General features: G+C 61.7%; 52 protein-coding genes and 2 pseudogenes (2 of these 54 cut by a window edge). 31 read left to right on the top strand and 23 right to left on the bottom strand.

Features of this window, described 5'->3' with window-relative positions; translation table 11 throughout:
- On the top strand, window positions 1-47 hold the final stretch of the coding sequence (locus tag ACPDZI_RS00550; protein ID WP_016349071.1) for a hypothetical protein. The gene continues 169 nt to the left of window position 1, outside the view; the window shows 47 of its 216 coding nt (coding positions 170-216); the start codon falls outside the window, past its left edge; it ends in the stop codon at window positions 45-47.
- The gene (gene rmuC / locus ACPDZI_RS00555; protein WP_438833839.1) at window positions 44-1,384 is read left to right on the top strand and encodes a DNA recombination protein RmuC; all 1,341 of its coding nucleotides are present in this window, start codon (window positions 44-46) and stop codon (window positions 1,382-1,384) included. The genes ACPDZI_RS00550 and rmuC overlap by 4 nt, the downstream gene beginning before the upstream one ends.
- A gap of 221 nt (window positions 1,385-1,605) precedes the next feature.
- Here rmuC and ACPDZI_RS00560 read toward each other — a convergent pair whose 3' ends face one another.
- From ACPDZI_RS00560 to def, 5 genes are all read right to left on the bottom strand, one after another.
- Window positions 1,606-3,048 (bottom strand): TrkH family potassium uptake protein, encoded by a 1,443-nt coding sequence (locus ACPDZI_RS00560; protein ID WP_024944658.1) that lies wholly within the window; start codon window positions 3,046-3,048, stop codon window positions 1,606-1,608.
- A gap of 96 nt (window positions 3,049-3,144) precedes the next feature.
- Window positions 3,145-4,521, bottom strand: a complete 1,377-nt coding sequence (trkA, locus tag ACPDZI_RS00565) for a Trk system potassium transporter TrkA (protein ID WP_011704263.1) — start codon at window positions 4,519-4,521, stop codon at window positions 3,145-3,147.
- Between the two features lie 147 nt (window positions 4,522-4,668).
- A complete protein-coding gene (rsmB, locus tag ACPDZI_RS00570) occupies window positions 4,669-5,961 on the bottom strand; it encodes a 16S rRNA (cytosine(967)-C(5))-methyltransferase RsmB (RefSeq protein ID WP_135320818.1) in 1,293 nt (430 codons plus the stop codon).
- Between the two features lie 56 nt (window positions 5,962-6,017).
- The gene (gene fmt / locus ACPDZI_RS00575) at window positions 6,018-6,962 is read right to left on the bottom strand and encodes a methionyl-tRNA formyltransferase (RefSeq protein WP_438833840.1); all 945 of its coding nucleotides are present in this window, start codon (window positions 6,960-6,962) and stop codon (window positions 6,018-6,020) included.
- A gap of 12 nt (window positions 6,963-6,974) precedes the next feature.
- Window positions 6,975-7,487: a peptide deformylase gene (gene def, locus ACPDZI_RS00580; RefSeq protein WP_438833841.1), complete on the bottom strand. Its 513-nt coding sequence runs from the start codon at window positions 7,485-7,487 to the stop codon at window positions 6,975-6,977.
- A 108-nt stretch (window positions 7,488-7,595) separates the two neighbouring features.
- Between def and ACPDZI_RS00585 the strand changes: the two genes are divergently transcribed.
- The 9 genes from ACPDZI_RS00585 (at window position 7,596) to ACPDZI_RS00625 (ending at window position 14,337) form a co-directional block, all read left to right on the top strand.
- Entirely contained in the window at window positions 7,596-8,684 is a 1,089-nt protein-coding gene (locus ACPDZI_RS00585) for a LysM peptidoglycan-binding domain-containing protein (protein ID WP_438833842.1), read from the top strand.
- A gap of 1 nt (window position 8,685) precedes the next feature.
- Complete coding sequence (dprA, locus tag ACPDZI_RS00590; RefSeq protein ID WP_438833843.1) at window positions 8,686-9,801, top strand: DNA-processing protein DprA; 1,116 nt, start codon at window positions 8,686-8,688, stop codon at window positions 9,799-9,801.
- Complete coding sequence (locus ACPDZI_RS00595; protein ID WP_202012438.1) at window positions 9,794-10,267, top strand: DUF494 family protein; 474 nt, start codon at window positions 9,794-9,796, stop codon at window positions 10,265-10,267. Before dprA ends, ACPDZI_RS00595 begins: the two co-directional genes overlap by 8 nt.
- A 55-nt stretch (window positions 10,268-10,322) precedes the next feature.
- Window positions 10,323-10,880 (top strand): DNA topoisomerase family protein, encoded by a 558-nt coding sequence (locus ACPDZI_RS00600; RefSeq protein ID WP_438377906.1) that lies wholly within the window; start codon window positions 10,323-10,325, stop codon window positions 10,878-10,880.
- Between the two features lie 74 nt (window positions 10,881-10,954).
- Window positions 10,955-11,458, top strand: a complete 504-nt coding sequence (gene purE / locus ACPDZI_RS00605) for a 5-(carboxyamino)imidazole ribonucleotide mutase (RefSeq protein WP_011704271.1) — start codon at window positions 10,955-10,957, stop codon at window positions 11,456-11,458.
- Window positions 11,459-11,591: 133 nt separating this feature from the next.
- Window positions 11,592-12,152 (top strand): Sua5/YciO/YrdC/YwlC family protein, encoded by a 561-nt coding sequence (locus ACPDZI_RS00610; RefSeq protein ID WP_323934564.1) that lies wholly within the window; start codon window positions 11,592-11,594, stop codon window positions 12,150-12,152.
- Between the two features lie 94 nt (window positions 12,153-12,246).
- Window positions 12,247-13,155 carry an oxygen-dependent coproporphyrinogen oxidase gene (gene hemF, locus ACPDZI_RS00615; protein WP_438833844.1) on the top strand — a complete coding sequence of 303 codons (909 nt, stop codon included), beginning with the start codon at window positions 12,247-12,249 and terminating at the stop codon, window positions 13,153-13,155.
- A 103-nt stretch (window positions 13,156-13,258) separates the two neighbouring features.
- On the top strand, window positions 13,259-14,080 hold the full coding sequence (gene aroE / locus ACPDZI_RS00620) for a shikimate dehydrogenase (protein ID WP_039214790.1): 822 nt from the start codon (window positions 13,259-13,261) through the stop codon (window positions 14,078-14,080).
- Window positions 14,077-14,337 (top strand): DUF1488 domain-containing protein, encoded by a 261-nt coding sequence (locus ACPDZI_RS00625; RefSeq protein ID WP_438833845.1) that lies wholly within the window; start codon window positions 14,077-14,079, stop codon window positions 14,335-14,337. The genes aroE and ACPDZI_RS00625 overlap by 4 nt, the downstream gene beginning before the upstream one ends.
- Before the next feature lie 790 nt (window positions 14,338-15,127).
- Here ACPDZI_RS00625 and yihA read toward each other — a convergent pair.
- A complete protein-coding gene (gene yihA / locus ACPDZI_RS00630; protein WP_029302461.1) occupies window positions 15,128-15,778 on the bottom strand; it encodes a ribosome biogenesis GTP-binding protein YihA/YsxC in 651 nt (216 codons plus the stop codon).
- A 142-nt stretch (window positions 15,779-15,920) separates the two neighbouring features.
- Here yihA and ACPDZI_RS00635 point away from each other — a divergent pair, with 142 nt between their 5' ends.
- From ACPDZI_RS00635 to hemN, 4 genes are all read left to right on the top strand, one after another.
- Complete coding sequence (locus tag ACPDZI_RS00635) at window positions 15,921-16,538, top strand: c-type cytochrome (RefSeq protein ID WP_016349084.1); 618 nt, start codon at window positions 15,921-15,923, stop codon at window positions 16,536-16,538.
- Window positions 16,539-17,366: 828 nt separating this feature from the next.
- Window positions 17,367-17,945, top strand: a complete 579-nt coding sequence (gene yihI / locus ACPDZI_RS00640) for a Der GTPase-activating protein YihI (protein WP_175610373.1) — start codon at window positions 17,367-17,369, stop codon at window positions 17,943-17,945.
- A gap of 11 nt (window positions 17,946-17,956) precedes the next feature.
- Window positions 17,957-18,397: a DUF2489 domain-containing protein gene (locus ACPDZI_RS00645; protein ID WP_016349087.1), complete on the top strand. Its 441-nt coding sequence runs from the start codon at window positions 17,957-17,959 to the stop codon at window positions 18,395-18,397.
- A 27-nt stretch (window positions 18,398-18,424) separates the two neighbouring features.
- Window positions 18,425-19,798: an oxygen-independent coproporphyrinogen III oxidase gene (gene hemN / locus ACPDZI_RS00650; protein WP_438833846.1), complete on the top strand. Its 1,374-nt coding sequence runs from the start codon at window positions 18,425-18,427 to the stop codon at window positions 19,796-19,798.
- Window positions 19,799-19,867: 69 nt separating this feature from the next.
- Here the strand turns inward: hemN and add are convergent, their stop codons facing one another.
- The 5 genes from add to glnA all read right to left on the bottom strand — a co-directional run bounded on the left by add (window position 19,868) and on the right by glnA (window position 25,657).
- Window positions 19,868-20,869, bottom strand: coding sequence for an adenosine deaminase (gene add, locus ACPDZI_RS00655; protein WP_202012443.1), 1,002 nt, complete (start codon window positions 20,867-20,869; stop codon window positions 19,868-19,870).
- Between the two features lie 141 nt (window positions 20,870-21,010).
- The gene (glnG, locus tag ACPDZI_RS00660; RefSeq protein ID WP_207138376.1) at window positions 21,011-22,429 is read right to left on the bottom strand and encodes a nitrogen regulation protein NR(I); all 1,419 of its coding nucleotides are present in this window, start codon (window positions 22,427-22,429) and stop codon (window positions 21,011-21,013) included.
- Between the two features lie 9 nt (window positions 22,430-22,438).
- A complete protein-coding gene (gene glnL / locus ACPDZI_RS00665) occupies window positions 22,439-23,494 on the bottom strand; it encodes a nitrogen regulation protein NR(II) (protein ID WP_011704282.1) in 1,056 nt (351 codons plus the stop codon).
- Between the two features lie 80 nt (window positions 23,495-23,574).
- Window positions 23,575-24,156 (bottom strand): DUF4124 domain-containing protein, encoded by a 582-nt coding sequence (locus ACPDZI_RS00670; protein ID WP_168968534.1) that lies wholly within the window; start codon window positions 24,154-24,156, stop codon window positions 23,575-23,577.
- A 91-nt stretch (window positions 24,157-24,247) separates the two neighbouring features.
- On the bottom strand, window positions 24,248-25,657 hold the full coding sequence (gene glnA / locus ACPDZI_RS00675) for a glutamate--ammonia ligase (RefSeq protein ID WP_011704284.1): 1,410 nt from the start codon (window positions 25,655-25,657) through the stop codon (window positions 24,248-24,250).
- 351 nt (window positions 25,658-26,008) lie between these two features.
- Between glnA and typA the strand changes: the two genes are divergently transcribed.
- From typA to dtd, 4 genes and pseudogenes are all read left to right on the top strand, one after another.
- Window positions 26,009-27,820 carry a translational GTPase TypA gene (typA, locus tag ACPDZI_RS00680; RefSeq protein WP_438833847.1) on the top strand — a complete coding sequence of 604 codons (1,812 nt, stop codon included), beginning with the start codon at window positions 26,009-26,011 and terminating at the stop codon, window positions 27,818-27,820.
- A gap of 162 nt (window positions 27,821-27,982) precedes the next feature.
- On the top strand, window positions 27,983-28,855 hold the full coding sequence (locus ACPDZI_RS00685; protein WP_017410593.1) for a virulence factor BrkB family protein: 873 nt from the start codon (window positions 27,983-27,985) through the stop codon (window positions 28,853-28,855).
- Window positions 28,856-28,864: 9 nt separating this feature from the next.
- A pseudogene (locus ACPDZI_RS00690) lies at window positions 28,865-28,996 on the top strand (virulence factor BrkB family protein); the annotation flags it as partial.
- A gap of 80 nt (window positions 28,997-29,076) precedes the next feature.
- Complete coding sequence (gene dtd, locus ACPDZI_RS00695; RefSeq protein WP_168968536.1) at window positions 29,077-29,514, top strand: D-aminoacyl-tRNA deacylase; 438 nt, start codon at window positions 29,077-29,079, stop codon at window positions 29,512-29,514.
- Here the strand turns inward: dtd and ACPDZI_RS00700 are convergent.
- Complete coding sequence (locus ACPDZI_RS00700; RefSeq protein WP_268031825.1) at window positions 29,503-30,180, bottom strand: spermidine synthase; 678 nt, start codon at window positions 30,178-30,180, stop codon at window positions 29,503-29,505. The two genes, dtd and ACPDZI_RS00700, sit on opposite strands and share 12 nt — an antisense overlap.
- A gap of 295 nt (window positions 30,181-30,475) precedes the next feature.
- Here ACPDZI_RS00700 and ACPDZI_RS00705 point away from each other — a divergent pair, with 295 nt between their 5' ends.
- Entirely contained in the window at window positions 30,476-31,384 is a 909-nt protein-coding gene (locus tag ACPDZI_RS00705) for a YiiD C-terminal domain-containing protein (protein WP_438833848.1), read from the top strand.
- Between the two features lie 62 nt (window positions 31,385-31,446).
- Here the strand turns inward: ACPDZI_RS00705 and ACPDZI_RS00710 are convergent.
- The 4 genes and pseudogenes from ACPDZI_RS00710 to gntU all read right to left on the bottom strand — a co-directional run bounded on the left by ACPDZI_RS00710 (window position 31,447) and on the right by gntU (window position 38,630).
- Window positions 31,447-33,514, bottom strand: a pseudogene (locus tag ACPDZI_RS00710) (AsmA-like C-terminal region-containing protein).
- Window positions 33,515-33,544: 30 nt separating this feature from the next.
- Window positions 33,545-35,614, bottom strand: a complete 2,070-nt coding sequence (gene recG / locus ACPDZI_RS00715) for an ATP-dependent DNA helicase RecG (protein ID WP_438833849.1) — start codon at window positions 35,612-35,614, stop codon at window positions 33,545-33,547.
- 179 nt (window positions 35,615-35,793) lie between these two features.
- Entirely contained in the window at window positions 35,794-37,143 is a 1,350-nt protein-coding gene (gene pssA, locus ACPDZI_RS00720) for a CDP-diacylglycerol--serine O-phosphatidyltransferase (RefSeq protein WP_016349097.1), read from the bottom strand.
- Between the two features lie 146 nt (window positions 37,144-37,289).
- The gene (gene gntU, locus ACPDZI_RS00725; RefSeq protein ID WP_076362583.1) at window positions 37,290-38,630 is read right to left on the bottom strand and encodes a gluconate transporter; all 1,341 of its coding nucleotides are present in this window, start codon (window positions 38,628-38,630) and stop codon (window positions 37,290-37,292) included.
- Window positions 38,631-38,875: 245 nt separating this feature from the next.
- On the opposite strand from gntU, the gene ACPDZI_RS00730 reads away from it, so the two are divergent.
- From ACPDZI_RS00730 to ACPDZI_RS00740, 3 genes are read left to right on the top strand one after another with little or no spacing between them, the layout of a single operon-like run.
- Window positions 38,876-39,385 (top strand): gluconokinase, encoded by a 510-nt coding sequence (locus ACPDZI_RS00730; RefSeq protein ID WP_005307862.1) that lies wholly within the window; start codon window positions 38,876-38,878, stop codon window positions 39,383-39,385.
- Window positions 39,382-41,178 (top strand): phosphogluconate dehydratase, encoded by a 1,797-nt coding sequence (gene edd, locus ACPDZI_RS00735; RefSeq protein WP_438833850.1) that lies wholly within the window; start codon window positions 39,382-39,384, stop codon window positions 41,176-41,178. The genes ACPDZI_RS00730 and edd overlap by 4 nt, the downstream gene beginning before the upstream one ends.
- A gap of 20 nt (window positions 41,179-41,198) precedes the next feature.
- A complete protein-coding gene (locus tag ACPDZI_RS00740; RefSeq protein ID WP_438833851.1) occupies window positions 41,199-41,840 on the top strand; it encodes a bifunctional 4-hydroxy-2-oxoglutarate aldolase/2-dehydro-3-deoxy-phosphogluconate aldolase in 642 nt (213 codons plus the stop codon).
- A 97-nt stretch (window positions 41,841-41,937) separates the two neighbouring features.
- Here the strand turns inward: ACPDZI_RS00740 and ACPDZI_RS00745 are convergent, their stop codons facing one another.
- Complete coding sequence (locus tag ACPDZI_RS00745; RefSeq protein WP_076362580.1) at window positions 41,938-42,945, bottom strand: substrate-binding domain-containing protein; 1,008 nt, start codon at window positions 42,943-42,945, stop codon at window positions 41,938-41,940.
- 90 nt (window positions 42,946-43,035) lie between these two features.
- Between ACPDZI_RS00745 and ACPDZI_RS00750 the strand changes: the two genes are divergently transcribed.
- Window positions 43,036-43,686, top strand: a complete 651-nt coding sequence (locus ACPDZI_RS00750; protein ID WP_076362579.1) for a Qnr family pentapeptide repeat protein — start codon at window positions 43,036-43,038, stop codon at window positions 43,684-43,686.
- Window positions 43,687-43,775: 89 nt separating this feature from the next.
- On the opposite strand, the gene envC is transcribed toward ACPDZI_RS00750, so the two are convergent.
- Both envC and gpmM read right to left on the bottom strand, forming a co-directional pair.
- Window positions 43,776-45,125 carry a murein hydrolase activator EnvC gene (gene envC, locus ACPDZI_RS00755; protein WP_438833852.1) on the bottom strand — a complete coding sequence of 450 codons (1,350 nt, stop codon included), beginning with the start codon at window positions 45,123-45,125 and terminating at the stop codon, window positions 43,776-43,778.
- 9 nt (window positions 45,126-45,134) lie between these two features.
- Window positions 45,135-46,664: a 2,3-bisphosphoglycerate-independent phosphoglycerate mutase gene (gene gpmM, locus ACPDZI_RS00760; protein ID WP_438833853.1), complete on the bottom strand. Its 1,530-nt coding sequence runs from the start codon at window positions 46,662-46,664 to the stop codon at window positions 45,135-45,137.
- A gap of 325 nt (window positions 46,665-46,989) precedes the next feature.
- Here gpmM and ACPDZI_RS00765 point away from each other — a divergent pair, with 325 nt between their 5' ends.
- From ACPDZI_RS00765 to gpsA, 3 genes are read left to right on the top strand one after another with little or no spacing between them, the layout of a single operon-like run.
- Complete coding sequence (locus ACPDZI_RS00765) at window positions 46,990-47,421, top strand: rhodanese-like domain-containing protein (protein ID WP_411637813.1); 432 nt, start codon at window positions 46,990-46,992, stop codon at window positions 47,419-47,421.
- 47 nt (window positions 47,422-47,468) lie between these two features.
- Window positions 47,469-47,939 carry a protein-export chaperone SecB gene (gene secB, locus ACPDZI_RS00770; RefSeq protein ID WP_011704300.1) on the top strand — a complete coding sequence of 157 codons (471 nt, stop codon included), beginning with the start codon at window positions 47,469-47,471 and terminating at the stop codon, window positions 47,937-47,939.
- Window positions 47,940-47,941: 2 nt separating this feature from the next.
- Window positions 47,942-48,946 carry an NAD(P)H-dependent glycerol-3-phosphate dehydrogenase gene (gene gpsA / locus ACPDZI_RS00775; RefSeq protein ID WP_011704301.1) on the top strand — a complete coding sequence of 335 codons (1,005 nt, stop codon included), beginning with the start codon at window positions 47,942-47,944 and terminating at the stop codon, window positions 48,944-48,946.
- An 83-nt stretch (window positions 48,947-49,029) separates the two neighbouring features.
- Here gpsA and nfuA read toward each other — a convergent pair whose 3' ends face one another.
- Both nfuA and ACPDZI_RS00785 read right to left on the bottom strand, forming a co-directional pair.
- On the bottom strand, window positions 49,030-49,608 hold the full coding sequence (gene nfuA, locus ACPDZI_RS00780; protein ID WP_011704302.1) for a Fe-S biogenesis protein NfuA: 579 nt from the start codon (window positions 49,606-49,608) through the stop codon (window positions 49,030-49,032).
- 80 nt (window positions 49,609-49,688) lie between these two features.
- On the bottom strand, window positions 49,689-50,417 hold the full coding sequence (locus ACPDZI_RS00785) for a ComF family protein (RefSeq protein WP_438833854.1): 729 nt from the start codon (window positions 50,415-50,417) through the stop codon (window positions 49,689-49,691).
- Between the two features lie 36 nt (window positions 50,418-50,453).
- Here ACPDZI_RS00785 and bioH point away from each other — a divergent pair, with 36 nt between their 5' ends.
- From bioH to ACPDZI_RS00805, 4 genes are all read left to right on the top strand, one after another.
- Complete coding sequence (gene bioH / locus ACPDZI_RS00790) at window positions 50,454-51,218, top strand: pimeloyl-ACP methyl ester esterase BioH (RefSeq protein ID WP_263680853.1); 765 nt, start codon at window positions 50,454-50,456, stop codon at window positions 51,216-51,218.
- A gap of 71 nt (window positions 51,219-51,289) precedes the next feature.
- Window positions 51,290-51,523, top strand: coding sequence for a flagellar hook protein FlgE (locus tag ACPDZI_RS00795; RefSeq protein ID WP_029302481.1), 234 nt, complete (start codon window positions 51,290-51,292; stop codon window positions 51,521-51,523).
- Window position 51,524: 1 nt separating this feature from the next.
- Window positions 51,525-52,322: a putative metalloprotease CJM1_0395 family protein gene (locus ACPDZI_RS00800; protein ID WP_323878801.1), complete on the top strand. Its 798-nt coding sequence runs from the start codon at window positions 51,525-51,527 to the stop codon at window positions 52,320-52,322.
- Between the two features lie 95 nt (window positions 52,323-52,417).
- On the top strand, window positions 52,418-52,696 hold the full coding sequence (locus ACPDZI_RS00805) for a hypothetical protein (protein WP_016349110.1): 279 nt from the start codon (window positions 52,418-52,420) through the stop codon (window positions 52,694-52,696).
- A gap of 55 nt (window positions 52,697-52,751) precedes the next feature.
- Here the strand turns inward: ACPDZI_RS00805 and ACPDZI_RS00810 are convergent, their stop codons facing one another.
- Window positions 52,752-55,058, bottom strand: a complete 2,307-nt coding sequence (locus ACPDZI_RS00810) for a Tex family protein (RefSeq protein WP_323953486.1) — start codon at window positions 55,056-55,058, stop codon at window positions 52,752-52,754.
- A gap of 269 nt (window positions 55,059-55,327) precedes the next feature.
- Window positions 55,328-55,723, bottom strand: the 3' portion of a protein-coding gene (gene greB, locus ACPDZI_RS00815; RefSeq protein ID WP_011704309.1) for a transcription elongation factor GreB. The gene runs 78 nt beyond the window's last position; 396 of the gene's 474 nt are visible here — the last part of the coding sequence; its start codon lies beyond the right edge, outside the window; the stop codon is at window positions 55,328-55,330.

Raw genomic sequence — 55,723 nt, forward strand, 5'->3', positions numbered from 1 at the left:
TCAACCGCTATCTCGAACTCTTTCTGCGTCAGCGGAGCCGCAAATGATCGAGCCCGGGCTCTGGACCCTGCTGCTGGCTGCCGCCGTGCTGGCGGTCGGCATTGGCTGGCTGGCGGGCCGGCGTGGTGCGGCCCAGCTGGCCCAGCAGGTGCTGCTGAGCGAGGAGCGCCAGCAGGCGCTGCAGGATCGCTGTGACGAGCTGCAGGATGAACGGTCGCAGGGTCAGCAGAAGCTGGAGCAGCAACAGACTCTGCTTATCAAGCTCACCGCCCGTCTCAAGGATGCCGAGGCCACCCTGCGCAGCGAGCGGCTGGCCGCCGCCGAGAAGCTGCAACTGCAGCAGGAGGCGGAACAGCGCCTCAGCCAGCAGTTCGAGAACCTCGCCAACCGCATCTTCGAGCAAAACTCGGGCAACTTCCGCGAATTGAACCAGAACAGCCTGGATCTGCTGCTGACGCCGCTGAAAGAGCAGCTCGAGGGCTTTCGTCGCCAGGTGGGGGAGACCCACGCTCAGGAGACGGCCCAGCGCCACAGCCTCAAGTTCGAGCTGGAGCGCCTGGCCGAGCTCAACGCCCGCATGACCGAAGAGGCTGCAGCCCTGACCCGCGCCCTCAAGGGCGACAGCAAGCAGCAGGGCAACTGGGGCGAAGTGGTGCTGGCGCGGATCCTCAGCGAATGCGGCCTGCGCGAAGGCCACGAGTACCACACCCAGGTCAACATCGAGGTGGACAAGGGCAAGCGCTACCAGCCCGACATCATCGTCCACCTGCCGCAGGACAAAGACATCATCATCGACGCCAAGGTGTCGCTGACCGCCTACGAACGCTGGTACAACAGCGATGACGAGCTGGAGAAGGCGGTGGCGCTGAAAGAGCACGTCGCCTCGGTGCGCAACCATATCCGTGAGCTGGGCCGCAAGGATTACCAGCAGCTGCCCGGGGTGCGCACCCTCGATTACGTGCTGATGTTCGTGGCGGTGGAGCCCGCCTTCCTCACCGCGGTGGAGGCCGATCCCTCGCTGGTGCGATTCGGGCTCGACAACAACATTCTGCTGGTGAGCCCCACCAACCTGATGGTGGCGCTGCGCACCATAGAAAACCTGTGGCGCTACGAGCGGCAGAACCAGAATGCCCGCCAGATCGCCGAGCGGGCCGGCCGTCTCTACGAGAAGCTGCGGCTGTTCGTGGAGGAGATGCAGCAGCTGGGTGGCAGCCTGCACCGGGCGCAGGAGAGCTACGACAAGGCGATGGGGCGGCTGGTCAACGGGCGCGGCAACCTGATCGCCCAGGTGGAGCGCTTTCGCGAGCTGGGGGTGGAGGTGACCAAGACTCTGCCCGAACCGCTGGTCAACCGGGCGCTGGAGCGGGAAGACCCGGCCGAGTGAGGCGGGGCCTCATGTTTCATGCAACAAGAAGGGCAGCCAGTGGCTGCCCTTCTGCATTTGCGTGTCCGAATACACATCGTTACCAACCCCGTTGCCGCGTCCGAATACGCTTCGCTATTCGAACCTACGGATCCACAGGCTTGTCGATTGCAGCCAAGGCCGTAGGTTTGATTAGCCGCGCAGCGGCGTAATCAGACGTTCGCGGTCATGCCATCTTCCCGTCATTGCTTCCAGAAGGAGGGGAAGAAGAGCACCGCCACGGTCAGGATCTCGAGCCGTCCCAGCAGCATGCCGAATGACAGGATCCACTTGGCCGAGTCCGGCAGGGTGGCGAAGTTGGTGCTGGGGCCGATGACCGGTCCCATGCCCGGACCCACGTTGGCCACGGCGGTGATGGAGCCCGAGATGGCGGTCAGGGGATCCAGCCCGATGGCGGCGAGCAGGGCGGCGATCAGCAGGATGACGGCGAAGTAGGCCAGCACGAACGAAATCATCGAGCGGATGATGGCGTCGTTGACCGGGCGGCCGTTGTACTTCTGCGGGAAGACGCCGGAGGGGTGCATCAGCTGGCGCATCTGCTTCTTGAACAGGGCGAACGCCACCTGTACCCGGAAGATCTTGAGGCCGCCGGCGGTGGAGCCGGAGCAGGCACCGAGCGCCAGCAGGATGATGAAGATGATGCTGGTGAGCGGGCCCCAGGTGCCGAAATCGCCGAGCCCGAAGCCGGTGGTGGTGAGCACAGAGACGATGTTGAAGCAGCTGATGCGCAGGGCATCCATGAAGCCGTAGATGTCCCTTAGCCACAGGTAGAAGGTGACCACCACGGTGACCCAGACCACCAGCCAGAAGAAACCCTGAACCTGGGCGTCCTTGAGCAAGCTGTTGTCACGCCGGCTCAGACTCTGCACGTAGAGCAGGAAGGGCAGGCCGCCGAGGAACATGAAGACGGTACCGATCCAGTGCGCCGAGTTGGAGAAGTGGGACATGGATTGATCGGAGGTGGAGTAGCCACCGGTGCTGAGGGTGGTCATCGAGTGGTTGACCGCTTCGAACAGGGTCATGCCGCTCACCCAGTAGGCCAGGAAGCAGAGCATGGAGAGCACCAGATAGACCAGCACTATGTTGTTGGCCACCGTCTTGGCACGCGGCGCACTCTTGTCGGACCAATCCGAGCTCTCGGTCTGGAACAGCTTCATGCCGCCCACGTTGAGGTAGGGCAGCACCGCCACCGCCATCACGATGAAGCCTACCCCGCCCAGCCACTGCAGGATGGAGCGCCACAGCAATATGCTGTGGGCCATGCCGTCGAGCCCCGACAGCACCGTGGAGCCAGTGGTGGTGACCCCCGACATGGTCTCGAAGTAGGCGTCGGTAAAGTCGATGTGGTTGATGAAGAAGAAGGGCAGGGCGCCGAAGATGCAGGCCACCACCCAGACCGAGGTGGTGAGCAGGAACATCTCCCGCACGCCGAGGTGGAACACCGCCTTGCGGCCGTAATGGAGACAGAGCAGGGCCGCACCGTGGGTGATCAGCACCGACTTGAGAAACTCGACGAACCCCTCGGAGCCGGTCAGCAGGGCCAGCAGGGTGGGCAGCCACATGAACAGGGCCAGCTTGGAGAGCACCAGCCCGAGGGTGAAGATGATGGGACGCAGCTTGATCATGCAAGATAACCTGGTCGTTGATTGACAAAAGACCCGGACAATCCCTGGTAGAGGCTGTGCCGGGTCTGGGTTGTGCTGCCTGGGTGCATGGGCAGATTACAGGAAGAAGGGACTTGGCTGGAACAGGCGTTCCACTTCCGGAATGTACTTCTTGTCCACCAGGAACATCACCACGTGGTCATCCTGCTGGATCTGGGTCCGGTCGTGGGCGATCAGCACCTCGTCACCGCGCACGATGGCGCCGATGGTGGTGCCGGGCGGCAGCTTGAGCTCGCCGACCGTCTTGCCGACCACCTTGGAGGTGTTCTCGTCACCGTGGGCGATGGCCTCAATGGCCTCGGCCGCCCCGCGGCGCAGGCTGTAGACGTTGGCGATGTCGGCCCGGCGCACGTGGGTCAGCAGGGCCGAGATGGTGGCCTGCTGCGGCGAGATGGCGATGTCGATGGAACCGCCCTGCACCAGATCCACGTAAGCGCTGCGCTGGATCAGCACCATGGTCTTCTTGGCGCCCATCTTCTTGGCGAGCAGGGCCGACATGATGTTGGCCTCGTCCTCGTTGGTGACCGCGATGAAGACGTCGATCTGGTCGATGTGCTCCTCCGCCAGCAGCTCCTGATCCGCTGCGTCACCGCAGAAGACGATGGTGTTTTCCAGCACCTCGGAGAGCTGCTCCGCCCGCTTCTGGTTGCGCTCGATAAGCTTCACGCTGTAGCGCTTCTCCAGCTGGCGGGCGAGGCCGGCACCGATGTTGCCGCCGCCGACGATCATGATGCGCCGGTAGGGGCTCTCGAGCCGCTGCAGCTCCGACATCACGGCGCGGATATGGCCCGCCGCCGCCACGAAGAACACCTCGTCATCGGCCTCGATGATGGTGGTGCCCTGCGGACGGATGGAGCGGCCCTGACGAAAGATCGCCGCCACCCGAGTCTCGATGTTGGGCATGTGATCGCGCAGGGTGGAGAGGGCGTTGCCCACCAGCGGGCCGCCGTAGTAGGCCTTGACCGCCACCAGACCCACCTTGCCGCCGGCGAAGTCCACCACCTGCAGGGCGCCTGGGTACTCGATCAGCCGGCGCACGTAGTCGGTCACCAGCTGCTCGGGGGCGATCAGGTGATCCACCGGCACGGATTCGGGCAGGAACAGCCGATCCCGCTCCACCAGATAGGCCGGCGAGCGGATCCGCGCCACCTTGTTGGGGGTGTTGAACAGGGAGTAAGCCACCTGGCAGGCGACCATGTTGGTCTCGTCGCTGTTGGTAACCGCGACCAGCATGTCGGCATCCTGGGCGCCCGCTTCGCGCAGCACTTTCGGATGGGCGCCGTGGCCGTTGACCACCCGCAGGTCGAACTTGTCCTGCAGCTCGCGCAGGCGGTCACTGTCGGTGTCGACGATGGTGATGTCGTTGTTCTCACCGGCCAGGTTCTCGGCCAGGGTGCCGCCAACCTGACCGGCGCCCAGAATGATGATCTTCATAGAACGGTCTCATGAGCGTCGCCGTTGCAACGGCGGCCAGGGGGCGTGGGGGCTGTCATCAACAGGATGAATCTCATAGGAAAAGCGCGCTCGATATTGGGCAGTAATGGGTGCCGCAAGCGGCACCCGTCGTGATTATGACCCTGCTTACCGCTTGATCAGCTTGGCATAGTAGAAGCCGTCCATCTCGGCCTCGCCCGGCAGGAACTGGCGACCCGGGTACTCCGGGGTGTCCTGCGCATGCAGCGGCACCAGAGTGGCATCCGGGGTGGCTGCGAGGAAGGCGCGGATCTGGTCGCGGTTCTCTTCCGGCAGCACGGAGCAGGTGGCATACAGCAGAGTACCGCCGCTTTTCAGTTTCGGCCAGAGGGCGCCGAGGATGCGGTGTTGCAGCTCGGCCAGCTCGCGGATGTCCTGATCCCGGCGCAGCCACTTGATGTCGGGATGACGGCGGATGACGCCGGTGGCGGAGCAGGGGGCATCCAGCAGGATGCGGTCGAACTGACCCTCCGGCCACCACAGATCCGGGGTGCTGGCATCGCCGTGGATCACCTTGGCAGTGAGGCCGATGCGATCCAGGTTCTCCTGCACCCGTTTGAGGCGGTTGTCGTCGGCATCGACCGCCACTACGCCAGCCAGCGCGGGCTGGCGCTCCAGCAGATGGGCGGTCTTGCCACCGGGGGCGGCGCAGGCATCCAGCACCCACTCGCCCGGCTGCGGGTCGAGCAGCGCGGCGGCCTGTTGTGCTGCGCCATCCTGTACCGAACAGTCGCCGACCTCGAAGCCGGGCAGCTTGGTCACGTCGCAGGGACGTTCCAGCAGGATGCAATCCTCACCCTCTTCACCGGCCATCGCATTGATGCCGGCCTCGGCCATGCGGGCCAGCATCTGCTCGCGGCTCTGGCGCTGGCTGTTGTTGCGAATCCACATCGGCGGGCGCTGGTTGTTGGCCTCCATGATGAATTCCCACTCATCCGGATAGGCCTGGCGCAGCCGCTTGGTGAGCCACTCCGGGTGGCCGAGACGAATGCTGGGGACACGGTCGATGCGCAGCAGAATGACTTCGGCGCTGCGCTGGAAGTTGCGCAGTACACCGTTGATGAGGCCGCGCAATGAGGTGCCCTTGAGCAGCTTGACGGCATTGACGGTCTCGGCCACCGCGGCGTGAGCCGGAATGCGGGTGTAGATGAGCTGGTAGAGGCCGACCAGGATCAGGTAGTGGAAGATGCGGCTCTTGTTCTTGAGCGGCTTGTCCATCATCTCGCCGACCGCCGCATCGAGGCGGGGTAGCCAGCGCAGGGTGCCGTAGCAGAGTTCTTGCAGGAGGGCGCGATCGCGGGGCGCAACCTTCTCCTGGGCAGCAGGCAGAACGGCGGAGAGGGACTGGCCCTGATCCAGCACCTGTTGGATGACGAGAGCAGCCTGTGCGCGTGTTTTCATAGTGTTACCTTAGATGCGCAAGTCGGGGCCTGGGCACCGCCTTGTGTCAATTCAGTTCAATTCAATTGCGTGCCGGGTTCAAACCAGTCGCGGCGAGAGTTGAGCAGGTCCGTCACGGACATGGCCTTCTTGCCGGGCGGCTGCAGGGTCAGCAGGCGCAGCACGCCCTTGCCGGTGGCGATGTCGATCCCCTGTTTGTCAGCCTTGAGCAGGGTACCGGCCGCCTGGCCGTGATCCTGTGCGACGACTTCGGCTTGCCATACCTTGACGGTCTGGCCGGCGACTTCAAACCAGCTGATGGGCCAGGGGTTGAAGGCGCGGATGCAGCGCTCGATGGCGACGGCTTCCATCGACCAGTCGATACGGGCCTCCTCCTTGGAGAGCTTCTCGGCGTAGTTGGCCTGTGCATCGTCCTGCGCTTCGGCGGCGGTGTTGCCGGCAGCCATGGCATTGACGGTGTCGACCAGCGCCTGCGGGCCCAGTCCGGCCAGCTTGTCATAGAGGCTGGCAGAGGTTTCGTTGGCGGCGATGGGGCAGCTCACCTTGCGGATCATGGCGCCGGTATCCAGCCCCACATCCATCTGCATGATGGTGACGCCGGTTTCGGCATCGCCCGCCCAGATGGAACGCTGGATCGGGGCGGCACCGCGCCAGCGCGGCAGCAGGGAGCCGTGCACGTTGATGCAACCCAGCCGCGGAGTGTCGAGCACGGCCTTGGGCAGGATCAGGCCGTAGGCCACCACCACCATCAGGTCGGCGCCAAGGGTGGCCAGCTCGGCCTGGGCCTCTTCCTTGCGCAGGGAGGCGGGTTGATAGACCGGCAGATCGTGGGCCAGCGCCAGCTCCTTGACCGGGCTGGCGGTGAGCTTCTGGCCGCGGCCGGCAGGCTTGTCGGGCTGGGTATAAACGGCGACGACCTCGTGGTCGGAAGACAACAACGCCGCCAAGTGACGGGCGGCGAAGTCGGGGGTACCGGCAAAAATCAGTTTCAGCTTATTCAATGGGGCAGATCCTCAGAGGACTTTGCGATCTTCACGGGCCATCTTTTCCAGCTTCTGGCGAATGCGCTGGCGCTTGAGCGGGGACAAGTAATCCACAAACAGCTTGCCGACCAGATGGTCCATCTCATGCTGGATGCAGATGGCGAGCAGATCGTCTGCTTCCAGCTCGAATGTCTTGCCGTGGCGATCCAGGGCGCGCACCTTGACCCACTCGGCGCGGGGCACCAGGGCACGGCTGCCGGGCACGGAGAGGCACCCTTCCTCGATGCCGGTGTTGCCGGCCTGTTCGATGATCTCGGGGTTGATCAATACCAGAGGATCTTCACGGTTTTCAGAGACATCGATCACTATGATGCGCTGATGAATGTCGACCTGAGTGGCGGCGAGGCCGATGCCTTCCTCCGCGTACATGGTTTCGAACATATCATCTACAATGTGTTGTAACTCGGGTGTAAAGGTCTCGACAGGGGCTGCGACGGTACGCAGACGCTCATCGGGGAAACGCAATACATCTAGAATGGCCATAGTTTTTTCTTTAGTTTCGTATAAATGCAGTCAATATTGGCGTAATTCTAGTCATTTACGCCGACAAAAAACAGCAACACTTTGCGCGCAGAAGTAACAGGGAGTGTTATGTATCTGAAGCAAACCATCCTCGCCTGTATGTTGGCCACCCTGAGCCAGGGCGTGCTGGCCGACCAGCTGAAACTGAAAGCGGGTTATCCCGAGACCTATGTGGTGCAAAAAGGCGATACCCTCTGGGATATTTCCGGCCAGTATCTGGCAGAGCCCTGGCTATGGCCAAGGCTCTGGAACATCAACCCGCAGATCGCCAATCCGCACTGGATCTACCCGGGCGACGTGCTGCACCTGAGCTGGGTCAACGGCGAACCGCGGCTTGGCAAGGCGATGCAGGGCGGCAAGCAGGTTGTTCATCTCTTTCCCAAGAGCCGCTACGAGAACAAGGCCAACCCCATTCCTACCCTGCCGCTCAGCGAGATCGGCCCTTTCTTGCAAACCGACCATATTCTGGCTGACAGCCAGCAGGCAAAGCAGCTGCCTTATGTGCTGGGCAATGATGAGGCACACATCGGCATGCTGGAGGGGGATACCCTCTACGTACAGGGCTCGCTGATCCCGGGTCAGGACTATGGCATCTATCATCCGGGGACCATCTACAAAGACAAGAAGAGTGGCGAACAGCTGGGGCAAGAGGCGATCTTCGTCGGCACGGCCAGGGCGGAGGCCCTGCTGCCGGACGGCCGCACCCGGGTTACCCTCAGCCACAACCAGCGCGAGGTGTATCAGGGCGACAAGCTGATGCCGTTCCCGCCGCAGGAGAGTCTCTCCGCCGTGTTCACTCCCAAGGCTGCCCCCGTCATCTCGCCCGGCTATATCGTCGACTTGCCGAGCAAGGCTCGCGGCGGCGGCAAGTTCGACGTCGTGCTCATCAACAAGGGCATACGTGATCAGGTTGCCCCCGGCGATGTGCTGGAGATATTGCGGCCCGGTGCCCGGCTGGTGAGCAAGAATGGCAAGGTCGCCTATCGGGAGTACTCCTCCGTCTATGACAAGACCTTCTATTCGTCCGGCAAGCCACCCCTGCCGTCGGAGGCCGTGGCCCGGGTCATGTTGTTCAAGGTGTACGACAAGCTGAGTTATGGCCTGATCCTGCAGAGTCAGGACATGGTCAGCACCGGTTATCAGGTCAGCAACTTCTGACGTGCCTCTTCCATCTGGGCGACTCGCGCTGTGGTTGACGCTGGATGCCGTCACCGGTATCGGTCCGGTCACCGCCGCTCGCCTGCTGGCCCATTTTGGCGGTGACATTGTCACCCTGTTCGACGCCGACGACGGCACCTTGCGAGCTCTTGGTCTGCAGAGCGCTCAAATCCAGCAGTTGAGGTGGCCCCAGCCGGTTGTCGAGCAGGCGCTGAGCTGGGCCGCCGAGCCCGGCAATCACCTCCTGTGTCCGGATGACCCCGTCTATCCCGCTTTGCTCAAAGAGATCCCCGCCACCCCGCTGCTGCTCTACTGCCGTGGCAACCTGGCAGATCTGTCTGTTCCACAGCTGGCGATGGTCGGCACGCGCCATCCCACCTATGCCGGCAAGGACAATGCCGCCCGCCTCTGTGGTGAGCTGATCGCCTGCGGGCTGGCCATTACCTCCGGACTGGCGCTTGGCATCGACGGGGTGTGTCATCAGCAGGCGCTGGCGGCGGGGGGGACTACCCTGGCGGTGCTGGGCTCAGGGCTCGACTGCCTCTATCCGAAGCGCCATCAGGGGTTGGCTATGGAGATCCTGGCGCAAGGCGGCTTGCTTATCTCCGAGCTGGCGCCCGATAAGGGGCCGCTGGCCGAGCACTTTCCACGGCGCAATCGCATCATCAGTGGCTTGTCGCTGGGTACCCTGGTGGTAGAGGCGGCCGAGCAGAGTGGTTCGCTCATCACGGCCCGTTATGCATTGGAGCAGGGGCGAGAGGTCTTTGCTGTACCTGGTGCCCCGCAAAACGTGCAGGCACTGGGTTGCAACAAATTAATCCAGCAGGGCGCCAAACTTGTATTGAGCGCGGCCGATATAGTGGAAGAGCTGCCCGGATTTGTCGGTCTGCTGCAGCAAGTGGCTGACTTGTCTGAGCATTCGAATAATAGCGAATTGCCTTATGCCGATTTGTTGGATAACGTAGATTATGAGACCACGAGCGTGGATACCGTTGCCGAACGGTCCCAGCTTCCTGTCGAAGTGGTATTGGGCAGGCTGGTAGAGCTGGAGCTGGCCGGTGCAGTGATGGCGGTAGCCGGTGGATACGTCAGAGCGAGGAGGGCGAATCATGTTTGATGTATTGATGTACCTTTTCGAGACCTACATCCACAGCGATGCAGATGTGATGGTCGAGCAGAATGAACTCACCGACGAACTGAGCCGGGCAGGTTTCGACAAAGACGAGATCGAGAAGGCGCTCAACTGGCTGGAGCGACTGGCCAACCTGCATGACAGCGAGCGGGAGGTCTACGTGGCCGCCAGCGCGCAAGGCTCCATGCGTATCTATGCTCCACAAGAACTGACACGCCTCAGTACCGAGTGCCGCGGTTTCCTGCTGTTTCTGGAACAAGCCCAGGTACTCAATGCCGAAACCCGCGAAATCTGCATCGAGCGCCTGCTCGAGCTTGATAAACCGGATATCGAGCTGGACGATCTGAAGTGGGTAGTCATGATGGTGCTGTTCAACGTACCGGGCAGTGAAAATGCCTACCAGCAGATGGAAGAGCTGGTGTTTGACGAGTCAGACGGTGTCATCCACTGACAGCCCGGTGCCGCGCTGGTAGAATTCAGGTCATCTGGATTTCAAGGCGCGGCCCATGTCAAAAATCGATCATCACCTCTTTTCAGCCCACGAACATGCCTTCGAGCGCGAACCGTGCCCGCAGTGTGGGGCCGAGCTGGTGATCCGCCAGGGCAAGCATGGTCCCTTCCTCGGTTGCTCCGCCTATCCTGTCTGCGATTACATCCGCTCCCTGACTCCATCCGGTCGTGATATCGAGAAGGTGCTTGAAGGCTCGGCCTGCCCGGATTGCGGCCAGCCACTGGCGATCAAGAAGGGGCGTTATGGTCTGTTTGTTGGTTGCACCCAGTATCCGGCTTGCCAGCACATCGAATCCCTGCAGGAGAGCGACGATACCCAGATCCTCTGCCCGGAGTGTGGCAAGGGGCACCTCATCAGCCGAACCTCCCGCTATGGCAAGCAGTTTTACTCTTGCGACGGCTACCCCCATTGCAAATATGTGGTGAATGACAAGCCGGTCCCCATGCCTTGCCCGCAATGTGGCTGGGGTATCATGGTGGAGAAAAAGGTGAGGGGAGCCCTGCGCTGGGTCTGCCCGCAAAAGAAATGCGGCCACCAGAGCGAGCAGGTATAATCCGGCCGCCACAAGCGAATTGAAACGTTTTCGGCGAACTTCAATCCCCCACTTGGAGTAAGGAAATTCCCACCATGAATAAACCCTTTGTTGCCGTATTGATGGGCTCTGATTCTGATTTTCCGGTGATGCAGACCACTCTAGAGGTGCTCAAGTCATTCGATATCGCGGTAGAAGTGAAAGTGACCTCCGCACACCGTACCCCGGCTGCGACGCATCAGTACGTGACCGACGCCGAAGCCCGTGGCTGCAAGGTCTTTATCTGTGCCGCCGGCCTCGCCGCTCACCTGGCGGGCGCCGTGGCAGGCATCACGACTCGTCCCGTGATCGGTGTGCCCATCGATGGCGGCCCGCTCAAGGGGCTGGATGCACTGCTTTCCACCGTGCAGATGCCAGGTGGGGTGCCGGTGGCGACCGTGGCGATCGGCAAGGCCGGCGCCAAGAATGCAGGCTATCTGGCAGCTCAGATGCTGGCAGTGGCGGATGATGAACTGGCGGCCAAGGTGCAGGCAGAACGCCAGAAAAATGCCGACGAGGTACTGGCCAAAGACGCTGCCTTACAGGCCCTGCTCAAGTAAGCTCCGGGACGGCAACCACCAGCCCGTTCGTCATCAACTTCTCGCTGGTCAATGAAGGGGACCGTCAGGGTCGCCGTTTCGTAGGCTCAATGTTAATCAATGATGAGGCGACAGCCCGGCTGTCGCATTTTTTATGCCCAATGAATTTGAACTTGCAGTTGCCGCCCTCCAGCGCGATGGGGTGATTGCCTATGCAACCGAGGCGGTATTTGGCCTGGGTTGTGATCCTGACTCCGAGTCAGCGGTACACCGTCTGCTGGCGATCAAGCAACGCCCGGTGGAGAAGGGGCTGATCCTGATCGCTGCCGATCTGGCTCAGTTGCAGGATTATATCGATCTGGACCAGCTTACCGACGAGCAGATGGCCCGAGTGAAAGCGAGCTGGCCTGGTCCCTTCACCTGGATCATGCCGGCGCGCAGCAATACCCCGGCCTGGCTGACCGGTCAGTTCACTACCCTGGCGGTGCGTGTGACGGCTCATCCGCAGGTGCAGGCCTTGTGCCGCGCGTTTGGCAAGCCGCTGGTCTCTACCAGTGCCAACCTGACGGGTGAAGAGCCTGCCCGCCGGGTGGCGGATATCGGCGAATTGCTGGCGAGTCAGCTGGCCTATATCCTGCCCGGTGAAGTGGGGGGACAGGCCAATCCGTCCGAGATCAAGGATGCCAGAACCGGCGCCATCATCCGCCCCTCTTGAACCGTTCGAAGAGCAGTAATGCGGATCGGCTTAGCCCATCCGGCGACAACACAATAATAGGGTCAGGCGACGATCCTGGCTGACTGGAGACAAGATGAGCAAACCGGATGTGGCCCAGGTCAAGGCCTTCCTGCTGCAGTTGCAGGACGAGATCTGCCGTGGTCTGGAACTGACCGATGGCGCCGGACACTTTGTGGAAGATGCCTGGTGCCGCGAAGGGGGTGGCGGTGGCCGCACTCGCGTGCTGCGTCACGGTGCCGTGATCGAGCAGGGAGGGGTCAACTTCTCCCACGTTCATGGCGACGCCATGCCGGCCTCGGCGACGGCCCATCGGCCGGAACTGGCGGGCCGCCGGTTTGAGGCCATGGGAGTGTCGCTGGTGATCCACCCACACAATCCGTATGTGCCGACCAGCCACGCCAATGTGCGCTTCTTCATCGCCGAGAAAGAGGGGGAGGAGCCGATCTGGTGGTTTGGTGGCGGCTTCGATCTCACCCCGTTTTATCCGTTCGAAGAGGACGTACGGCATTGGCATCAGGTCTCCTTCGATCTTTGTCAGCCGTTCGGCACCGATATTTATCCCGAGCTCAAATCCTGGTGTGATCGCTACTTCTTCCTCAAGCACCGGGACGAGACGCGCGGCGTCGGCGGCCTCTTCTTCGATGACCTGAATCGCTGGCCGTTTGCCGACTGTTTCGCCTTTATGCAGGCGGTTGGCAAGGGCTATCTCGATGCCTACCTGCCGATTGTCGAGCGTCGCAAGGCGCTGGCTTATGGCGAACGGGAGCGGGAATTCCAGCTCTATCGTCGTGGCCGCTATGTGGAGTTCAATCTGGTGTATGACCGTGGAACCCTGTTTGGCTTGCAGACTGGCGGGCGTACCGAGTCGATCCTGATGTCGATGCCGCCGCTGGCGCGCTGGGAATATGACTGGCATCCGTCCGCGGGCAGCCCGGAAGCATTGCTCTACAGTGACTACCTCAAACCGCGCGAGTGGTTGTGACCAGAGGGGCCATGATGGCCCCTTCTTATTGGCCGATATTCGGCTTGTTCCTGAGTGCGAAAACCCGTTAAATCGGGAGATTGCCCTCTGAAGGAACTCTTTGATGGATCGTTATCTGGTTTTTGGCCACCCGGTGCGCCACAGCAAATCTCCCTTTATTCATACCCTGTTTGCCAGGCAAACCCAGCAGGAGCTGGAATATGGTCTGGCCGAGCCGGCCGTCGAAGAGTTCGCCACCAGTCTGAGAGACTTCTTTGCCCAAGGTGGCAAGGGGTGCAATGTCACCGTCCCCTTCAAGGAGCAGGCATTTGCCCTGGTCGATCGACTGAGCCCTCGGGCCCGGCGGGCGGGGGCCGTCAACACCATCAAGCTGACCGATGATGGCGTACTGCTGGGTGACAACACAGATGGTGCCGGGTTGGTGGCCGATCTCAAGGCGCATGGTGTGGCACTTGCCGGCAGCAGGATCCTGCTACTAGGGGCGGGTGGCGCTGCGCGCGGTGCGCTGGCTCCGCTGCTGGCCGAGCAACCCGAGGCATTGGTTATCGCCAACCGTACTCACGCCAGGGCGGAGCAGCTGGCTGCCGAGTTTCGTGATCTGGGGGCGGTTAGTGCCCAGACCTATGAACAGCTGGGCGGCCATTTCGATCTGATCATCAACTCCACCTCCGCCAGTCTGCAGGGGGAGTTGCCTCCGCTGGTGCCTGCCCTGATCCACGCCGATATCGCCATCTACGACATGATGTACGGTGCGACCGATACTCCCTTTATCGCATGGGCCAAGGGGCAGGGGGCTCGCCAGACCGTAGATGGCCTCGGCATGTTGGTGGAACAGGCGGCAGAAGCCTTTACCGTGTGGCGCGGAATCCGGCCAGGGACTAAACAGGTATTGAGAGAACTGAAACGAAATCTGGGGACCCTATGAACCAAGGCATCTTGTTTCCCGAGCTGGTCAACTGGCAAGCGCACGAACAGCGGATCCACTTTCCTGCCCAGCAGATGGGGGCGCTGGTGGATTGCTACATCAGTCGCCGGCGTCTGGAGAAAATGACCGGGCTCTCCCTCGCCAGAGAGGAAGACATCCTGCGAGCCTTCGAAAGCGTGCGTTTTGACATCGAGGAGATTGCTGAAAAACTCATTGAGGAACAGGAGTTTGCAGAAGATGGCGCCATCTACCTCTGATTTTTTCAAGTTTTTTCTCAAAGCAGCGGAACTTGTGCCAAGTTGTGCTGACTAACTAGATAGTTGAGGAAGTGCTAGCTAGTCACCTTTATAACTCCCCGGTATTCGTACTGGGGATTTTTTTATCTATATGAAAAATAACATGATTTATGTAATTCATTTTTCGTGAAACTTAATTACATAAATTACTTTCACTTTCTGCTGCTTTGCTATACAGTTAGCAACGTAGGGTACAGAGGTAAGATGTTCTATCTTTCAGACCTTTTATTTCACGTAATTGAATGTGGCTGAATAGCGACCCCGGTGAGTCATCATCGGGGTGTTTTTTTATGGGTTGCGTTTAGAGTAAATGCTTTAATGTTGGCGAATGTTTGTTAGAATGAAGGGGCTTCTTGAGGAAAACCAGTCGTCTTTGTTCTCAAGATTTAGCTTCTTCCCAATTTTTGAACTGATTGTTTAAGGCCGGTACTGCGTTTGCAGAACCGGCCTCATTTTTATCCTTTCCATTGACTGCTTTGTAATAAAATTTCACTTTGGTACTTATTTGGTGATGGAGCGCCTCCACCGGCATCTATTTTTGAAAACGTTGCCAATGGGATTAAAAGTTAATTGTTATATAGAATTAACTGTTTATCCCATTGATAAAAATAGTGTTTCAAGAACTCATCGTAGGGAGTGGGTGATGTCACTGGCGAGAGGGGTTATGGCAAGCAGACTGAAAGCCTTTCAATCAGCGGAGGAGCTGCTCCGCCAATTGCAGGGTTTGGTGGTCGTGTATACAGGACGTAGCTTACTCCTCGAGCGGCGCTTGCTCATCGTCAGCCATTTCATCGGCGCCTGCCAGATACCAGCCAGTCAGCGTCTGTGCCAGTTTTTCGACCCCGATCTGGGTCAGGGAAGAGAAGGCTTCCACCTGGATCTGCGGACCCAGCTCGGCTACGGCCTGACGTACCTTGATGACCTGATTGTTGCGCGGACCTGGGCTCAGTTTGTCGGCCTTGGTCAGCAGCAGCATGACCGGCAGTTTGCGGTGAGAGCTCCACTCCAGCATGTTCATATCGGTATCTTTGAGCGGGTGACGGATGTCCATCAGGATCACCAGACCTTTCAGTGACTCACGACGCTGCAGATATTCCGCCAGCGACTTTTGCCACTTGAGCTTCATTTCCAGCGGAACCTGCGCATAACCGTAGCCCGGCAGGTCGACCAGACGCTTGCCCGGTTCCAGCTCAAACAGGTTGATCAGCTGGGTGCGTCCCGGCGTCTTACTGGTGCGAGCCAGGTTCTTGTGCTTGGTCAAGGTATTCAATGCAGATGACTTACCGGCGTTGGAACGGCCGGCAAACGCAATCTCGACACCCCCATCATTTGGCAGGTGACGGATGTCGGGTGCGCTGGTCACAAAATGCACCTTATTGAAATTCAGAGTTTGTGTATCCAACGTAAATTCCCCATAGAGATAGAGGGTTATAGAGTTACTTTTTTGTGAAATCGTGTAAAATGGCGTCGCTTAAACGCGTTTATTTTAACATGCCTTCAGCGGCATGGGATCTGGAAGCCTAATAACGAGAAGTTGGAACGCCATGAAGAACCTAGTCATTACTCTTGCTCTGATGGTTGGCGTAACGGGGATGGCACAAGCCAAGGGCGATGCCGCTGCGGGACAAACCAAGGCTGCCGTTTGCGCGGCTTGTCATGGACCGGACGGCAACAGCCTAGTCGATATGTACCCCAAGATTGCTGGTCAGCACGCATCATATATCAAAAAGCAGTTAGTTGAACTGAAGGCTGCAGCTTCTGGTCAAACTGGCCGGGTTGCTCCCATCATGGGGCCGATGGCGCTTCCTCTGTCTGAACAGGACATGGAAGACCTGGCAGCCTACTTCTCCAGTCAGAAGGTGACGCCGCTCGCGGTACCCGATGACGCCGTCGCTGCAGGCAAGGCGCTTTACATGGGAGGGGACATGAGCCGTGGTCTGGCTGCCTGTACTGCCTGCCATGGTCCGCGCGGCTCTGGCGTCGAGCAGGCCAAGTATCCGAGCCTGTCCGGCCAGCATCCTGCCTACATCAAGGCCCAGCTTACAGCTTTCCGAGCCGCAGCCCGTGACAACGACCCGAACAGCATGATGCGGGACGTTGCCAAGAAGCTGACCGATCAGGATATCGAAGTACTGTCCAAATATGTGGCAGGTCTGCACTGATCAAGCAGGATGATATTATCTCATTGATATTGACGAGGAGCCGCCGGCTCCTCGTTTCTTTTCGGCCTTTAACACCATTTGGCCAATTTTTTCTCGCATTGTTGTAAGAGATCTCCCATTCCTCAGCCTGGCCAGGGCTTAAACATTTTTAGAAAAATGCTTAGTAATTCATTAATTTCAATATGTTAAATGACAATAAGTCGTTTATCTCCGTTTGAAAACGTTCCCGATGGATTGAGTCACTTTATTAAATTGATACAGTGGATGCATGGAATGACCCACGCGGTGGTTCACGACCGGGATGTCGTGAAGACAGGATGTCGATGAGGCGGGATGCCAAGGGCCACGTGAGTGGCCGGCAATGGATTGAAAGACTAGGATGGTGACCGTTCAGGAAGAGCGGGGCTGCGGGAAGCAACCACCCCAGAAGATGACCGGACGTCGTCTGCATGGGTCAGGCAAGCACACGCACATTCAGGATCGACCAATTAAGGTCAGGATGACCATACACAAAGATATGATGCGCAGAGGTATCACCACGGACAGGGTGATTTGCAGCCAGGGATGGGACTCGCATAAACATATCAAGGCAGCTTCGGCTGCCTTTTTTCTTTTGGGTCATTAACCCGCTTGGTCATTCTGTGTCAAAATACCAGCAACATGCCCAGAGGATGCCGATCCTGCGGTATTCGAAGGCCATTTATGGCCGGATTGGTGCAGAATCCCGCTCTGTTTCTAATCCATCGTTCCCCGTGTCAGCATCCTCTTCCGGACCTTTTCGAACCGGAAACGGGTTTCAATCCAGTTATTTGTCGGAGTCATTCATTCATGTCGGCTAAACAACCCAATCGCAAACCTGCCGGTAAGCGCAAAGAATCAGATGCCAGTGCCCAGGAAGGCCGTGAGCGCAAACGCGCCGCCAAGCGCAAGGGCTTGAAGGCAGGATCCCGCCAGCAGGTCGAGCAGGCCGGCAAGAAGAGTGGAACCAAGCAGGCCAAGGATCCGCGCATCGGTTCCCGCAAGCCAGTTGTTCTTATCGTGGAAGAGAAGAGCAGCAAGCCGGTCGCGCCCAAGCAGGTCAAAGAGAAGAAGCTGGTGATGACGCCGGAGCAGGAGCTGGCCTCCATCGAGAATGATGATCGCCTGAATGACCTGCTGGATCGGCTCGATGCCGGTGAGACCCTGGAAGCAACCGAGCAGGCCTGGGTCGATCAGCGGGTTGACCGCTATCAGGAACTGATGGACGAGCTTGGCATCATCGACACTGATGATGACGAAGATGAAGCTGACTTTGATGAGGTCGATTTTGACGAGCCGGGCCAGCCAGCCTCCGAAGAGGAGCTGTGGGATCGTTTCACCCAGGTCGACTATCAGCCAGAGCCTAAGCCTGAGCCGAAGAAAAAGTGATGAGTGGATGGATGCTGGCCGCCTTGCTGGGCGGCCTGATTTTGTTGGGGCTGGCCTGGTATGCAGGTACCCTGCTGGCACGTCTCAAGCGCCAGCACGACAGCCAGCAGCAGGCTATCGCGGCCCGCAATGAACGGATCCTCGAGAGTGTCAGGGTGATAGCCCATGCGGTACGGGATGGTCAGTGCGACTACTCCGAGGGTGCCATCCGGTTGACCAATCTGCTGGATGCGTTGCAGATCAAGGGCGGTCGCGCCTTTGCCGGCGAATTTCCGGGTTTGTACGGTCTCTACGAGAAGGTGAAGGAGATGCCGACTCATGAGGCGAGACGGGCCCTCAAGCGCAATGAAGTTATGAAGATGGATCTCGAACGCAGTGGCTATGAGGCCGAGCTGGAGGCGCAGATCCTCGAGGATGTGGCCAGACTGAAGGATTTTCAGTTAAGCCGGTGAGCCGATAACAAAAAAGAGGAAGCAAGCGTGCAAGCAGAACAGATTGTGTGGGATCAGGCCCTGATCGAGAAATATAACTACAGCGGTCCGCGTTACACCTCCTATCCCACTGCGCTGGAGTTCAACGAGGGTTTCGGTTATCCGGACTTCGTCCAGGCCGCGAGCCAGTATCCGGCGCGCAACCTGTCGCTCTACGTGCATATCCCCTTCTGTCACAAGCTCTGCTACTACTGCGGCTGCAACAAGGTGATCACCCGTCACCGTCACAAGGCCGATCAGTACCTCGATTTCCTCGAGCAGGAGATCAAGGCGCAGGCTCCGCTGTTCAAGCAGCGGCTGGTGACCCAGCTGCACTGGGGCGGCGGCACGCCCACCTATCTGGATGAACCCCAGACACGCCGACTGATGGCCATGTTGCGGGAGCATTTCCACTTCGCCGAAGAGGGCGAAATCAGCATCGAGGTGGATCCGCGCGAGATCGAGCTCTCCATGCTGGACGTACTGCGGGAAATCGGCTTCAACCGCATCAGCCTCGGCGTGCAGGACTTCAACAAGGAGGTCCAGGCCGCGGTCAACCGCGAGCAGGACAACGACTTCATCCGCGCCATGCTGGAGCAGGCTCGCGAACTGGGCTTTCGTTCCACCAACCTGGATCTCATCTACGGTCTGCCGCACCAGAACCGGGAGAGCTTCCATCACACTCTGGAAGAGGTGCTCAAGACCGATCCGGCCCGCCTCTCCATCTTCAACTATGCCCACCTGCCCAGTCGTTTTGCCGCCCAGCACAAGCTGAAAGAGGCCGACATGCCGGCGCCGCAGGAAAAACTGGCCATGCTGCAGGACACCATCGCTTTTCTGACCGGCCGTGGTTATCAGTTCATCGGCATGGATCACTTCGCCAAGCCGGACGACGAGCTGGCGGTGGCCCAGCGTGAGGGCAAGCTGCACCGCAACTTCCAGGGCTATACCACCCAGGGGGATTGCGATCTGCTGGGGCTGGGGGTCTCCTCCATCAGCATGATCGGTGATGCCTATTCCCAGAACCAGAAAGAGCTCAAGGCCTACTATGGCCAGGTGGAAACGCTGGGGCATGCCCAGTGGAAGGGGTGCTCTCTCAATCAGGACGACCTGATCCGCCGCGAGGTGATCAAGCGCCTCATCTGTGATTTTCGCCTGAACTTTGCCGCCGTCGAGCAGGCCCATGGCCTGGCGTTCAGGGAGTACTTCGCGGAGGATCTCAAACTGCTGCAGACCTTCATCGATGACGGCCTGGTGCGCATGACCGAAGAGGGGCTGGAAGTGGTCTCCACCGGTCAGCTGCTGATCCGCAACATCTGCATGTGTTTCGATGTCTACCTGCGGAGCAAGGCGCGCCAGCAGCAGTTCTCCCGGGTGATCTGATGCCCTTAGTCGTGCAGACAATAAAAAACCGCCTCTCGGCGGTTTTTTATTGGGCGCGGAGCCAAGTGCTTAACGCCGGGCTGCGCGGGCACTCAGTTCGGCCTTCTCGCTCTCGCTCAGGAAGGCCAGGGTCAGGCCGTTCTGCTGGGCGGTGCGGATCTCGCTCACCGTCATGCCGGCAGCCGGGGCCGCCACCTCGTATTCGTGGGGCAGGTCGATACCTTCTACCGCAGGGTCGTCGGTGTTGAGGCAAGCCAGCACGCCGGCGGCCAGGAACTGGCGGATCGGGTGTTCGGTCAGGCTCGCCACCGTGGTGGTCTGAACGTTGGAGGTGAGGCAGGACTCGATGCCGATGCGGTGCTCGGCCAGATAGGCCATCAGGGCCGGATCCTGAATGGCTTTGACGCCGTGACCGATACGTTCGGCACCCAGCTCGCGAATGGCCTGCCACATGCTCTCGGGGCCAGCGGCTTCACCGGCGTGCACGGTGACGCGCATGCCCGCATCACGCACCCGGCGGAAGTGGTCGGTGAACAGCTCGCCCGGGAAGCCCAGCTCGTCGCCGGCCAGATCGATGGCGACGAGCCGATCGCGATGGGCCAGACAGGCATCCAGCTCTTGCTTGCACTGCTCGGTGCCGAAGGTGCGGCTCATGATGCCGATCAGGTTGGTCTTGATGCCGAAGTCGCGGCTGCCGGCCGCCACGCCGTCGATGATGGCCTCGACCACGCCCTGCGGGTGGAGCTTGTGGGCCATCGCCATGTAGGCCGGACTGAAACGCAGCTCGGCATAGTCAATGCCGGCGCGCAGCAGATCTTCCACGTTTTCGTAGGCGACCCGGCGGCAGGCGTCGTAGTCGGCCAGTACGGCCACGCCCCAGTCCAGCTTCTTGAGGAAAGCGACCAGGCTCGGCTCATTCTCGACGATCTGCACATGGGGGCGCAGTGCCTCCAGCTCGAAGGCGGGCAGTTGAATGTTGTGCTGACGGCCCAGCTCGAGGATGGTCTGCGGGCGGATGTTGCCGTCCAGATGGCGGTGCAGGTCGGTCAGGGGAAGAGATCTGTCAATCATGATGGCGCCTTCTTCGAGTCGGGAGTGAAAGCCTGCCATTCTAGGCAGGGATCTCAAAAAAGATACCCCGTTTGAAATCAAACGGGGTCTTATTGGTCGGTGATTTGCCAAGGCGTGATGGGAATCGTTTTTCCCAAGGACTCAGGAGAGGTCGAGTTCTTTCAGCTTGCGGGTGAGGGTGTTGCGTCCCCAACCGAGCAGCCGCGCCGCCTCCTGCTTGTGACCATGGGTATGGTCAAGCGCCGTTTCCAGCATGATCCGCTCGAACTGGGGCAGGGCATCGGCCAGGATGTCGGTCTCCCCCAGCGCCAGTTTGGCGGCGACCCAGTCCTGCAACTGCTGCTGCCAGCCGCCGGACAGGGCCGGCTGGCCCGGTTCGGCGGTGCTGGTGATGGGGGTCAGCAGCTCGGTAGGCAGATCGCTCACCAGCACCTCCTGGCCCGAGGCCATCACGGTGAGCCAGCGGCAGACGTTCTCCAGCTGGCGCACGTTGCCCGGCCAGGGCAGGCGGCTGATGTAGGCCTGGGTATCCGGATGCAGGCTCTTGGCCTCCACGTTCAGCTCCTTGGCCGCCCGCAGCAGGAAGTGCTGGGCCAGCTGGGGAATGTCCTCACGCCGCTCCTTGAGGGCGGGTATGTGGATCCGGATGACATTGAGGCGGTGGAACAGGTCTTCCCGAAATTCGCCGTCTGCCACCCGTTTCTCCAGATTCTGGTGGGTGGCGGCGATGATCCGCACATCCACCTGCACCGGCTGATGGCCGCCGACCCGGTAGAACTGGCCGTCGGCCAGTACCCGCAGCAGTCGGGTCTGCACATCCAGCGGCATGTCGCCGATCTCGTCGAGAAACAGGGTGCCGCCGTCGGCCTGTTCGAAGCGGCCGTGGCGAATGCTGTTGGCGCCGGTGAAGGCCCCTTTCTCATGGCCGAACAGTTCCGATTCGATGAGATCTTTCGGGATGGCGGCCATGTTGAGGGCGATGAAGTTCTTGTGGGCGCGCGGGCTGTGCTTGTGCAGGGCGTGGGCGACCAGCTCCTTGCCGGTACCGCTCTGGCCGTTGATCAGCACCGAGATGCTGGAGCGCGACAGCCGGCCGATGGCGCGGAACACCTCCTGCATGGCCGGCGCCTCGCCGATGATCTCCGGGCTGCTGGCCGGATCCTGCTGGCGTGCCTTGCGTTTGGTGCGCTGCTCCTTGAGGTGATTCTCGGCGCGGCGCACCAGAGTTACCGCCTCGTCGATGTCGAACGGTTTGGGCAGGTATTCGAAGGCACCGCGCTGGTAGGCATTGACCGCGCTGTCGAGATCCGAGTGGGCGGTCATGATGATGATGGGCAGATCGGCCTGGCGGCGATGGATCTGCTCAAGCAGGCTGAGGCCGTCGATGCCGGGCATGCGGATATCGGAGAGGATCACGTCCGGTGAGCGCATTTCCAGCGAGCTCAGCAGTGCCTCGCCATCGGCGAAACTCTCGCACTCGAAACCTTCACTGCCGAGGGTGCGCTCCAGCACCCAGCGGATAGAACTGTCGTCATCGACGATCCACACTTTTGCTGTCATGACGTTCCCTTATTTGCGAAGCGGTAAAAAGATGGTGAATTCGGTGTGGCCTGGCCAGCTGATGCAGTCGATCCGCCCCTTGTGCTGGTCGATCAGGTTCTGGGCGATGGAGAGGCCGAGCCCGGTGCCCCCCTCCTTGCCAGTGATCATGGGATAGAACAGGGTGTCGCGGATGGCATCCGGGATGCCGGGGCCGTTGTCGATGATCTTGATCTCGGCCGCCAGCCGGTAGCGCTGGCCGTGGATGGTGATCTGGAAGGCCGTGCGGGTCTTGATGCGGATTAGGCCGGTCTGCTCGCCGATGGCCTCGGCGGCGTTGCGCACCATGTTGAGGAAGGCCTGTTGCAGCTGGTCCGGCTCCATCTCGAACTCCGGGATGCTGGGATCGTAATCCCGCTCGATACGCACCGTCGGCGGCAGCTCCAGTTCCACCAGCCGGCGAACCTGCTCCAGTACCGAGTGGACGTTGTGCATCTGGTGACGACCTGGGCGCTGAGGGCCGAGCAGGCGATCGACCAGCACTCGCAGCCGGTCGGCCTGTTCGATGATGATGCCGGTATATTCGCGCAGGGCGGGGTCGGGCAGCTCCTTTTGCAGCAGCTGGGCCGCGCCGCGCAGACCGCCGAGGGGATTCTTGATCTCGTGGGCCAGGCCGCGTACCAGCTCCTTGGCCGCCTGCTGCTGGGCATGCTGCTGCAGCTCCTGGCTGATCTTCTTCTGCTGGTCGATCTTGCGCAGCTCCACCACCATCAGCCGCTGCTCATGATCGGCCAGCGGGCTGACGCTCATCTCCACCAGTCTGGGCTCTCCTTCCACCACCAGGGTGACTTCACTGTCGGTGAAGCCTTGCCCCGAGCTGAGGCACTGCTTCAGCCGCTGAAGATCGAGGGAGATGTGTTCCAGCAGGTGGGGCAGTTCGATACCGATCAGCCGGCGCTGACTGAGGGAGAGCAACTGCTCGGCGGCCGGGTTGACGAATTGTATGCAGAGCCGCTCATCCATCAGGATGACGGCGGTCAGCAAGTTATCGAGCAGTATCTTGGCTTGATCCGGGCGGGTTGGCACAGGTTTCTCCCTAAAACGGTGCTATACACCAGCAATGCACCAATGTGGTGCATTTAGTCTACCCGTATCGAGGCACAGGATCACCCCTTGTTGTTGAGGGGGGTCACTTTGGGTGCAGGATTGATGCTGGCCCGGTGCAGGTAGAAGGTGACTGGTTTGGATTTAGCAAGGATCGTACCGTCTTTGGCGAGCAGCTCGAGCTGGGCCTCATGGGCACCGCGATCGAGGTTTTCGACCCGGATGGCGAGCGAGTTTTTAACGATGGGGGCTGCCTTGCCGTCCAGGGTCAGGCGCACATCGTACTGGGTTGGCGGTTGCGGGCTGATCTGACCCTGAAACACCACGTTGCCGGTGTTGTCACGCAGGGTGCTGCCCTGTTCTGGGGAGAGCAGCTCGATCACCAGCTTGGCCGCTTCCTTCTCTTTCTTGGCATCGACGCCGGTGAGGCTGTTGAAGTTGTCAACTTGCACCGAGCGGGGTGAGCTGCCGATGAAGGGGGCGACGCGCAGATCGACCTCCTTGGCTTTCTGGCCGGGAGGAGGGGCATCCGTGTAGTGAACGACTCCCTGGCTGTCGGTCCAGGAGTATACCTTTGCAGCCTGGGCGCCGGTGGCGGCCAGCAGCAACAGGCTCAGCATCCATACTGGGTCGGCGTTTTTCATCCATCTCTCCTTGACGGGATTTCGCTTAATCCTATCAGAGAAAAAACCCGCCTGTCGGCGGGTTTGGTCAAGTTCTGAGCTGGCTTCCGGATTAAACGGAGTAGTACAGTTCGAACTCCAGCGGGTGTGGGGTCATGCGCACGCGGTCAACGTCCTGCTGCTTCAGCTCCAGGTAGGAGTTGATGAAGTCGTCGCTGAACACGCCACCGCGGGTCAGGAACTCGCGATCTGCATCCAGCGCGGCCAGGGCTTCGTCCAGAGAACCGGCCACGGTCGGCACTTCGGCAGCCTCTTCCGGCGGCAGGTCATACAGGTTCTTGTCCATGGCATCGCCCGGGTGGATCTTGTTGATGATGCCGTCCAGACCGGCCATCAGCTGGGCTGCGAAGGCCAGGTACGGGTTGGCAGCCGGATCCGGGAAGCGGACTTCGATGCGGCGAGCTTTCGGGCTCGGCACCACCGGGATACGGATGGAGGCAGAGCGGTTGCGGGCAGAGTAGGCCAGCATGACCGGTGCTTCATAACCCGGTACCAGACGCTTGTAGGAGTTGGTGGTCGGGTTGGCGAAGGCGTTGATGGCCTTGGCATGCTTGATGATGCCGCCGATGTAGTGCAGCGCCATCTCGGACAGACCGCCGTACAGGTCGCCGGCGAACAGGTTGACGCCGTTCTTGGCCAGGGACTGGTGGCAGTGCATGCCGGAGCCGTTGTCACCGAACATGGGTTTCGGCATGAAGGTGACGGTCTTGTTGTAGGCGTGGGCCACGTTGTGGATCACGTACTTCAGCACCTGCACTTCATCCGCTTTCAGGGTGAGGGTGTTGAAACGGGTCGCGATCTCGTTCTGACCGGCAGTCGCCACTTCGTGGTGGTGAGCTTCAACGACCTGGCCCATCTCTTCCAGCACCAGACACATGGCGGCACGGATATCCTGAGAGGAGTCAACCGGTGCAACCGGGAAGTAGCCACCCTTGACGAAAGGACGGTGACCCTTGTTGCCGTGCTCGTAATCGGTACCGGAGTTCCAGGCGGCTTCTTCGGATTCGATCTTCACGAAGCTGTGGCCCATGGTGTTCGAGAAGGTGATGTTGTCGAACATGAAGAATTCCGGCTCCGGCCCGAACAGCACGGTGTCGGCGATGCCGCTGGACTTCAGGAAGTCTTCGGCACGCTTGGCGATGGAGCGCGGATCGCGGTCGTAGCCCTGCATGGTGGCCGGTTCCAGCACGTCACAGACGATGTTCAGGGTGGTCTCTTCGGTGAACGGATCCAGTTTGGCGGAGGCCGCATCCGGCATCAGCACCATGTCTGATTCGTTGATGCCCTTCCAGCCGCCGATGGAGGAACCATCGAACATCTTGCCATCTTCGAAGAAATCTTCGTCAACCTGATGGGAAGGGATGGATACGTGCTGCTCTTTACCCTTGGTGTCGGTAAAGCGCAGGTCGACAAACTTGACTTCGTGTTCCTGGATCAGGGCCAAAACGTTCTGGGCTGACATGCTAAGTAACCTCCGGTGTTAAAACTCTTAGGGTGAATGCGTCATCGCATTCACATAAGCCAGTATCGTGCCAAGTTTGTGACAGCTTGATTTCAGGGCATTTGGGGCTATAAGCCAGCCCTGATACCCGCTATCTCAGCGCGTTACGCCTCAAAGTAGTGCATCCATGGATCGTTTTGGTGCACTAAAATGGTGCGCGTTATACGGTCAGCCCCCATCTAAGCAGGCTTTGATCGGAAGGTCTATGATCCTGATCCCCTGTTGTGCGCGAATGTACTGCAATTCTGCTAGGCAGATCACAAAGGCGAGAGTACAATTAGCGCCCAATTTTACCCGGTGATTGAGGCGAGAATGTTAGAGAATTTACGCAATATTGCGATTATTGCGCACGTTGACCACGGCAAAACGACTCTGGTTGATAAGCTGCTGCAGCAGTCCGGCACCCTGGACCGCTCCACGGAAGGCCAGGAACGGATCATGGACTCCAATGATCTGGAACGGGAACGTGGCATCACCATTCTCGCCAAGAACACTGCGATCCGCTGGAACGACTACCGCATCAACATCGTTGATACCCCGGGTCACGCCGACTTCGGTGGTGAGGTAGAGCGCGTACTGTCCATGGTTGACTCCGTGCTGCTGCTGGTTGACGCCGTTGACGGCCCGATGCCGCAAACCCGTTTCGTGACCCAGAAGGCATTCGCCCAGGGTCTGAAGCCGATCGTGGTCATCAACAAGATCGACCGTCCGGGTGCTCGTCCTGACTGGGTAATGGATCAAGTATTCGATCTGTTCGACAACCTGGGCGCGACTGACGAACAGCTGGACTTCAAAGTGGTTTACGCCTCTGCACTGAACGGTTGGGCCACCATGGATCAGGACGTCGAGTCCGAGAACATGGAGCCGCTGTTCCAGGCCATCGTTGACAACGTGGAAGCGCCCAAGGCTGATGCCGACGGTGGTTTCCAGATGCAGATCTCCCAGCTGGACTACAACTCCTATGTTGGCGTCATCGGTATCGGCCGCATCACCCGTGGTCGCGTCAAGACCAACCAGCAGGTCACCATCGTCGGTGCCGACGGCAAGTCCCGTACCGGCAAGGTCGGTCAGGTGCTGGGTTATCTGGGTCTGTCCCGTACCGAAGTGGCCGATGCGCAAGCTGGCGACATCATCGCCATCACCGGTCTGGGCGAGCTGAAGATTTCCGACACCATCTGTGACAACGGCGCCGTTGAAGCGCTGCCGCCGCTCTCCGTTGACGAGCCGACCGTGAACATGACCTTCCAGGTCAACACCTCACCGTTCGCCGGCAAAGAGGGCAAGTTCGTGACCTCCCGCAACATCCTGGAGCGTCTGAACCAGGAGCTGGTCCACAACGTGGCCCTGCGCGTGGAAGAGACCGATGATCCGGACAAGTTCCGTGTCTCCGGCCGTGGTGAACTGCACCTGTCCATCCTGATCGAAAACATGCGTCGCGAAGGTTACGAGCTGGCGGTATCCCGTCCGGAAGTTATCCTGCGCACCGTAGACGGCGTTCTGCAAGAACCGTTCGAAACCGTTACCGTGGACGTGGAAGAAGCGCACCAGGGTTCCGTGATGGAGCAACTCGGCCTGCGCAAGGGTGAGATGACCAACATGACCCCGGATGGCAAAGGCCGTGTTCGCCTTGACTTCATGATCCCGAGCCGTGGCCTGATCGGCTTCCAGACCGAGTTCATGACCCTGACTTCCGGTACCGGTCTGCTGTACCACACCTTCGACCACTACGGTCCGCACAAGGGTGGCAGCATCGGCGAGCGTCAGAACGGCGTGCTGATCTCCAACGCTACCGGCAAGGCGCTGACCTATGCCCTGTTCGGTCTGCAAGACCGCGGTCGTCTGTTCATCGGTCACGCGACCGAAGTGTACGAAGGCCAGGTGATCGGTATTCACTCCCGTTCCAACGACCTGACCGTGAACTGCCTGAAGGGCAAGCAGCTGACCAACATGCGTGCCTCCGGTACCGACGAAGCCCAGGTGCTGACTCCGCCGATCCGCATGTCGCTGGAACAGGCTCTGGAGTTCATCGACAACGACGAACTGGTTGAAGTCACTCCGAAGAGCATCCGTATCCGTAAGAAACTGCTGACCGAGATGGATCGCAAGCGCGCCGGTCGTGCTTGATATCTGTTCATCGACAGACAGAGAGAGGCCTTCGGGCCTCTTTTTTTATGCCTGCTCGCCGCGGGCAGGCGGCTGCAGGTGCCGGTGCGAGTGGCCCATGGGTGGTCAAATGACCATGCTATCTGACACAATGTCTGCACTATGAAGACGTTGGGAGTGACAATGCAGCAGAAATTCGGCGGCCGTCTCGGCCATGCCCTCTCTTTTTTACGCCACGATGGCGGCCACTTTGCCCAGTTTGTCTGGGGCCGTTTTCAGCAGGACAGGCTGACGGTCACTGCCGGCTATCTGGCCTATGTGACCCTGCTCTCCCTGGTGCCGATGATCGCCGTGGTATTCGGCATGATGTCGGCCTTTCCAGTGTTTCAGAGCCTGAAGCAGGCGATGGAGCAGTTCGTCTATCACAACTTCGTGCCCACCGCCGGCGAGATGCTCAAGGAGTACATCGACGGCTTCGTGGCCAACGCCACCAACACCACGGCAGTCGGTATCGGCGCTCTGATCGTGGTGGCACTGATGCTGATCTCGGCCATCGACAAAAACCTCAACTACATCTGGCGCTCCACCCAGAGCAGGCCGCTGGCGCAGGCATTCGCCATGTACTGGATGATCCTGACACTGGGGCCGGTGCTCATCGGGGCCAGCATCGCCATCTCCTCCTACATTTTCTCGCTGCGGCTGTTCGGGGCCGAGAGCCTGTTCGGCATCGGCTATCTGTTGCTGCGTGGCCTGCCGTTCCTGTTCTCGGTGCTCACCTTTCTGCTGGTCTATACCGTGGTGCCCAACTGCAAGGTGCGGCTGATGCACGCCTTCATCGGTGCCCTGGTGGCGGCCACCCTGTTCGAGCTGGCCAAGCGCGGCTTTGCCATCTACATCACCAACTTCCCCTCCTATCAGGCCATCTATGGCGCGCTGGCGACCATCCCCATCCTGTTTGTCTGGGTCTACCTGAGCTGGCTGGTGGTCTTGCTTGGCGCGGAAACCACCGCCTGCCTTGGTGAATATGAGCGGCCTGCCTCAGAAGAGCTGGCTTGAACGTTGTTGTTGGCATTGGCGACCATGCTGTTTGTCTGGGCCCATGTGGACTGCCTGAGCTGGCTGGTGGTCTTGCTTGGCGCGGAAACCACCGCCTGCCTCGGCGAATATGAGCGACCGGGCGCCTATGAGTTGGCCTGACCCGGCCCCTTGCTGTTAGCATCGACGACCGCCCCCGTCAGCAGATGGGGGCGGTCGTTTCGTTTTGAGAGGAGAGGGATGTGATTGCACTGATTCAGCGGGTCAGCGAGGCCAGCGTAACGGTAGAGGGCGAGGTGACCGGGGCCATCGGTCAGGGTCTACTGGTGCTGCTCGGGGTGGAGCAAGGGGATGACGAGGCCAAGGCCGACAAGCTGCTGCACAAGGTGAGCGGTTACCGCATCTTCTCCGATGAGAATGGCAAGATGAACCTCAATGTAAGCCAGGCCGGCGGCAGCCTGCTGGTAGTCTCTCAGTTCACCCTGGCTGCGGATACCAACAAGGGGATGAGGCCCAGCTTCTCCGGCGGCGCCCATCCGGTCGAGGCCGAGCGGCTATACGACTACTTCGTGGCGCAGGCCGCTGCCAGCAGCATACCGACCGCCACCGGCCGCTTCGCCGCCGACATGAAGGTGGCGCTGGTCAATGACGGGCCGGTTACCTTCTGGCTACAGGTCTGACGCCAGCTCGTAGCGGGGGGCCGTGTGCAGCAGGACGTTGCGCAGCCCCGGCACCGGGTAGGGGGTGGTGGGGCCGACCCACTGTTCCAGCAGCATCAGCACCCGGGTCAGCTCGAGGCGGGTGCGCGGCAGCAGGTTGATGATGAGCTCACCGTTCAGGCGGGGGGCCAGCGCCTGATAGATCCGCTCCTGGAACAGCAGCGGCGGATTGCCGTCCTGGCTGAACAGGTCGAGCAGGATAAGGTCGTACTGCGCCTCGCTCTGTTCCAGAAAGACAAGGGCATCGGCCTGGTGCAGGATCGGCGCACGCTGCGGGTGTTGGTCAGGCTGAAAGAACAGCTGATAGAGGGTGATCACCTCTTCATCGAGGTCGACGCACTCGTGACGGGCATCTGGCCAGCGCTGGTGCAGATGGCGGGTGAGATCGCCGCCCCCCAGCCCCAGCTCGAGGATGTTGCCGGCCTGCTCGGGCAGCAGACAGGCGATCACCTGCTGGTGTGGCAGGCAGAGGGTGGCGGGTTCGGCCAGGGACATGGCCGACTGCACCACGCCGTCGATCTCCAGCCAGCGGTGATGGGCATTTTCCTGCACGGTGAGCCGGCGCTGGGGCTTGGCGCTGAGGTGCAATAAGTGGTCGGCTTGGTACGCTTGCAGATTGAAGTCCATGAATTTGCACGGCAAGATGGTTTTCGACCAGTGTAACTCAAGGATGGAACTATGTACCGGGTGGTCACCCCCCAGACGGCAGCCGAACCGGATGCCCATTATCAGTTGAGCTGGGAGGCATGGGTGCGCAAGCCCTTCAATGTGCCCGTCGGCGCTAACTCAAGGATCGCTTTATGTACCGGGTAGTCACTCCTCGAACCGCAGCCGAGTTGGACTCTTACTACCAGCTGAGTTGGGAGGCATGGGTGCGCAAGCCCTTCAATGTGCCCGTCGGCGCTAACTCAAGGATCGTTTTATGTACCGGGTAGTCACTCCTCAAACGGCCGCCGAGCTGGACGCTTACTACCAGTTGCGCTGGGAACTACTGCGTAAACCCTTCAATCTGCCCGTCGGTTCCGAGCGGGATGAATACGATACCGTCGCCATTCACCGGCTGATGCTGGCCCCCGACGGGACGCCCATCGCGGTGGGGCGGCTGTTTGTCGGCGGTGACGAGGCCCAGATCCGCTTCATGGCGCTGCGCCCCGAATTTCGTGGTCAGGGGCTGGGTGCCCGCATGGTGGAAGATCTCGAACAGCTGGCCCGCAGCGAGAAGGTGAAGCGGCTGGTGATGAATGCCCGCCAGGAGGCGGTGGAGTTCTACCGCAAGTGCGGTTTTCTGGAGGTGGGGGAAGGCCCCGTCTCCTTCGGCCGCATTCCGCACCGCCAGATGATCAAGTCCCTGAGCCCGCTGCAGACCATCCAGTACCGGTCGGAGTGGTGCCAGGATCTCACCACCCGCTGGTCACGCGGCATTCCCATCAGCGAGAAGATGGGGGTGCACATCACCCACTACGACGGCCAGACCTTCCACCTCAAGGCCAATCTGGCGGCCAATCTCAACGTGCATGACACCATGTTCGCCGGCAGCATCTACAGCCAGTGCGTGCTGGCGGGCTGGGGCCTGATCTGGCTGCAGCTCAAGGAGGCGGGGCTGGTGGGGGATACCGTTCTGGCGGAGGGCAACATCAAGTACTACCGGCCGGTCAAGGAGGAGCCGGAGGCGCGGGTGGCGCGCGAAGGCATGCCTGCCGTGCTCGAGCCGCTCAAGGCCGGCGAATCCGCCAAGTTCAGCCTCAAGATCAAACTGTTCAGCGGTGACAAGCTGGCGGCCGATTTCCTCGGTCACTACGTGGTGCAGCCGGTGAAGCGGCCGGGCCAGTAGCCCCGCACGGGATCCCATCAAGCAACAAGGCCTCATCACGAGGCCTTGTTGTTTTCTGTCGGCTAGCCGTTGGCCGCCTGTGCGGCCGGGGCCTTCGGCGCCGGTCGCCAGAGCGGGCTGCTGTTGCCCTGGGGTGGGTAGCGTACGCCGGTTTCCCAGCCGCAGCCGTCCGGTTTTTGCTGGAAGCCCCAGCTGAGGGTCGGCTCGGCGAGCGGCCCGCGCCACTGGCCGAGCAGCTCGGCACAGTGCTGACCGTTGAGGACGCCCAGATCCAGCTGCCACTGCTCATTGACCAGATCGACGCTGCCCTGCACTCCCAGCAGGTGGGTAATGGTGGAAGCGCCGGCCTGTTCGATCTTCAGCTGGCCTTGCGCCACCTTGCCCTGCAGCTTGATGCGATAGAAGGGGGTGTCGCCCTCCTGCATCGCCTGCCAGAGCTCGGCCGGGCTGAGGGTTGGCGCCGCTGCCTGCTTGAACCACTGATCCAGCAGCGGATCTATCTTCACCTTGTCCCAGAAGGGTTCGGTGGCATCGAGGGCAAAATTCCCCTGCAGGGAGCTGCGCCAGGCTCCCGGGGTGCCGCCGTGCAGCGCCTGCAGATCGGCGCTCAGGTCCATCTTGCCAGCGAAGGAGACGGGGGAGCGGAGGATCTTGCCCCACTGCACCAGATCCAGTTTCTCGCCCTTGAGCTGCAACCGGCTGGTCTGGCCCGGCTCGCGTCCCCACTGGCCGCTCAGGCTGAGGCTGCCCTCATCCGGCAGCGAGCTGGTGAGCTTGTTGAGCTGCCAGGAGCCAGTCGTGAGCTCGCCATCCAGCTCGCCGTTGCGGGCGCTGAGACCGTCCCAAACCAGTTCGAACCAGGCGCTCTCGAGCCGGGCCCGGCCCAGCAGCGGCCCCGGCTGGTTGCCGCGCAGGCTGAGATCGGTCAGATAGAACTGCCAGCCGGTCAGCGACAGGGGCAGGGTATCGTCGAAGGAGAGCACCTTGAGCTTGTCGAAGGCCAGCTTGCGGATGTCGATCTGCTGCGGGCGCCAGCGCTGCCAATCCTGCCACCACCCTTCCGGCAGGCTGATGTCCATGCCGCTCAGCGCCATGTCCTTGAGGGTCAGCTTCTGCTGCAGGGGATCGAGAGAGAGTTCCAGGTTGAACTCCCCTTCATAGGCCTTGCCCTGCAACTCGGCATCCAGCTGCTGGGGCGAGAAGGCGACCTTGCCCTGGATGGATTCCAGCTGGAACAGGCCGCGGCCGAGATCGCCGAGGGTCCCCGAGAAGTAGCCGCTGGGCGTGCTGCCGGCTTGCCAGTTGAAGGCGGTCAGCTGGCCGTTGAGGTTGTTGAGGGCCAGCTCCTGCTCGATGTCGTTGAAGCTGAGATCCCGGATTTGGCCGAGATCCAGGCTGACCTGGCGCAGGGGGGATTCGGCTTTGGCAAGGGTGCCCCACTCGATGCGCATGCCCTGGGTCTTGAGGTTGTTCAGCCGCAGGCTGCGGGCGGGCCAGTCGAGCACCATGCCGGTTTCGAGCAGACCGTCGAACAGGTTGGCGGTCAGCTTGTCGGTACTCAGCACCTGCCCCTCCAGCCGGGCCGGCCAGGTTGAGACGGGAGAGGGCCCAGGCCGGGGTTGCCAGCTCAGTGATGTTGAGGGTCAGGTTGGCCTGGGGCGGGCGCACCGGATTGAGCAGCTGCCAGTCGCTCAGGGTGGCGTTGAGGCCGCGCAGGGTCAGCCCGTCGCTCTCAAGGCTGAGCCGATCTATGGTGCTGTCGGCGATGGTGAGGGAGTGCACCGGCAGGCTTGGCAGCTGGTTGGGCAGTGGCAGCTTGATGGCCGGGCGAATGAGATCGAGATGGGCGATGCGCACATCGCGGCTCAGCCAGTCGATGCTCTCTATTTCGAGATAGATCTTGTCGAGGGTCACGGCGTTGCCGTAACTCACCTGCTCTGCCAGCAGGGTGTAGGGGTGAAGCGGGTTGAACACCAGCCGGCCTATGGTGACCGGCACGCCGGTCTGCTGGCTGAGCCAGCCGGCGATGGGCCCCTTGGCCCGCTCGGCGTCGAACAGGCCGAGCCCGACCCAGACAAAGAGCAACAGGAAGGCAAAGGTGTAGAGCAGGCCGCGTAGCCAGGAATTCATCAGTGCTTTCCTCCTGTTTCTGTTGCTTGGTCAGGCATTGGAGTAGTGGTCCCGCAGGCCGAGCCAGCGTCGTATCAAGGGTTCGACATGGCTCGGATGGCGGTCCATCAGGAAGCGCGCCATCTTCTGCACCTGCGGGATGAGCGGCTGATCCCGTACCAGATCGGCGATCTTGAGGTCAGCCAGCCCGGTCTGGCGGGTGCCGAGCAGCTCGCCCGGGCCGCGCAGTTCCAGATCCCGCTGGGCGATGAGGAAGCCGTCGTTGGTCTCCCGCAGCACCCCGAGCCGGCTCTGGGCCGTCTTGGACAAGGGGGCATGATAGAGCAGCACGCAGTGGGAGGCCACCGAGCCACGCCCGACCCGGCCACGCAGCTGGTGCAGCTGCGCCAGCCCCAGTCGCTCCGGGTTTTCGATGATCATCAGGCTGGCATTGGGCACGTCCACCCCCACCTCGATGACGGTAGTGGCGACCAGCAGTTGCAGTATGCCCGCCTTGAACTCCTCCATCACCCGCTGTTTCTCGACCGGCCGCATCCGGCCGTGCACCAGCCCGATGTGCAGGCCGGGCAGCAGGTTCTGCAGCTCGGCGGCGGTGTCCTCGGCGGCCTGGCACTCCAGCACCTCCGACTCCTCGATCAGGGTGCAGACCCAGTAGGCCTGCTTGCCCTCCTCGCAGGCCAGTCTGACCCGTTCGATCACGTCCTGGCGGCGGCTGTCCGGCAGCGCCACTGTGGTGATAGGGGTGCGGCCCGGTGGCAGCTCGTCGATGATGGAAGTATCGAGGTCGGCATAGGCGGTCATCGCCAGAGTACGGGGGATGGGGGTGGCGGTCATGATGAGCTGATGGGGATGCACCCCTTCCCGCTCCCCTTTTTTCCGCAGGGCGAGCCGCTGATGCACGCCGAATCTGTGTTGTTCGTCGATGATGACCAGGGCGAGGCGCTGGAACACCACCTGCTCCTGGAAGATGGCGTGGGTACCCACCACCATCTTGACGCTGCCATCGGCGATGGCGGCCAGCGCTTCTTCTCGTGCCTTGCCCTTCTGCTTGCCCGCCAGCCAGCCGACTCCGATGCCGAGCGGTGCCAGCCACTTGGCGAAGTTGATGGCGTGCTGTTCGGCCAGCAGTTCGGTCGGCGCCATCAGCCCCACCTGACAGCCGTTGCCGATGGCCTGCAGGGCGGCCAGCGCCGCGACCAGCGTCTTGCCTGAGCCCACGTCCCCTTGCACCAACCGCATCATGGGATGGCTCTGTTGCAGATCCCGGCCGATCTCCGCCACCACCCGGTTCTGGGCGCCGGTGGGGGTGAACGGCAGGGCGCCGAGCAGCTGTTCTACCAGCGCCGGCGCCGGTTTGAGGGCGCGAGCCAGCTGGGTTTGTGCTTGGGCCCGCACCTTCAAGACCGAGAGGTTGTGGGCCAGCAGCTCTTCCAGCACCAGCCTCTGCTGGGCCGGGTGCTGGCCGCTCTCGAGCAGGGCCAGCGCCACCGAGGGGGGCGGACGGTGCAGCAGTTTCAGGGCCGCGGCCAGATCGATCTGCTGGGGATAGAGGCCGGCGGGCAGCAGCTCCTCTACCCCGTAGAGGTCGAGCTGGGCCAGCGCCTGATCGGTGAGGCTGCGCAGGGTGAGCTGGCGCAGCCCCTCGGTGGTCGGGTAGACGGGGGTGAGCGCCTCTTCGGTCTGGCCGGCCTGCTCCTCGCCGAGCAGCTTGTACTCGGGGTGGGCCATCTCCAGCCCGTACTTGCCGGGGCGCACTTCGCCGAAGCAGCGCATCAGCCGGCCCGAGCTCAGGCTGTTCTTCTGGGCGGCGGTGAAGTTGAAGAAGCGCAGGGTGAGGGTGCCGGTGCCGTCGCTGATGCGGCAGACCAGCATGCGGCGACGCCCCATCACCAGCTGAGTGTCCTGGATCTCCCCTTCGACGGCGCCGTGCAGGCCGGGCGGCAGATCGCCGATGGGCCACACCTGGGTGCGGTCCTCGTAGCGCAGGGGGAGGTGGAACAGCAGATCCTGCACCGTGGCCAGCCCCAGCCGCTCGAGCTTTTCCTGCATCTTGCTGCCGACGCCCTTGAGGCTGTCGAGGGAGATTTTATCCAATTTCATCAATTAGATGCCCGAAAACACTGTAAATATGTCCAGATGATAGGGTTTATTGCTGTCTCGACGCAAGCCGCGTCGTGCGGTTGGGGCTCGGTTGGTGGGCAGCGGCGCCCCCAATGACAAGGGCCTGCCGATGTGCGGCAGGCCCTTGTGAGGATCCCCGAGGGCGCGATGCGCGCCGGTCAGATGATGCGCTTGAGCAGGATATGGGCCTTGACCCTGTGGATCCGGGCCAGCAGCTTGCGTACCTGATCCGGGTAGTCCTGGATCTGCTCGATCTGATCAAAGTGGCTGATGCGCTTGGTGTTGGCCAGGATGTTCTCGCGCTCGGCGTTGAACTGGGGCCGCAGCAGGTGACGGCGATCGTAGACCAGCAGGCCGTTCTCCAGATCCAGCGCCCAGGCGCGGGGATTGAGGTTGTTGCCGGTGAGCAGGGCCCACTCGTCATCCACGAAAATCCCCTTGAGGTGGTAGGAGTTGCGCTCGCAGCACCAGAGCATCAGGTTGAGACGGCCGGCATCGATGTGATGCTGGTTGCGCTCGGCGAACTTGCGCAGGTTGGTCTCGTACAGATAGGGCAGACCGCCGATGGTGGAAAACTTCTCTTCCGGCGGAATGAAGAAGTCGTTGGCGGTCTTGTCGCCCACCACGATGGTCACCTTGCAGCCGCGCTTGAGCAGGGCCTCGATATCCTTGTTCAACTCCTTGGGCGGGTTGAAGTAGGGGGTGCAGATGAAGATCTCCCGCTCGGTGGCCCGCACCAGGGTACGGATCATCTTGTTGAGCTGGTTGCCACGCTTGCCCAGGCCGCTCATCGGGGTGATGGCCACCTCCTGGCTGTTGACCGGCATGGTGTCGAAGCGGTACTGACCGAGGCGCAGGTTGTGCTTGAAGCGGCGGATCGGCCCCTTCAGCTGCTTGGCGCTGGGGATGTCGGTGCGATCCAGCCGCTGCACCGCCTCGCTGCGCAGGAACAGGTCATCCACATAGTTGACCATGCTGCGGGTCAGCTCCGGGCTGGTGATCTGGTGATAGCGGTCGAAACGGTAGCGATCCTGCTGGTGCAGGTAGATGTCGTTGAGACTGGCGCCGGAGTAGAGCAGGGTGTCATCGAAGATGAAGCCCTTGAGGTGCAGCACGCCGAGCAGTTCACGTCCTTTCACCGGCACGCCGTAGATGGCGATCTGGTGCTCGTGGCGGGCAGCCATCTCCTGATACATCAGGTGGTTGCCGCCTTGCTTGCCCTTGCCGATCAGGCCGCGCTGGGCACGGTGGAAGTCGACGAACACCTTGACGTCGAGGGCCGGGTTGCGCTGCTTGGCGGCGTAGAGGGCGGAGAGGATCTCCCGTCCCGCCTCGTCATCCTGCAGATAGAGCGCCACCAGATAGATGCGCTGACGCGCGCTGGCGATGAGCGAAAGGATCCGGCTCTTGAAGTCCTTGGCGCTGTTGAGCACTTCAAACTGGTCTGCGGCGACGGCGATCTGGGGCAGGCGCGCCAGCAGCTGTCGATAATGTGCCGATGAATGCATAGAGAAACCTGAAATCACTGCGTTAAGCGTTCCACTCGGAGCGATGGATAGGCGATTCTAGCAATCTCGCCCTGTTAGCCAAAGAAAGAATCGTCATAAAGATGAAAAAGGCCTCACATTGGAGGCCTTTTTCCGCACGGTTGCGATCAGAGGAAGCTGTAGATGATCATCGCCATCACGCCGCCGGTGGTGCCTATGATGGTCTCCATCACGGTCCAGGTCTGCAGGGTCTGCTTCTCGGTGAGGCCGAGGTAGCGGTTGGCCAGCCAGAAGCCGGAGTCATTGACGTGGGAGAGCACGATGGCCCCGCCGCCGATGGCGATGGTGACCGCCGCCAGCTGGGCGCCGCTGAGGCCGAGCGGCTCCAGCATCGGCAGCACCAGACCGCAGGCGGTCAGCATGGCGACGGTGGCGGAGCCCTGAATGACCCGCACCGCGGCCGCCAGGATGAAGGCCAGCGCGACGATGGGCAGGCCGGAGTCTGCCAGCATGTTGCCAAGGGCGGCACCGACACCGGAATCCACCAGGATCTGCTTGAACACGCCACCGGCACCGGTCACCAGGATGATGACGCCGGCCGGCTGGATGGCGCTGTTGCAGACGTTCATCACCTCGTCACGGGACATGCCGCGACGGATCCCCAGCAGGTAGAAGGCGGCCAGGCAGGCGACCATGATGGCGGTGAAGGGGTGGCCGATGAACTCCAGCCAGCCGTGCAGGGGTGTGCCGGCCTCGACGAAGCGGCCAACGATGGTCTTGAGACCGATCAGCAGTAGCGGCAGGCCGATGAGGCCCATGGCCAGCCCGAAGGAGGGCAGGTTCTGGCCGTCGTCGTGGGCGCTGCTCTGGGCATCGGCCGGCAGCGGCACGTCCACTACCTTGCTGATCAGCTCACCAAACAGCGGGCCGGCCAGGATCAGGGCCGGAACGGCGGCGATCAGGCCGAACAGGATCATGTAGCCGAAGTCGGCACCCAGCTGGGATGCCACCAGGATGGGGCCCGGCGCCGGGATCAGGAAGGCCTGGCAGGTGGCGATGCCCGCCAGCAGGGCGATGCCGATCTTCACCACGCTGCCGCCACCACGGCGGACGATGGCGAAGGCGACGCCGATCAGCAGCACCACGGCCACGTCGAAGAACAGCGGCAGTGCGCAGACGAAGCCGGTCAGCGCCATGGCCCAGTTGGCGCGCTTGACGCCGAACTTGCCGAGCAGGGTGTGGGCCACCCGGTCGAGGGCGCCGGTGACTTCCATCACCTTGCCGAACATGGCGCCCAGTGCCACCACCACGGCGACGAAGCCGAGGGTGCCGCCCATCCCTTTCTGGATGGTGGCGGCGATGTCGGCCGGGTTCATGCCGGCGGCGAGCCCCGCCACCATGGAGACCAGGATGAGGGAGACGACCGCGTGCAGGCGGGCCTTCATCACCAGAAAGAGCAGCAGCACGATGGAGCCGGCGGCCGTCATGATCAGGGAGAGGTCAGACATTGTTGTGCATTCCTTGTTCCAAGTTCAGTGTCGACACCCTGCCGATCCGTCGGCAGACCATATCTTTATGATTTATTTAGATTTATGGCCAGGGCTCAAACTCGATTGCCCAGGTGACTATGAGTGCGCTCAGTCTGTGGCAGACTTCACAATTCTTGTTGTTACCGGTAACATGTTACCGGTAACGTGCTAAGTTAGAACCCATCGGCAGCACGTTTTTTGAAAAATGAGATAGAGGTCAAACAATGGCGGGTAAGAGCATTATCGTGATGGGTGTATGTGGTAGCGGCAAGTCCAGCGTGGGCCTCAAGGTGGCTAGCGTGCTGGGCGCCAAGTTCATCGACGGTGATGATCTGCACCCCAGGGCCAACATTCAGAAGATGGCTGGCGGCAACCCGCTCAACGATGAGGATCGCGCCCCCTGGCTGGAGCGGATCCGCGACGCGGCCTACAGCCTGGAGCAGAAGAACGAGGTGGGCGTCATCGTCTGCTCGGCCCTCAAGAAGCAGTATCGCGACCAGATCCGTGAAGGCAACGAGTCGGTCAGCTTCCTCTTCCTCGACGGCAGCCAGCCGCTGATCCTCGAGCGGATGCGGGCCCGCAAGGGCCACTTCATGCGCGAAAGCATGGTACAAAGTCAGTTCGATACCCTGGAGCGCCCGGACGGCGAAGCCGGTGTATTCCACATCGATATCGACGGCACCTTCGAACAGGTGGTTGATCGCGCCGTCACAGCATTGGAGCAAGCCCAATGATCCATCAGGTCATTTCCAGCGTCACCGCCCGCATTCGCGAGCGCAGTGCCGCCCGTCGCCAGGCCTTCCTGGCCCGCATCCAGCGTCAGGCCGATCAGGGCAAGACCCGCGCCGCGCTGGCCTGTGGCAACCTGGCCCACGCCGTGGCCGCCTCCAGCTGTGACGAGAAGGGGCGCATCCTCGACATGACCCGCGCCAACGTCGGTATCGTCACCGCCTACAACGACATGCTGAGCGCCCATCAGCCCTATCAGGGCTATCCGGACATCATCAAGGCCGCGCTGGCCGGGCTGGGCCACAGCGCCCAGGTGGCCGGCGGCGTGCCCGCCATGTGCGACGGCGTGACCCAGGGGCAGCCGGGGATGGACATGTCCTTGTTTTCCCGCGATCTGATCGCCCAGGCGACCGCGCTGTCGCTATCCCACAACACCTTTGACGCCACCCTGCTGCTCGGCATCTGCGACAAGATAGCGCCGGGCCAGATCATGGGGGCGCTCTCCCACGCCCATCTGCCCACCGCCTTCGTGCCGGCCGGCCCGATGGCGAGCGGCATCAGCAACGACGAGAAGGTGAAGGTGCGCCAGCAATACGCCGCCGGCGAAGTAGGCCGCGACGCCCTGCTGCAGATGGAGTGCGGCGCCTACCACGCGGCGGGCACCTGCACCTTCTACGGCACCGCCAACACCAACCAGCTGGTGTTCGAGGCCATGGGCCTGATGCTGCCGGGCTCCGCCTTCGTCCACCCGCACAGCGAGCTGCGCCGCGCCCTGACCGAGGAGGCGGCCCGCCGCATCAGCGCCATGATCCCGGGTTCCCCGGCCTATCGCCCCCTGAGTGCGGTGATCGACGAGCGCTCGCTGGTCAACGGGCTGGTGGCCCTGCTCGCCTCAGGCGGCAGCACCAACCACAGCATCCACATGGTGGCGCTGGCCCGCGCCGCCGGCCTGCACCTGACCTGGGATGACATCAGCGATCTCTCCGACGTGGTGCCGCTGTTGGTGCGCATGTACCCGAACGGCCCGGCCGACGTCAACGCCTTCGAGCAGGCGGGTGGCGTTCCCGGCCTGATGCGCCGGCTGGTGCAAGAGGGGCTGATCCACATGGATGCCACCCCGGTGTTTGGCGAGATGCAGGATTACCTCAGCCGTCCAGCACTGGTGGATGGCCAGCTGGTATGGCAGCCGGTGGGCGAGAGCGGCGATGCGAGCGTGCTGTCGCCTTCCGGTAGCCGGTTCCAGGCCACCGGCGGCACCAAGCTGCTGGCGGGCAATCTGGGCCGCGCCGTGGTCAAGGTCTCCGCCGTGGCTCCCGAGTATCGGGTGATTGAAGCCCCGGCGCGGGTCTTCTCCTCCCAGCACGCGGTGGAGGCGGCCTACAAGGCGGGCGATCTCAATCAGGATGCCGTCATCGTGGTGCGCCACAATGGCCCGGCCGCCAATGGCATGCCGGAGCTGCACAAGCTGATGCCGGTGCTCGGCAACCTGCAGAAGGCCGGTTACAAGGTGGCGCTGGTCACCGACGGCCGTCTCTCCGGTGCCTCCGGCAAGATCCCGGCTGCCATCCACGTCACCCCGGAAGCGCTGCATGGCGGGGCCATCGGTCTGCTTGCCGATGGCGACCTGCTGCGGGTGGACGCGGTAAACGGCAGCCTCGACTGCCTGACCGATTTGAGTGGCCGTACCCAGGCCGAGATCGACCTCACCCTGGAACAAGAGGGGTGGGGCCGTGAACTGTTCAGCGTGATGCGTCGCGCGGTATCGAGCGCCGAGTGCGGCGCCACCATCTTTGATTAAGAGCTGACTAAGGAAGAGCTATGCAGAACTGGAAAGTGACCCCGGCCGAGGTGTTTGCCGCCTCCCCGCTGGTACCCGTGATGGTTATCAACGAGCTGGATCAGGCCCTGCCGATGGCCAAGGCGCTGCTGGACGGCGGCATCTCGGTGTTCGAGATCACCTTGCGCACCCCGGTGGCACTAGAGGCCATCGCCCTCATCGCCAAGGCGATGCCGGATGCCATGGTCGGTGCCGGTACCGTGCTCAACTGCGCGCAGTTTGATGCCGCCGTGGCTGCCGGTGCTCGCTTCGTCATCTCCCCGGGGATGACCCCGGCCCTGCTGGCCCACGCGACCAACAGCACGGCGCCGCTGATCCCGGGCGTGGCCACCCCGTCCGAGGTGATGCAGGCGCTGGAAGCAGGCTATGACCACCTCAAATTCTTTCCGGCCGAAGCGAACGGCGGCACCAAGGCGCTGGCCGCCATCGCCGCGCCGCTGCCCCAGGTGAAGTTCTGCCCCACCGGCGGCATCGGCCCGAAAAACGTGGCCGACTACCTGGCGCTGAAATGTGTGGCCACCGTCGGCGGCTCCTGGATGCTACCGGCCGAGGCCGTCAAGAACGGTAACTGGGAAGAGGTGACCCGCCTCTCCCGCGAAGCCGTCGCTCTGGTCGTATCCTGATTTGACGCCGGCGTGAGCCGGACCTTCCGTTTGCCAAGCAAGCAGGCCACCCTCGGGTGGCCTGCTCTGTTTTAGCTGCATGGTGGGGAGCTGGGCCTCAGCCCAGGCTGTCCCCCTCGTACAGGGAGAAGCCCATGTCGAGCTGGGTGTCGGCCAGCGGCTGGCCGTTGAGGCGGGCCAGCAGCATGGTGGCGGCCGCACGGCCGATCTCCTTGCGCGGCGTGACGATACTGGCCAGCTTGGGGGTCATGGCGTGGCCGATGTCGAGGGCGTTGCTGCCGGCGATGGCGATCTGCTGGGGCACGGGTATCCACTTGGCCTGACACTGCAGCAGGGCGCCCACCGCCAAGTCATCGTTGGTGCAGAACAGGCCGTCCAGATCGGGATAACGCACCAGCGCCTGCTCCAGCAGCTGGCCGCCGAGGGTGAAGCTGGAGGATTGCTCGGTCAGCAGGTGCTGGCCGCTCAGGCCGAAATCCTGCATCGCCTGGTAGTAGCCTTCCATGCGCAGCTGGGTGCGCACGTCGAGCCGCGCGCCGAGGTAGACCAGCTTGCGTCGGCCCCGGCGCAGCATCTCTGTTACCATGGCCCGGGCGGCTGCCCGGTGATCCATGCCGACCACCATGTCGATGGGGCTCTGCGGCAGATCCATGGTCTCCACCACTGGGATGCCGGCGGTGGCGATCATCTTGCGAGTGCGCTCGGTGTGCTGGCTGTCGGAGAGGATCAGCCCATCCACGTGATAGGAGAGCAGGGAAGCGACCTGCTCCTCTTCCCGATCCGGGCTGTAGCCGTAGTGGGCCAGCAGGGTCTGGTAGCCGGCTGGCCGGGTCACCGATTCGATGCCGTGCACCACGGCGGAGAAGACCTGGTTGGAGAGGGAGGGGATCAGGATACCGATCGCTTTGCTGGTGGCGTTGGAGAGAATGTCCGGCGCCCGGTTGGGAATGTAGCCGAGCTCCTCCACCGCGGCGGCGATCCGCTCGCGGGTGCCCTCGGCCACGGCCTGCGGGTCGCGCAGGTAGCGACTGACAGTCATCTTGGTGACCCCGGTCAGGTCGGCTATGTCCTGCAGGGTGGGGCGGCGCTTGCGGGTGTCGTTCATCTCGGGATCCGGCAAAAATGTTACACGTAACATTACCGTTTTTGTTTAACAAAGTCAGCATATGACGCCATCAACAGGGGGAGTCGCGGGATGATCAAGGACAAGTGCTTCGAGGGCGTGCGCTTCGAGCAGCAAGACCTGGAGGGGGAGCAGTTCCAGGGTTGCCGTTTCATCGGCTGCAACTTCTCCTGGCTCGATCTGGCCGAATGCCGCTTCGTCGACTGCAGCTTCTATGACAGGGAGAGCGAGCAGAGCTGTTTGCTGCAGGGTTGCGACCTGCGCGAGGCCAGCTTTCTGCGCTGCGATCTCACCATGGCCGACTGCAGCCAAAGCCAATGTCTGGGGCTGGAGCTGCGCGACTGTCAGGCGCTGGGGATCAACTTCTCCCGTGCCAGCTTTGCCAACCAGATCACCGCCAAGAGCTACTTCTGCGAGGCGCACCTGACCGGCAACAACTTCAGTTACGCCAATTTCGAAGGGTGCCTGCTGGAGCAATGCGAATTGAGCGGCAATCGCTGGCAGGGGGCCAACCTGTTCGGTGCCTCGCTGGCGGGCTCCGATCTCAGCGGTTCCGAGTTTGGCCAAATAGACTGGGCCAGCGTCAACCTGCAGGGTTGTGACCTGCGCCAGTGCGATCTGCCGGGGCTGGATCTGCGGCGGGTCAATCTGGACGGGGTGCAGATCAACGAAGATCAGCAGCAGGCCTTGCTGGAGCAGATCGGGCTGATCGTCTTCCCCTGAGCCGGCAGGAAAAGAAGTAAGTTTTCGTCATCTGCCATCCAGAAAAGCCTGCATGATGCAGGCTTTTCTGGATGGCAGGGTGGCGGTGATCAGCGCTTGGCCAGCCACTTGGTGGGGTTGATCGCCTCGCCCTGATAGCGGATCTCGAAGTAGAGGCCGGGCCTGTCCTGGCCGCCGCTGTCGCCGACCAGCGCCACCGGTTCACCCTGTTCCACGTTCTGGCCCACCTGGCGCAGCAGCGACTGGTTGTGACCGTAGAGGCTCATGTAGCCGCGGCCGTGATCGATCACCAGCAGCATGCCGAAGCCGTCGAGCCAGTCGGCATAGACCACCTGGCCCGGCGCCACCGCCTTGACCTGGGTACCTTCACTGGCGCCGATCAGGGTGCCTTTCCACTTCAGTTCGGCGGTGCGCGGCGAGCCGTAGGCGATGAGAATGGGGCCCTGCACCGGCCAGCGCAGGCTGCCGTTGGTCTTGAGCCCGCTGTAATAGCCGGCGCTGCTGATTCCCGAACCTCGCTCGGGTTTGCTGCTGGCCACTTCCTCGGTCGGCTGCTGTTGCTGGGCTGCCTTGTTCTGTTGGGCAGCGAGCCTCTGTTGTTCGGCACGGCGCTGCTCTGCCAGCTTGCGCTGCCGCTCCTGCTCTGCTTTCAGTTTAGCGAGGCGTTCCCGCTCGGCCCGTTCGCGTCGCTCCTGTTCTTCCCGCTGGCGGCGCAGCTCTTCCAGCCGGGCCTTCAAGGTTTTTTCCGCCTTGACCAGCTTGCTCAGCTTCTGCTCGTCATCCTGAACCGATTGCTGCAGCTGGTTGCGCACTTTGGCGCGGCTCTGCTGGCTGGCCAGCAGGCTCTGGTGATGCTGTTGCTGTTCGCTCAGCAGGCTTTGCAGCCGGCTTTCGGTCTCTTTGGTTGCCTGCTGGTTTTTGGCCAGCTTGGTGCGGGTGGCACGCAGCGCCTCGATGGCTTCGATGCGAGCCTTGTTGAGGTAGTCGTAGTAGTCGAGCGAGCGGCTCAGTTTGGCCGGATCCTGCTGATTGAGCAGCAGTTTGAGGTAATCGTGGTTGCCGGCGGTGAAGGCGCTCTCGGCCTGCTTGGCCAGCAATTGCTTCTGATGGCTGGCCTGCTGTTCCAGATCCAGCTTGTCCTGCTGCAGCCCCACCAGTTTCTGCTGGTTTTCTCTGAGCTGCTGTTTGGTCTGCTCGAGCTTGGCGGCGGCGGCCGAGATGGCCTGCTCATCAGCCTTGAGCTGGGTGTTGAGCTTGGCAAGCTCCTGCTTGCTGAGCTTGATGGTCTGCTGTTTTTCCTTGATCTGGGACTGCATGGCACCGAGCTGCTGGTTGGCAGCCCGGGCCGTGGTCGGCCCGAACGACAGACAAAAAAACAGCGCGCCGGCCAACAGGCCGACGCGACTGGTTTTGGTTGAAATAACTTCGCATCCCCGCATGGGGAAGGATTATTTCAGAATCATCAGGGGCTTGCCAGTCATTTCCGGCGGTACCGGCAGACCCATCAGGGTCAGCATGGTGGGGGCCAGATCGGACAATTTGCCGCCTTCAGCCACCTCGGCCTTGCGACCGAAATAGATGAGCGGAACCGGCAGGTTGGTGTGGGCGGTGTGGGCCTGACCGGTCTCTTCGTCCAGCATCTTCTCGGCGTTGCCGTGGTCGGCGGTGATCAGGCACTCGCCACCCACTTCGGCCAGGGCGTCGGTGACGCGACCGATGCAGTGGTCGACCGCTTCACAGGCCTTGACCGCGGCGTCGAACACGCCGGTGTGGCCGACCATGTCGCCGTTCGGGTAGTTGCAGATGATGACGTCGTACTTGCCGCTCTTGATGGCGCCGACCAGCTTGTCGGTCAGCTCTTCGGAGCTCATCTCCGGCTGCAGGTCGTAGGTGGCTACTTTCGGGCTGGCGACGATCTCGCGATCTTCGCCAGTGAAGCAGGCCTCTTCGCCGCCGTTGAAGAAGAAGGTGACGTGGGCGTACTTCTCGGTTTCGGAGATGCGCAGCTGGGTCTTGCCCTGCTTGGCCAGCCATTCACCCAGGGTGTTGACCAGCGCGGTCGGCGGGTAGGCACAGGCGGTTTTGATGTCGGCCGCGTATTCGGTCAGCATCACGAAATTCAGCGCCGGGGTGGCGGTGCGGGCGAAGCCGGTGAAGTCGCTGTCAACGAAGGCGCGGGTGATCTCGCGGGCACGGTCGGCACGGAAGTTCATGAAGATCAGCGCATCGCCATCCTGCATGGGGACGGTGGCACCGATGCGGGTGGCTTTGACGAATTCGTCGTTCTCGTCACGGGCGTAGGCGGCGGCCAGGGCTTCGCTGGCGCTGTCGGCGGTGAACTCGCCCTTGCCCTGAGTCATCAGGTCATAGGCTTGCTGCACGCGATCCCAGCGATTGTCGCGGTCCATGGCGTAGTAACGGCCGATCATGGAGGCGAAACGACCCTTGCCCAGGCGGGCGAACAGGGCATCGAACTGCTCGATGGAGGACTGAGCGGAGCGCGGCGGCACGTCACGGCCATCCAGGAAGGCGTGGAAGTAGATCTGCTCGGCGCCACGTTTAGCGGCCATTTCGATCATGCCCATGATGTGTTCTTCGTGGCTGTGGACGCCACCCGGGGACATCAGGCCCATGATGTGTACGGCCTTGCCCTTGGTCACGGCAGCGTCGACAGCCTTGGCCAGCTCGACGTTCTGGAAGAAGTCGCCGTCCTGAATGTCTTTGGAGATGCGGGTCAGTTCCTGATAGACGATGCGACCGGCGCCGATGTTGACGTGGCCCACTTCGGAGTTCCCCATCTGACCATCCGGCAGACCCACGTCCAGGCCGGAGCCGGAGATCAGGGTGCTGGTGTAGTCACGGGCGAGACGGTCGAGGTTGGGAGTCTTGGCGGCAGCGACGGCGTTGTGCTCTTGCTTGGTGCTGTAGCCCCAACCGTCCATGATGACCAGAACCAAAGGTTTCTTAGCTGTTGACATAAGGCTATGTCCTCTCGGATAGGAATGAATTGCGGGAAGTGAAACTAGCGTAATATTACTACATCTGCCGAAATAGTCACCTGATAGCCAAGCCCAGTCCGGCGGGGGCCGCACGCTGTTGCCGAGCTGTTTCTTCTTTGTCGCCGGCTTGTCGCACCACTCGACGAATCCTCGCCGCAGCGGGCTGAATGCCACTTTTTATGCCGCCGCTTTCCCCCGTCCCCGTCTGGTGGGAGCCCGCTCCCGCTTTGCCGCCAAGATGGCTGATCTTGGCTGGGTCCCCATGTATACTCGGGCACTTGTCTTGGTCCCTGGATAGTAGAAGATGCAAGAGTATTTGGATTTTGCGGCCCGCAACCCGCTGCTGACCGCAGCCTGGTTCGGCCTGGCAGGCACCCTGGTTTACACCACGGTGCGTGCTCGTTTTTCTCCGGTGAAGGCGGTGAACAACCACACCGCAACCCTGCTGATCAACCGTGAAAACGCCACCGTGGTGGATATTCGCAGTCAGGAAGAGTTTGCCAAGGGCCATCTGGCCGGTGCCCAGCATCTGCCGCTCAGCCAGATCCAGAGCAATAATCTGGGCCCGGTTGAAAAGCATAAAGATGCCCCCATCATAGTGGTGTGCGAGTCGGGGATGACCGCTGGTGGCGCGGGTCGCCAATTGAGCAAAGCCGGCTTCAAGCAGGTGTATGTGCTCAACGGTGGCATGGCCCAGTGGCGTGCAGAGAATCTGCCGGTGACCAAAAAACGCTGATTTAAGGGCCTGCGCCCACCTATTTTCATAAAAAGGAATCAAACAAAATGGCTGAAGAGATCAACAACCAGGAAGTACAACCGGAATTCCACATCCAGCGCGTCTATACCAAGGACGTCTCTTTCGAAGCGCCGAATACCCCGCACATCTTCCAGAAAGAGTGGCAGCCGGACGTCAAGCTGGACATGGACACCAAGACCAACATCCTGGCCGACAGCGTCTATGAAGTGGTACTGACCCTGACAGTGACCTGCAAGCTGGAAACCGAAACTGCCTTCCTGTGTGAAGTTCAGCAAGCCGGTATCTTCACCATCGGCAACCTGCCGGAGCCGCAACTGGCTCACTGCCTGGCTGCTTTCTGCCCGAACATCCTGTTCCCGTATGCCCGTGAAGCGGTGTCCAACCTGGTGAGCAAGGGTTCCTTCCCGCAGCTGAACCTGGCACCGGTCAACTTCGATGCCCTGTTTGCCCAGCACATGGCGCAGGCACAGGCCCAGCAGGCGACTGCGGAAGCCTGATAATGGCCGACCAGATCGCTATCTCGGTCTTGGGGGCGGGGTCTTATGGCTCCGCCCTTGCCATTTCTCTGGCGCGCAACGGTCATCCGACCCTGCTGTGGGGTCACGACCCTGCCCATGTCGCCGAGCTGGAACAAGACCGCTGCAACAAGGCTTTTCTGCCGGATGTCCCTTTTCCTGCCGATCTGCAGCTGACCGCCGATCTGCAACAGGCGGTACAAGCGGCCCCGGTGCTGCTGCTGGTAGTGCCGAGCCATGTGTTCGGCCAGGTACTGGCCCAGGTCAAACCCTTCCTGCGCCCCGATACCCGTATCGCCTGGGCCACCAAGGGGCTGGAGCCGGACAGCGGCCGTCTGCTGCAAGACGTGGCGCGCGAGGTGCTGGGTGACGAGATGCCGCTGGCGGTCATCTCCGGTCCTACCTTCGCCAAAGAGCTGGCCGCCGGCCTGCCGACCGCCATCTCGGTGGCGTCGACCCACGACGACTTCGCCGACGATCTCTCCCTGCTGCTGCACTGTGGCCGTTCGTTCCGGGTCTATACCAATCCGGACTTCATCGGTCTGCAACTGGGCGGGGCGGTCAAGAACGTCATCGCCATCGGTGCCGGTCTCTCCGACGGGCTGGGTTTTGGCGCCAATGCCAGGACCGCGCTCATCACCCGGGGCCTGGTAGAGATGCAGCGCCTCGGCGCCGCACTCGGGGCCGACGCCAAGACCTTCATGGGGATGGCGGGGCTCGGGGATCTGGTGCTCACCTGTACCGACAACCAGTCGCGCAACCGTCGCTTCGGGCTGGCCCTCGGGGCCGGCAAGGATGTGAACACCGCCATGGCCGAGATCGGTCAGGTAGTGGAAGGCTATCGCAACACCAAGGAGGTGCATCTGCTGGCGGCCCGTTGTGGCGTCGAGATGCCCATCTGCGAGCAGATCTTCAAGGTGCTGTACGAAGGCAAGAATCCGAAAGAGGCGGCTATCGCCCTGCTGTCGCGAGACAAGAAGGACGAGTGATCCGCCCGCTGCAGAATGCAAAAGGCCCCGCCAGCTGGCGGGGCCTTTTCTTTGCCGCATGTCTTTGCGACAACGGCAGCAAATCAGTAGTAGGAGTGATCGCCGCGCTGGTGCTCGGTGGCATCCTTGACGCCGTTGAGCTCGCCCGGGAATTTCTCCAGCAGCTGCTTCTCGATCCCCTCTTTCAGGGTGTAGTCGACCATGGAGCAACCGTTGCAACCGCCGCCGAACTGCAGGATGGCCAGCTTGTCCTCGGTCAGCTCGACCAGGGTGACCTTGCCGCCGTGACCGGCCAGCATGGGGTTCACCTCGGACATCAACACGTACTCGATACGGTCGATCAGCGGAGCGTCGTCGGCCACTTTGCGCATCTTGGCATTCGGGGCTTTCAGGGTGAGCTGGGAGCCCATCTGATCGGTGACGAAATCGATGGTGGCATCCACCAGGAAGGGGGCGCTCAGGGGATCGACCAGGCAGTCGAAGCCGCTGAAGGGCAGGTGTTGATCTTCCGGATCGACCGCGTCGGGTGGGCAATATGATACGCCGCACTCGGCATTCTGGGTTCCCGGATTGACCACAAACACCCGGATATTGGTGCCATCAGGCTGTTTTTCCAGCAGTTTACGGAAATGGGCCTGGGCGGTGTCGGAAATGCTGATCATCACTATCCTCATAAACCTGAGTGTACGACTAGGGTATTCATGATAACTCTCTTGGCAAGGCTTGGGTAGCATGCCGATGGTTACTTGATATGCTTGAGGGTGCGACAGACGGCCCACACTTCCACCTTTGTGACTCCGCTCTCATGGAGCAAGCGGGTGAGATGGCCGGCGGTCGCGCCCGTGGTGACCACATCATCGAGCAGCGCCACGTGCTGGTAGGCGTGGGGCCTGATCTGGAAGGCACCGCGCAGATTGCGCCGCCGCTGGCCGGCACTGAGCTTGGTTTGCTGCGGGGTTGCCCTGACCCGGCGCAGCAGGCTGTTGTTGCAAGGAATGCCGGTCAGCTCACTGAGGGTGAGGGCTATCTCTTCCGCTTGATTGAAGCCGCGCCACCATTGGCGCCACCAGTGCAGAGGCACCGGAATGATGGCCTCTGGCGGCTCGCTGAGATCCAGATGGTCTGCCAGCAGCCGGGCGAGCAGCGGGGCCAGCAGGATCTGGCCGGAATACTTCAGCCGGGGGATCAGCATGGGGTAGGGTGGCCGGTAGTCACCGATGACCTGCAGCCGCTCCCAGGACGGAGGCCTGCGCTGGCAACGACCGCAGATCGGCAGGCGTTCTTCATGCATTGCCGGCAAGGGAGCTGCACACAAGCGGCAGGTGTGGTCAGCCTGCTGCAGTGCCTGTCGGCACCAGCTGCACAGCAAGGGGTCAACATCGCAAGGCTGCTGGCAGAGCAGACAGTTGCCCTGCCAGTCGGCATGGCGGCCGAGGATCGGACTTGCTTTGGCGAGCAGCCGCTTTAACATGCTGACCCCAACAGAGTGAACAGGATCTGAGTCTAGATGAGCGTGTCGGTTGAGCGGTTTGGTCAGGGGCCCGATCTGGTGCTGTTGCACGGATGGGGAATGAATGGCGCGGTCTGGCACGGCATTGTGCCGGCTCTGGCGTCTCGCTATCGCGTCCATCTGGTGGATCTGCCCGGCTTTGGCAACAGTCCGCTGGCCGAGGGGGTCGGCTATAACCTGCCATGGCTGGCTGAACAGGTTGCTGCCATCCTGCCGGAGCAGTGCCATTTGCTGGGCTGGTCCCTCGGTGGCCTGGTGGCAAGCCAGTTGGCCTTGAACCATCCCGAGCGACTGCACTCCCTCATCACGGTGGCCAGCTCCCCCTGTTTCATGGCCCGTGACGAATGGCCGGGGATCGCCCCCAAGGTGCTGACCGGTTTCAACCAGATGCTGGCGGGGGACTTCAAGCAGACCATCGAGCGCTTCCTCGCGATCCAGGCCATGGGCAGCGAACATGCCAGGGACGACATCCGTCAGTTGCGCCACTGGCTGGCGGAACGGCCTGCTCCTCAGCTTGCCGCGCTGGAGGCCGGGCTCGGTTTGCTGGCTGAGGTCGATCTGCGCGATGAGCTGACACCATTGAGCCTGCCTTGGCTGCGGATCTACGGTCGGCTGGATTCACTGGTGCCGAAGGCATCCATCCCTCTGCTGGACGAGCGTTACCCGGCCAGCCGCAGTGTGGTGCTGGAAAAGGCCTCACACGCGCCCTTTATTTCCCATCCACAACAGTTCATTGAAATCATTGAACATTTTGTAGGTTGAAAAATAGCCAATTTGCTTCATTAATCCTCTGGCGTGACGGATAATTAATCCAGTGTCAGAGGAGAGTTGTCATGCGTATAGATTCAGCATTGAACAGCGGAGTGCAAGGTTTTCAGCGTGCGGAGCAGATCGCCGACAAGGCGTCCAGCCAGATCGCCAGGCTCAACACCCCGAGCGGTGACAAGGTTCAGCTGCCCGACGAGCTGGTCAATCTCAAGGTGGCCGAGGTGCAGGCCGGTGCCTCTGCCAAGGTGATCCAGACCGCCAGCGACATGATGGGAACCCTGATCGACATCCGGGTGTGACATGAACATCAATGTCAGTCTGCCGACCATCATTCCCAACCAGCTGCAACCGCAGACGGAATCGGCACGTACTGACAATCGTCGCGCGGCACTCATCCCCCAGAGCCGCCAGAGCGAGGCTTTCAACGCCGAGTCCGAAGTCGGCTCTCAGAAAGAGAAGTCCAGAGCCAGCCAGGCCAATCCCAATCAGACTTCCCAGCAGGCGCGAGACGGTGCCCAGACTGGCAACCCGCAGGCGACGATCGACAACCGCTTCGTCGAGGCCGCCGGTGAGGACGGTCAGCGCAACAAGCAGCAGGATCCCAAGCAGCAGGAGCAACAGCAGAAGCAGGAGTTGCAGGTCAAGGAGCTGGCCGACAGGGATCAGGAAGTGCGCACTCACGAGCAGGCGCACCAGAGCACCGGTGGTCAGTATGCGGGCAGCCCTACCTATGAGTTTGCCATGGGGCCGGATGGCAAGCGTTACGCGACCGGCGGTGGCGTCTCCATCGACATCGGGACCATCCCCGGCGATCCCAGAGCCACCATCGCCAAGATGCAACAGGTGCGGGCCGCCGCACTGGCGCCTGCCGAACCCTCCTCTCAGGATCTGAGCGTAGCCAGAAGTGCTGCGGCCAAGGAGGCACAGGCCCGCAAGGCGCTGCTCTCATCCGACCCTGATACCGCCCTGGCTGCCGATGGCAGCGCCAAGACGGGCGTGCTGAACGGCTACATGGAGCAGCGCAACCAGGTCATCGCCCAGCGTTATCAGCAGGCAGTCAAGCCCGCTGCCCAGCAGAACCTGAGCTTGAGTGTCTGAGGTTTCCACCGTATTTCCGCCCGGTTTTTTCCCTCGCGAGCAGGCATTTGCAACTAATCTGAGGGGTAATCCCATCCACGCTCACAGGAGTCGTCATGCACTTTGATGAAGTCAAACCGGAAGATTTTGCCACTTTCTCTCGTGTACCACCTCCGCACCTCCAGATGGAGCAGTTCTTGATGCAGCTTGGCGGGGGCGGCACCGAAGGCACCCATTTCAAGAAGAAGGTGATGCTGGCAGCAGGTTGGAGCCATACTGGCGTGGTCTCCTATGGCAAGTATCCGCAAGAGGCCTGCAAGGCATTCAACCGGCTGCGGGAGGTACTGGCAGCCCATCAGGAGGCTGACGCCATTCTGGCTGCGCTGGCCCAATAAGGCTGAACAACGGTGACAAAAAAGCCCCTCGCGGGGCTTTTTGCATTCTGGGGGCTTATTTCTTCAGCTTCGAGAGGGCGGCCGCGAAGGCGTTGCCCATGGCGCCATCGGTCGGGGGGCTCTGACGCGGTGCCTGCTTCGGCTTGGCATTGCCGGTGTGGCGTGGCTCGGCCGGTTTGCGGGCTGGCTGGCCGGCTTTTTCATCCAGACGCATGGTCAGACTGATGCGTTTGCGCGGTACGTCGACTTCCAGCACCTTGACCCGGACGATGTCACCGGCTTTGACCACCTCGCGGGGATCCTTGACGAAGCGATCGGTGAGGGAAGAAATGTGCACCAGCCCGTCCTGATGGACGCCGATGTCGACGAAGGCGCCGAAGTTGGTGACGTTGGTGACCACACCCTCCAGCACCATCTCGGGCACCAGATCGCTGATTTTCTCCACCCCTTCCTTGAAGGTGGCGGTCTTGAACTCGGGGCGCGGGTCGCGGCCCGGCTTGTCCAGCTCACCGATGATGTCGGTAACGGTAGGCACCCCGAACTGCTCATCGGTGTAGTCGGTGGGCTTGAGGGTGCGCAGCAGGCTGCTGTTGCCGAGCAGGTTGTCCACGGTCTGCTCCAGCTTGGCGAGGATCCGCTCCACCACAGGGTAGGATTCCGGGTGCACCGCCGAGCCGTCCAGCGGGTTGCTGCCGCCGCGAATGCGCAGGAAGCCGGCGCACTGCTCGAATGCCTTGGGCCCGAGTCGGCTTACTTTCAGCAACTGCTGACGATGCTGGAAGGCGCCGTTCTCATCCCGGTAGGCGACGATGTTCTGGGCCAGGGTCTGGGAGAGGCCGGAAACCCGGTTGAGCAGGGCGACTGAGGCGGTATTCACATCCACCCCGACCGCGTTCACGCAATCCTCGACCACCGCATCGAGCCGGCGGGCCAGCTGGCTCTGGCCGACGTCGTGCTGGTACTGGCCGACACCTATGCTCTTGGGATCGATCTTGACCAGCTCGGCCAGCGGATCCTGCAGCCGGCGGGCGATGGAGACTGCGCCGCGAATGGAGACGTCGAGATCCGGGAACTCCTGGGAGGCGAGCTCGGAGGCGGAGTAGACCGATGCCCCCGCTTCACTGACCACGATTTTCTGCGCCTTGGCGGCCGGGTAGCGCTCGAACAGATCGCTCACCAGGCGGTCCGTTTCCCGCGAGGCAGTGCCGTTGCCGATGCTGATGAGTTCAACCTTGTGCTTCTGGCACAGCTCGCTCAGGGTCTTGAGACTCTGGTCAACCTGGCGCTTGGGTTCGAACGGATAGATAGTCGCGTGATCGACCAGCTTGCCGGTGGCATCAACCACCGCCACCTTGACCCCGGTGCGGATGCCGGGATCCAGCCCCATGGTGCAACGCATGCCGGCCGGCGCCGCCATCAGCAGATCCTTGAGGTTCATGGCGAATACCTTGATCGCCTCGTCTTCTGCCGATTCGCGGATGCGACCGATCAGCTCGGTCTCCATCTGCAAGGAGAGCTTGATCTTCCAGGTCCAGCTCACCACCCCCTGCAGCCACTTGTCGGCCGGGCGGTGTTGCAGGTTGAGTCTCAGGTGATGGGCAATGATCCCTTCGCAGGGGCTGGTACCCTCATCCTCGCCGGTGACCAGCGCCAGGTTGAGGATCCCCTCGTTGCGACCGCGCAACATGGCCAGCACCCGGTGGGAGGGGGCCTTGTGCAGCGGTTCGTCGTGTTCAAAGTAGTCCTTGAATTTGGCCCCTTCCTGCTCCTTGCCGGCCACCACGCGGGCACGCAGGGTGGCGTTGTGCCACAGGTAGTCCCGCAACTTCTCAAGGAGATCGGCCTGCTCGGCGAAGCGCTCCATCAGGATGTAACGGGCACCGTCGAGGGCGGCCTTGCCGTCGGTGATCCCCTGCTCGGCATTGAGGAAGCGAACCGCCTCTTGCTCGGGATCCTTCATGGGGTCACCCAGCAGCAAATCCGCCAGTGGCTCCAGCCCCGCCTCGATGGCCATCTGCCCCTTGGTGCGCCGCTTGGGCTTGTAGGGGAGGTAGAGGTCTTCCAGCCGGGTCTTGCTGTCGGCATCGTTCAGCTCGCGGGCCAGCTCGGGGGTCAGTTTGCCCTGCTCTTCAATGGAGCGCAGGATCACCTGGCGGCGATCCGCCAGTTCGCGCAGGTAGCCGAGGCGGCTCTCCAGGGTACGCAGCTGGCTGTCGTCCAGACCGCCGGTCACCTCTTTGCGGTAACGGGCGATGAAGGGAACGGTCGCGCCTTCGTCCAGCAGGCGAACGGCTGCCTGCACCTGTTCCGGGCGGGCATTCAGCTCACCGGCGATCTGATGTTCTATTACGTGGCTTTGCATCGAGGGTCTCTTGGTCGGGTCCTGTCTAACTGGCCAGCGTGGGGCTATGTCGCCGAACAGGGGGTCTGTCCTGGCGATACTTTAGATACCTGCCAGGCCACTGCCGCGCGGGCCGGTTGGCGCCGCAAGGCGCCGGGTGTGAGCACTATATGGGGTCGGGCAGCGGGATGCCACCCCGGCAAAAACGATGCTTGTCATACCCGGTGGGTGGGCATGCTCCGTCTCTCCTGGCCTCGTCAGCCGATTTGGCAGCCTGAGCCGGCGCTGGCTTATTTGGGATAGCTGATCTCATTGATGTACCAGCAGGCGTCACCGACTGGCGTACGCACTATGGCCTCGTCGCCCACCTCTTTCTTGAGCAGGGCGCGGGCCATGGGGGAGTCGATGGAGATGTAATCCTTGCGCTCGAAGATTTCGTCATAGCCGACGATGCGAAAGCGCTTGGTCTCTCCCTCTTCGTTTTCCACCTCGACCCAGGCACCGAAAAAGACCTTGCCCTCCTGGGCGGGGGAGTAGTCGACGATCCCCAGCTCCTCGAGGCACTTGCGCAGGTAACGGACCCGCCGGTCGATCTCCCGCAGCCGTTTCTTGTTGTATTGGTAGTCGGCATTCTCGCTGCGATCACCGAGGCTGGCCGCCCAGGCCACTTTACGGGTGGTCTCGGG

Origin of the sequence: Aeromonas oralensis (assembly GCF_049665575.1) — a bacterium.
Classification (GTDB): domain Bacteria; phylum Pseudomonadota; class Gammaproteobacteria; order Enterobacterales; family Aeromonadaceae; genus Aeromonas; species Aeromonas hydrophila.

What these genes read in the sequence shown, in the direction of transcription:
- hemF (WP_438833844.1), top strand. Translation starts at nt 12,247, where the DNA reads ATGAGCAAACCGGATGTGGCCCAGGTCAAGGCCTTCCTGCTGCAGTTG.
- purE (WP_011704271.1), top strand. Translation starts at nt 10,955, where the DNA reads ATGAATAAACCCTTTGTTGCCGTATTGATGGGCTCTGATTCTGATTTT.
- ACPDZI_RS00595 (WP_202012438.1), top strand. Translation starts at nt 9,794, where the DNA reads ATGTTTGATGTATTGATGTACCTTTTCGAGACCTACATCCACAGCGAT.
- typA (WP_438833847.1), top strand. Translation starts at nt 26,009, where the DNA reads ATGTTAGAGAATTTACGCAATATTGCGATTATTGCGCACGTTGACCAC.
- bioH (WP_263680853.1), top strand. Translation starts at nt 50,454, where the DNA reads ATGAGCGTGTCGGTTGAGCGGTTTGGTCAGGGGCCCGATCTGGTGCTG.
- pssA (WP_016349097.1), bottom strand. Translation starts at nt 37,143, where the DNA reads ATGCATTCATCGGCACATTATCGACAGCTGCTGGCGCGCCTGCCCCAG.
- nfuA (WP_011704302.1), bottom strand. Translation starts at nt 49,608, where the DNA reads ATGATCAGCATTTCCGACACCGCCCAGGCCCATTTCCGTAAACTGCTG.
- aroE (WP_039214790.1), top strand. Translation starts at nt 13,259, where the DNA reads ATGGATCGTTATCTGGTTTTTGGCCACCCGGTGCGCCACAGCAAATCT.
- ACPDZI_RS00810 (WP_323953486.1), bottom strand. Translation starts at nt 55,058, where the DNA reads ATGCAAAGCCACGTAATAGAACATCAGATCGCCGGTGAGCTGAATGCC.
- def (WP_438833841.1), bottom strand. Translation starts at nt 7,487, where the DNA reads ATGGCCATTCTAGATGTATTGCGTTTCCCCGATGAGCGTCTGCGTACC.
- glnA (WP_011704284.1), bottom strand. Translation starts at nt 25,657, where the DNA reads ATGTCAGCCCAGAACGTTTTGGCCCTGATCCAGGAACACGAAGTCAAG.
- ACPDZI_RS00800 (WP_323878801.1), top strand. Translation starts at nt 51,525, where the DNA reads ATGAACATCAATGTCAGTCTGCCGACCATCATTCCCAACCAGCTGCAA.
- recG (WP_438833849.1), bottom strand. Translation starts at nt 35,614, where the DNA reads ATGAAATTGGATAAAATCTCCCTCGACAGCCTCAAGGGCGTCGGCAGC.
- edd (WP_438833850.1), top strand. Translation starts at nt 39,382, where the DNA reads ATGATCCATCAGGTCATTTCCAGCGTCACCGCCCGCATTCGCGAGCGC.
- ACPDZI_RS00670 (WP_168968534.1), bottom strand. Translation starts at nt 24,156, where the DNA reads ATGAAAAACGCCGACCCAGTATGGATGCTGAGCCTGTTGCTGCTGGCC.
- add (WP_202012443.1), bottom strand. Translation starts at nt 20,869, where the DNA reads ATGATTGACAGATCTCTTCCCCTGACCGACCTGCACCGCCATCTGGAC.
- rsmB (WP_135320818.1), bottom strand. Translation starts at nt 5,961, where the DNA reads ATGAAAACACGCGCACAGGCTGCTCTCGTCATCCAACAGGTGCTGGAT.
- ACPDZI_RS00785 (WP_438833854.1), bottom strand. Translation starts at nt 50,417, where the DNA reads ATGTTAAAGCGGCTGCTCGCCAAAGCAAGTCCGATCCTCGGCCGCCAT.
- ACPDZI_RS00750 (WP_076362579.1), top strand. Translation starts at nt 43,036, where the DNA reads ATGATCAAGGACAAGTGCTTCGAGGGCGTGCGCTTCGAGCAGCAAGAC.
- ACPDZI_RS00745 (WP_076362580.1), bottom strand. Translation starts at nt 42,945, where the DNA reads ATGAACGACACCCGCAAGCGCCGCCCCACCCTGCAGGACATAGCCGAC.
- ACPDZI_RS00795 (WP_029302481.1), top strand. Translation starts at nt 51,290, where the DNA reads ATGCGTATAGATTCAGCATTGAACAGCGGAGTGCAAGGTTTTCAGCGT.
- glnG (WP_207138376.1), bottom strand. Translation starts at nt 22,429, where the DNA reads ATGACAGCAAAAGTGTGGATCGTCGATGACGACAGTTCTATCCGCTGG.
- ACPDZI_RS00585 (WP_438833842.1), top strand. Translation starts at nt 7,596, where the DNA reads ATGTATCTGAAGCAAACCATCCTCGCCTGTATGTTGGCCACCCTGAGC.
- ACPDZI_RS00635 (WP_016349084.1), top strand. Translation starts at nt 15,921, where the DNA reads ATGAAGAACCTAGTCATTACTCTTGCTCTGATGGTTGGCGTAACGGGG.
- ACPDZI_RS00600 (WP_438377906.1), top strand. Translation starts at nt 10,323, where the DNA reads ATGTCAAAAATCGATCATCACCTCTTTTCAGCCCACGAACATGCCTTC.
- ACPDZI_RS00685 (WP_017410593.1), top strand. Translation starts at nt 27,983, where the DNA reads ATGCAGCAGAAATTCGGCGGCCGTCTCGGCCATGCCCTCTCTTTTTTA.
- ACPDZI_RS00645 (WP_016349087.1), top strand. Translation starts at nt 17,957, where the DNA reads ATGCTGGCCGCCTTGCTGGGCGGCCTGATTTTGTTGGGGCTGGCCTGG.
- yihI (WP_175610373.1), top strand. Translation starts at nt 17,367, where the DNA reads ATGTCGGCTAAACAACCCAATCGCAAACCTGCCGGTAAGCGCAAAGAA.
- secB (WP_011704300.1), top strand. Translation starts at nt 47,469, where the DNA reads ATGGCTGAAGAGATCAACAACCAGGAAGTACAACCGGAATTCCACATC.
- ACPDZI_RS00730 (WP_005307862.1), top strand. Translation starts at nt 38,876, where the DNA reads ATGGCGGGTAAGAGCATTATCGTGATGGGTGTATGTGGTAGCGGCAAG.
- ACPDZI_RS00740 (WP_438833851.1), top strand. Translation starts at nt 41,199, where the DNA reads ATGCAGAACTGGAAAGTGACCCCGGCCGAGGTGTTTGCCGCCTCCCCG.
- gpsA (WP_011704301.1), top strand. Translation starts at nt 47,942, where the DNA reads ATGGCCGACCAGATCGCTATCTCGGTCTTGGGGGCGGGGTCTTATGGC.
- ACPDZI_RS00610 (WP_323934564.1), top strand. Translation starts at nt 11,592, where the DNA reads ATGCCCAATGAATTTGAACTTGCAGTTGCCGCCCTCCAGCGCGATGGG.
- gpmM (WP_438833853.1), bottom strand. Translation starts at nt 46,664, where the DNA reads ATGTCAACAGCTAAGAAACCTTTGGTTCTGGTCATCATGGACGGTTGG.
- ACPDZI_RS00625 (WP_438833845.1), top strand. Translation starts at nt 14,077, where the DNA reads ATGAACCAAGGCATCTTGTTTCCCGAGCTGGTCAACTGGCAAGCGCAC.
- ACPDZI_RS00705 (WP_438833848.1), top strand. Translation starts at nt 30,476, where the DNA reads ATGTACCGGGTAGTCACTCCTCAAACGGCCGCCGAGCTGGACGCTTAC.
- ACPDZI_RS00765 (WP_411637813.1), top strand. Translation starts at nt 46,990, where the DNA reads ATGCAAGAGTATTTGGATTTTGCGGCCCGCAACCCGCTGCTGACCGCA.
- ACPDZI_RS00805 (WP_016349110.1), top strand. Translation starts at nt 52,418, where the DNA reads ATGCACTTTGATGAAGTCAAACCGGAAGATTTTGCCACTTTCTCTCGT.
- envC (WP_438833852.1), bottom strand. Translation starts at nt 45,125, where the DNA reads ATGCGGGGATGCGAAGTTATTTCAACCAAAACCAGTCGCGTCGGCCTG.
- ACPDZI_RS00560 (WP_024944658.1), bottom strand. Translation starts at nt 3,048, where the DNA reads ATGATCAAGCTGCGTCCCATCATCTTCACCCTCGGGCTGGTGCTCTCC.
- rmuC (WP_438833839.1), top strand. Translation starts at nt 44, where the DNA reads ATGATCGAGCCCGGGCTCTGGACCCTGCTGCTGGCTGCCGCCGTGCTG.
- ACPDZI_RS00700 (WP_268031825.1), bottom strand. Translation starts at nt 30,180, where the DNA reads ATGGACTTCAATCTGCAAGCGTACCAAGCCGACCACTTATTGCACCTC.
- gntU (WP_076362583.1), bottom strand. Translation starts at nt 38,630, where the DNA reads ATGTCTGACCTCTCCCTGATCATGACGGCCGCCGGCTCCATCGTGCTG.
- trkA (WP_011704263.1), bottom strand. Translation starts at nt 4,521, where the DNA reads ATGAAGATCATCATTCTGGGCGCCGGTCAGGTTGGCGGCACCCTGGCC.